Genomic DNA, 57,671 nt, shown 5'->3' with positions numbered 1-57,671 from the left:
TTGATCGTCACTGTAATGCCCTGATACGGGCAATACCACCAAAGGTAAACTAGGTGTTTTGATAGCCACTGGCATGGCAGGATACGCCACTTTAGTCGGCGCCATGTTAGGGTCAGCCAGGGTTTTTGCCAAGGCTTTGGCTTGGTTCATCAATGGCATGACATAGGGCATATAGCTACCCATCACGTTGGCACAATCGCCAATGGCATAAATATGCTTTGCCGATGTGGCTAGGTAGGCATCGACCTTGATGCCTTGCTGCACGGTTCTTGGTAAATGGGTTATTGTAGGATTGATGTGCTGTGACGATGCTATGGCAATGTTCGCTGATGCGGCAAGGTCAGTATTAGCCACCAAACCAATCGCTATCAAAACAATATCCGCCTCAAAGGTTTGTGATTGCTTATCCCTGTCAAAAGAGATGGTCACGGTTGCATTATCGCTTGTATCAATAATTGTAGTAATATTTTTATTAAGGTTTGTCGTGATACTGGTGATATCAGTGCCTAAATAAAATGTCACCCCTGACTGAGTCAAAGCGTCTTGTAGCATGATACCTGCTTGGCTAGGTAGCTGCTGAGCCAGTGGGCGTGCTGCTTTATCAAAGACGGCCACTGTGATATCAGCGGTCTGGTTACCGGTATTTTGACCAATCAAATCATTGGCAAATTCACAACCAATCAACCCTGCACCAATAATCGCTACCTTAACCGGCGCTGATTTTTGAGATTTTAGGGTGTTTAGGCGCTGCTGAAAGCTTTTGTACTCATCTAAATGATTGACGGCAAAAATGGTTTGATGATTGACCGCTAGATTGGGTAACATTCTAGAATGCGCACCTGTTGCCAATACCAAATCTCGATAAGCAAGCGTTGTTTGAGAAGCTTCATTGACTAGCGAGTGAACCACAATGACTTGTTCATCGGTATTAATATCAGTGACTTGATGAAAATTTAATAGGGTCAAGTTTAATGTTTCTGCCATTTTTGCCGCGCTCGCATTGGCGATGGTGTCGGCAAGTTTGTTTTGCGCATAGGCATTTGACAAGGTTGGCTTAGCATAGCTATCACCACTGTCTTGACACACCATGACGATAGGCAAGCTGGTCGTTAGCTTTCTGAGCTCACGCGCTAGCGTATAACCCGCCATCCCTGAGCCAATAATGATTACAGGTTGGGGTTGTGTATTTGGCAGTTGCGCAATAGGCGCATCATTTGAACTGATACTGTCTAAGCTTACACTATTGTCACTGGCACTATCGACACTCGCATTATCGACATTGTTAGTTGATTGCATGATAAAACCCTATTATATTTATTATAGTTCAATCATTTCAAAGTCTACTTTACTGACCCCACATTCAGGGCAAGTCCAATCTTCGGGAATATCTTCCCAACGTGTGCCCGGAAGGATGCCTTCTTCTGGGCAGCCCAATGCCTCATCATACACCCAACCACACACGATACATTGATATTTTTTCATTGATAACTTTCCCTATGTTAGTGGTAACTTTTGCTATTGAAGATAAGGATAAAAATTGCAATTACAATGCCGAGCAGTATGTTAACCATGCAAAACTCACGCAATCACCTAAAAATTTAACTTGCGATAGTTTACAAGTATGCACTGAAACAAGCAAGCCAATGACAGGCAACATTCAATCCCATATCAGAACCTTTAAATCAGTTCGCCCAAGCCTAGCCTATTAATCATGGCTAAAGTAATGGCTTAACGCCATCCATGACCTTGATTGGCTCAGCATGAAAAAATTGCTAAAATAAGGCACGCTTTAGCAATTTTTTACTTAATTTTTACTTAACACTTAATTTTTACTTAACACTTATTTTTTCTGAACTCGGTCAATCCTATGCAATCGACTAGCACCCCTGATTCACCACACCCATTTTGGCAAATCATCAGAGTGGTACCTGATTTTCCCAAACCAGGCATTGCGTTTTATGATATCACGCCATTATTGCGCGCTCACGTCAATGCGGTAATCGATGCGTTACTGGCAGCGATACCACAGCCAGTGTTTGATGCGGTTGATTGTTTTGGCGCCATTGAAGCGCGGGGGTTTATTTTTGCTAGCCTGTTGGCGGGTCGGACAGGCAAAGGTATGGTGTTGGTACGCAAAGAAGGCAAGCTGCCACCGCCTGTGGCGAATAAAAGCTATGCGCTAGAGTATGGTAGTGATACTTTAGAGATGCAGGCGGGACTTGTGCCGGCGAATGTGTTATTGGTGGATGATATATTGGCGACAGGCGGTACCTTGAGCGCTGCGGTGGGACTTTGTGAAGCCGCAGGGCATCAGGTGCTAGGCGCACTTGTATTGCTTGATTTGGTGGATTTGCATCAACCGCTTGCTATACCACTTTATACGGTGTTACAAGCTAAAGGCTAGTGGGGTGGCATGGGGCTAATCATGGTTAAATGACATGATTAGCCGCTAATGAAAATTTAATGAACCAAGCTTTATTCATTAAGGCTTTATTCATTAAGGCTTTATTCATTAAAGCTTTAGTTAACCAAGCCTCTCAAGGTTTGCTCTAACGCTTCTCTAGCTTGGATAAAGCCTTCAATACCGGCAGATAATAACGCTTGGCTGATAGGATCAAGCGCATGCTGCTCGGCAAATTGGGTCTCATCGAGGGTTTCTTTTTTGAGGTCAACAAATTGCATATCGGGAAATAGCTGACGCTCGACTTTGACGTCCATCGTGGCAAGTTGGTCTAGCAAATCAGGCGCAATCGTTAATAAATCACAACCTGCCAAAGCTAATATTTGCTCAATACTGCGAAAACTCGCGCCCATGATTTGGGTGGTGTAGCCATATTGTTTGAAGTAATGATAGATAGTTTTGACTGAGCTCACGCCTTTATCACGGCTGATTTCGATGCTATCGAGTCCTTCATCTTTTTTCTGCCAATCCAAAATCCGTCCGACAAATGGCGAAATCAAGGTAACATCGGCATCGGCACAGGCTTTGGCTTGGTGCAAGCCAAATAGCAGCGTCACGTTACAATGGATACCTTGTTGCTCTAGTGCTTTGGCAGCTTGGATGCCTTCCCACGTGCCAGCGATTTTGATGAGTACGCGTTTTTTATCAATCCCAGCGGCTTCATACGCTTTGATAAATTGCTGCGCTTTGACAATGGTGCCATCGGTATCATAAGACAACCTTGCATCCACTTCAGTGGAAACACGACCATCAATCAGTTTTAAAATTTCGGTGCCGATATAAATGGTGAGCTCATCAATCACCGCCTCCATATCATTGGGGTATTTTTGTAATGTCTCAATTAAAATAGGCTGCATTTGTGGCGCTGACAATGCCTTGGTAATCAAGCTTGGGTTGGTGGTCGCATCGACTGGTTTTAAGCGGGCAATCGCTTGCAAATCCCCAGTATCTGCCACAATGGTTGTCATCATTTTTAGTTGGTTTAAGCTGCTAGTCATGTACTTTCCTAAATGTCAAATTGCTGCATGTCTCTGATAACCTATCAGGGACAAAATGGTATGGTTTCATTCAATGTTAGTTAACTTACCTTAAAAGCTATCACAAACATTGTGACAATCGCTAGTTTTTTTTCTATTTTGCAAGTATTTGTTAAGCATCAAGCAGAAAAATCCAATTTTTTTTAGGGTATGCCAAAAATATTGTGTCTATATCACTATTTGTGATGAAAAAGCGCCGAGCGAAACTCGATTAACAGGCGTGATTTGTGCTAGTATTAGGCAATTTCTGCTATAAAGCCATTTGGTAACTTTGTATATTTCAAGGTATATTTCAAGCTAGGCTGCCTGTGATTTATGACCCCCAGTCCTATCGCGCAGGTCAGTGTTGACTGTTGAGTTGTAATTTTATGAACGAACAAACGATGAGCAATGATGAATTAATGGGACTTCGCCAAAAAATCGATGAAGTGGATGAAAAAATCCAGCGATTAATCAACGAGCGAGCAGGCTACGCGGTGCAAGTAGCCAAAGCCAAAAAGACGCAAGAGGACAATCCGATTTTTTATCGCCCAGAGCGAGAAGCGCAGGTGCTAAAAAAAGTGATGGCGCGTAATGAGGGTCCACTCCCTGCCGATAAAATGGCACGTTTATTCCGCGAAATTATGTCAGTATGCTTAGACTTAGAAGCGCCACAAAAAATTGCTTATCTGGGTCCTGCAGGCACCTTTACTCACATGGCAGCGCTGAAGCATTTTGGCAAAGCCGCCACAACAGTGCCGCTATCGACCATTGCTGATGTGTTTCGTGAAGTGGAAGCCGGCTCTGCGATGTATGGCGTCGTCCCTGTGGAAAATTCGTCAGAAGGCGTGGTTAACCATACCCTTGATGGCTTTTTATCCTCCGATCTGAAAATCATTGGTGAGGTAGAATTACCGGTGCATCATCAATTTTTGGTGGGTGAGCATACCAAAGTGGGCGCAATTTCAAAAATTTATGCCCACAGCCAAGCGCTTGCCCAATGCCGCCAATGGTTAGATACCCATTATCCCAATGTCGAGCGTGTGGCGGTCTCTAGCAATGGTGAAGCGGCGCGCCGTATCAAAAATGAGTGGCACTCAGCCGCCATTGCAGGGGAAGTGGCAGCAAGCGAATATAATTTGCACAAACTATTTGAAAATATCGAAGATACCCCGTCCAATACCACCCGTTTCTTAATCATTGGCCGCGAAGCAGTAGCGCCGTCAGGTCAAGATAAAACCTCGATTTTAGTGGCAGCCAAAGATCAGGCGGGTGCGCTGATTCAAATACTGCAGCCACTAGCAAAACATGGGGTATCGATGACCAGTATCGAAACCCGCCCAGAGCGTCCAAACAAATGGGCGTATGTGTTCTTTATTGATATGCTCGGTCATATTGACGATGCCAATATGCAAGCAGCGCTCGCTGAGATTCGCCCGCAAGTCAAAGATTTACGGGTATTAGGCGCTTATCCAAAAGCGGTGATTTAACCGTTTTTGGCAATAAATTTTTATCAGTATCAATCATCAACTAAAGGTTTTGATATGACGATCCAATCGGTCAATCACAGTATTGAGCAGTTAAAAGCTTATGAAATGGATAAATCCAATGAAGAGCTGACCCGTGAGTATGGCTTGGGTGACATCGTTAAATTGGCGAGCAATGAAAACCCCACGGGCTGCTCGCCACACGTGACCTTGGCAATCACGTCAAAACTGGGCGAATTATCGCGTTATCCTGATGGCGCAGGGCAGGGGCTTAAACAAGCGTTAGCCGATTTTTTGGGCTGTGAAACAAAACAAATTGTGTTGGGTAATGGCTCTAATGAGTTACTCAATAACATTACTGCAAGCTTTGCCGATGGCGATGATGTGATTGTGTATTCTCAATACGCGTTTTCGGATTACGAATTGGCGTCTTTGGGTATCAATGAGCGAACCCAACAAGTTGCTGCCAAAAATTTTGCCCATGATTTGCCTGCGATGCTTGAGAGCGTCAATCAAACTGCCAATTGTAAAATGGTGATTATCACCAATCCCAACAACCCCACAGGCACCGTGCTCGTCAAAGATGACCTGATTAAATTCATCAAAAAAGTGCCATCGGAGGTGATGGTGGTGATTGATGAAGCTTACATCGAATTTGTACCAACGCTCAGCTGTGTAGATTTGATCCAAGAGTATGACAATGTCATTGTGCTACGTAGCTTTTCCAAAGCTTATGGACTGGCAGCCTTGCGCATTGGTTATGCCGTAAGCAGCGCAAGCATTGCCGAGATTTTAAATTATACGCGTCAGTCGTTTAATACCAGTACGTTGGCGCATGCCGCCGCCACAGCAGCGATTAAAGACCAACATTTTATTAACCAATATTTGGCGTTTAACCATGAGCAAAGACAAGCCTTATATGATGGCTTGGATAGCTTAGGTGTCGTCTATGTCAAATCAGCGACCAACTTTGTGATGGTCAATGTCGGTGATGGCATGGACATCTACCAAACTTTGATTGAGCAAGGTGTGGTAGTGCGGCCGATGGTTGGCTACGGTCTGCCAGCCTGGATACGTGTGAGTGTGGGTTTGCCTGAAGAAATTAATCGTTTTTTAGATACGTTGGCGCAGGTATTGAGCTAAGCCAATGTTAGAAAAAAATCGTGAAGTATTTTGGCATTTTTTAGCGTTATTTGTGGTCATCGTTTGGGGAACAACATTAGCAAGCACCAAGGTGCTGCTGGCGGATATGTCACCCATTCAGATTTTGCTGTATCGGTCGTTATTTGCCTATGGGTTATTGTTTGCCATGTCACCTAGACTGCAAACCTTTAGTAGTGTAAAAAACGAAGTGTTGTATTTTTTGTCGGGGCTGTGCGGTATCACCTTGTATTTTTTGCTAGAAAATACCGCATTGCTATATACCTATAGTAGTAATGCGGCGCTGCTAGTCACAGCATCCCCCTTGTTTACGGTGCTGATTGCCAGTTTTATCATTAAAACCCATGCCTTTAGCAAGTTGCTGTTGATAGCCTGTGTGATGGCGTTGGTTGGCGTGGCATTAGTACTGGCTAATCAGCCGATGAGTTTAACCAATGGCATGCTAGGTAATATTTTAGCGATATTAAGTGGGTTGGCGTGGTCATTTTTTGGCTTTGCTAACAGTGCAATTAAAGATGCGCTCAACCCGATGGTACGCATGCGTAAAGTGTTTTTGTATGGCATAATCACCGCGTCGCTGTATATGCTTGTGACAGGTGAAGGCTTTATCAACCTTCATGCGTTTACGCCCATTAATCTGGCAAATTTACTGTTTTTAGGTGGTATCGCTTCTGCCTTGTGTTTTGTGTTGTGGACCAATGCCAATAAGCATTTGGGCGTGGTGAAAACCTCGCTGTATATTTATTTTATTCCGCTCATTGCGGTATTGTTGGGTGTGGTTTTATTGGGCGAAACAATCACCATCACCACTATGTTGGGTGGGATTTTGATTGCGTTGGCAGTCTTTTTAGCAAATTATAAAAAATCGGTAAGTTAAATGTTTGAAAAAGTGTGTTTTATTGGGCTAGGGCTCATCGGCGCAAGTTTGGCACAAGCCATGCGTGATAAAAAATTGGTCAAATCAATTGTGGCGGTCAGCCGTTCACAATCAACCATTGATAAAGGTATCAACTACGGACTGCTTGATGCAGGATTTGATGATGCTGCCCTTGCGGTGCAAGGGTCAGACTTGGTGGTGATAGCCACGCCGGTAAAGGCGGTCAAAAAAATTTTTGAACAAATCAAACCCTTTATTACCGATAAAAGTATTATCATGGATGTGGGCAGTACCAAAGGCAATATCATTGCAGACGCCAGCGCGGTGTTTGGTGACGATATGCCCAAAGGTTTTGTGCCCGCCCATCCGATTGCCGGCGCAGAAAAATCAGGGATTGATGCGCGTAATGCCAAACTATTTGATAACCACAAAATCATCTTAACGCCCCTCGATACCACGAGCAAACAAGCGGTTAAAAAAGTGATTGCGCTATGGGCACAGACTGGCGCAGAAGTGGTGACCATGTCAGCGGATTATCATGATAAGGTGCTCGCGCGTACCAGTCATTTACCCCACTTGCTAGCCTACAATCTAGTCGCGCAATTAGCCAAGCACAACGACAATATGGATATTTTTCGTTTCGCGGCGGGTGGCTTTCGGGATTTTACCCGTATCGCCGCCAGCGACCCAACCATGTGGCATGATATTTTTTATGCCAATAAAACCGCGTTACTCGATGCCATTGATGAATTTAGTGAGCAATTAAGCCAGTTGAAAGCAATTATTGAAACCAATGATTCTGAGCGGATGCTGGGTATATTGACCCAAGCCCAAGCCGCTCGACAACATTTTGGACATATGTTAAATAAAACGCCTTATTTGGAAAAACAAGCCATGAAGCAAACTTACGTTATCGCCCCAGCGCAACAATTTGAAGGCAGTCACACCGTCGCAGGTGACAAGTCTATTTCTCACCGTTCGATTATGTTTGGTTCGTTAGCCAAAGGCACCACCACGGTGACAGGGTTTTTGGAAGGTGAAGACGCACTCGCTACTTTGCAGGCCTTTCGCGATATGGGCGTAGTGATTGAAGGTCCAAACCAAGGCAGAGTAGTGATTCATGGGGTTGGATTACATGGGTTAAAACCCTCGCATGATCCGCTATACATGGGTAATTCAGGCACCAGTATGCGCTTGTTATCAGGTATTTTATCAGCACAAAAATTTGATTCGGTGATGACGGGCGACCCGAGTTTATCCAAACGTCCAATGGAACGGGTCGCCAAGCCTCTGCGGGATATGGGTGCCAAAATCCAAACCACGGGCGAAAAAGGTACACCGCCGATTAGTATCACAGGCAACCAAACTTTAACAGGTATCCGCTATGAAATGCCGATGGCATCAGCGCAGGTGAAATCGTGTTTGCTGCTAGCAGGGCTATGGGCACAAGGCACTACCACGGTAATTGAGCCAGAAGTGACGCGCGATCACACCGAGCGCATGCTGACGGCATTTGGTTATCCTGTGACAGTATCAAAAGTGCACAATGGCAATCAAATTAGTGTAACAGGGGGCGGCGAATTAACGGCATGTGATATCGCAGTGCCTGCTGATATCTCATCGGCGGCATTTTTTATGGTCGCAGGTGCCATCGCCCAACAAGGCAATGTGACCATCAAAAAAGTGGGCATCAATCCCACGCGCACCGGCGTGATTGATATCTTAAAGCTGATGGGTGCTGATTTGACATTGACCAATGAAACCACCGTTGGCGGTGAGCCAGTTGCCGATATTGTGGTGAAATCTTCAAAGTTGCAAGGTATTGAGATTCCTGAGCACTTGGTGCCACTCGCCATTGATGAATTCCCTGTGTTGTTTGTGGCAGCAAGTTGTGCCACGGGGAAAACGGTGCTACATGGCGCAGCTGAACTACGCGTTAAAGAATCTGACCGTATTCAAGTCATGGCAGATGGGTTAAAAACCTTAGGAATTGCCTGTACCGTACTCGATGATGGCATTGAAATTGAAGGTCGCGGTGATGTGGCACAGGTATTTGGCGGTGGTGAGATTGAATGTCACCATGACCATCGCATTGCCATGAGTTTTACTGTGGCAAGTTTGCGCGCAAGCGATACGATTACCATTCATGGTACCGAAACGGTCAATACTAGCTTCCCTAACTTTGCTGAACTGGTCAATAGTGCAGGATTGCAAGTTAAAGTAGTGACTGACTAAACCCTAGGTGAGCTAAATTTGTATCACTGTCGCAAGTCTTTACATGGATGACATGAAAACTAAGATAGACTATGACTTTCTTAGTTTTTACTTTTTTATAAAAAATAAAATTTATCGTTGTATTAATGAAAAATCAAATCCCCGAACATCAAATCCTTAAGAGTCAAATCCCCCAAAGTCAAACCATTGATATCATCAATAGTGACATTCCGACCCGTGCCGTTGATATTACTGACCATGAAAAACCAACCGTAGTGACCACCCCCAAAGGCGTATTGACCGCACTGGCTGCTTTTTTGATTTGGGGTTTTTTCCCCCTGTATTTTAAGCTACTCAAAGAGTATGATGCGATTGAAATCATTGGGCATCGAATTATTTGGACGTTTGTCACGATTTTACTGATCATGACAGTGACCAAAAACTGGCACTGGGTAAAAGTGATTCAAGCCAACCCAAAATGGCTACTTTATACTGCCGTTTCGGGTGCGATTATCTCAGTCAATTGGTTGGTGTACGTGTGGGCGGTCAATCATGATCAGATTTTGGAAGCCAGTTTGGGCTATTATATTGGTCCGTTGATGGGTATTTTACTATCCCTTGTGGTCATCAAAGAAAAACTGCGTCCTTTGCAATGGATGGCAGTGATTTTGGCAGCGATAGGTGTGGCGATTCAGTTAGTCGTGCTGGGTAAATTGCCGTGGGTATCGTTAGTGTTAGCGAGTAGCTTTTCTGTGTATGGTTTGATGCATCGCCATACCCCGCTTGACGCACTGTCTGCGATGTTTATTGAAACGGCATTATTGGTGCCGGTCTTTATTGGCTGGTTTGCTATGCATAATGTTGCTAGTAGTCAGTTAGATTTTTGGCTGTCGCCATCAATTTTTTTATTGATGATTGCAGGGCCTGTGACCTTGATACCTTTGCTCATGTTTAATAAAGCCACCAAAATGGTTAATTTTAGCTTATTGAGCTTTTTAAATTATTTGACCCCGTCCATGATTTTTTTATTGGCGATATTCTTGTATCATGAGCCTTTTAACATTTATAAATTGATTACCTTTGCCTTTATTTGGACAGGGTTGGTATTTTTTAGTTATGATTTAATCAAACAACGAAATACCTAACGAGAGTAAAAATGACTACACCAGAAACCACCCAACAAACTAACCTTGAAACGCCCCATACTAGCACGCAAGCACCCACACAAAAAACCATGCATGAATCGCTATATTCAGCGGCGGATGCCTTACATGCGATTGCAAACGAAAAGTCCAACAGTCAGCCAATCAAGCTGACGGGCAATTCAACGGATATGGTATTTGTGAAGGGTCTCAAAGTCGATGCCGTGATTGGCGTGTATGAGTGGGAGCAGCAAATAACCCAACCATTGATTTTTGATATTGAAATGGTGGGCTGTCAATACCAAGCGTCGCAGACTGATAATATTCAAGATGCCATCAATTATAAAAGTGTCAGTGAGCGTGTGGCTGAAGTGAGCATTGCCAATAAAGTGGCGCTATTAGAGCGGTTAGCGCAATTGGTCGCTGAGATGATTTTGGCAGAATTTGCCCCAGAAAAAGTCACAGTGACGATTCATAAACCCACCGCCATCAAACAAGCCGATAGTGTCGGGGTTAAAATTACCCGTTTTCAGCAAAATTAATTAGCCTAAGCAAAAATATGTTTATTTGAGCATTTGAGTATGAGTGTACCACCGCGTGATGTCATAGTCATCGAAGCCTGTGTTTTGTCGTTAGCCAGTAATGTCAAACAATCTTATTATTTACAAAAAGTCAAAGACTGGCTGCAAAACTTTGGCACGTTGACCCTCAGCGCGATTCATAGTAGTGAAGATACTTGTAGTGATAACAATTTAAACGAAGATTTAAACAAGCAAACATCCAATACACCGGTTTATTTTAACCAAGTGGCATATTTAGACTTTGCGCAGCCAATAGATTATTGGCAATGGCTACAACTCACCAAGCAGTTTGAACAGCAACAAGACAGACTTCTGTACCAAAAACCCGCTGTTACATTAGACATTGATATCATTGCGGTAAAATGCCTGCATCAAATTGACAATATCGACAATAAACTCGATGAAAAAGGCAATCGATTCGTGCTATTTGCTCAATCAGCAAACCAGTGGTTAGGCATCCGCCGGCGTTTTCCACTAGCTTGTTATGACCAAGTAGGGATAGTAGATTTATCAAAAAATATCGATTTGTCCTTTATCCGAAGTTTTTAATCCTCATCGCTATCACTATGAATATCACTGTCACTATCAATGCCCAATTTTTTCATACGGTAGCGCAGTGAGCGAAACGTTGTATTTAACAGTTTAGCAGCTTGGGTGCGATTCCAACCACTGCAGTTGAGCGCCGCGATAATGACTTTTCGTTCTTGATTCATCAAATATTCTTCCAGCCCTTCGGCAGGCAGTTGACCTTCTTCAGCGGCGGGCTGGGCTAAATTAGGTGCATTGATATTCCCTATCGGCGCATCTAAAGTTAACGATTCATGGGTTAACGCATCATGGGTGGATTGGGTTGGTGTGGGCGTGGGCGTAAGTTGAATATTGGGTTTGACTTTGTAACCACTTGCAAACAAGTTGCTGCCATAGGAAGTATTGATGGGGCTGTTGGAAGCGGATTTAGGCTCGGCTAAGGGCTCAACTTTTGGCGCGCTCGGTTGACTCGGTATTGATAAGACGGATTGATTGGGGGTTTCTGTGATTTCATGAGTTTTTTGGATTTCATGGATTTCATGGATTCTAGGAGTGTCAGGCGATACGTTGGCGGCTGATAATGGCAAATTCAAATGATGGGCTTCAATCACATTATCATCAGCTAGGGTAATCGCCCGCTCTAAGATATTTCTTAATTCACGCACGTTGCCTGCAAAGTGATGGTTTGTCAATTGAACCGCGGCTTCATTGGATAATGTCAGTGGCTGCGCTAGTCCCCAATCGTCTGCAATCAAAGAGATAAAATGATTGGCTAACAGTAAAATATCATCACGCCGTTCATTGAGACTGGGTAATTTTACTTCAATCACGTTGATGCGATAATATAAATCTTGTCTAAATTCACCCGTTTCGACAAGCTTAGCCAAATTTTTATGGGTAGCGGATAAAAGACGCACATCCACGGCAATCTCTTGGGTGCTCCCAATGGGGCGGATTTTCTTTTCTTGAATGGCGCGTAATAATTTGACTTGCATGGAAATCGGCAAATCCGCTACTTCATCCAAAAATAGCGTGCCGCCATTTGCTTGTTGGAATAACCCTTCTTTGTCTGCGGTAGCCCCAGTAAAGCTGCCTTTTTTGTGCCCAAAGAACTCACTTTCCATCAACTCTGAAGGGATGGCACCGCAGTTAACAGGCACAAAATTGGCAGAGCAGCGCGGGCTTAAATCATGAATAAGCTTGGCAACGACTTCTTTACCGGTGCCCGATTCTCCCCACAAAAATACGGGCGCTTGGCTACGCGCCAATTTTTTGATGGTGGTTTTGAGCTGGGCAATGGCGTTAGATTGTCCGATTAGGCGACTGCTAAAAGGATCATAGACTTCTTTACAATTGAGTTTATTGGCATTTTCCGCCACCTTCAAGGCGTTTTCGACCAACTGGCGTAGCCGTGATAGCTCAAGTGGCTTGTTGACAAAATCAAAGGCGCCCAATTTTAACGCTTCAATCGCCAAATCCATGCTACCGTGGGCGGTAATCACTGCCACAGGGGTTTTGGCATAATTTTTACTGATAAATTTAACGATATCTAGTCCTGTGCCATCAGGAAGTTTGAGATCGGTTAAGCAAAAATCAAAATTATACGCTTGAAGATGGCTGATGCCGGTGGCATAGTCATAGGCGACTTTGGATTCTATGCCCATTTTTTTGAGTGTCATCTGCATCAAGCGACACAAATCTACTTCATCATCAATAATCAATGCTAATGACATACAGATGCAAAACCTTTAACACAAAGTAATTAGAGGGATTATAGCTCTTCGCTTGTTTTATCGTCAGTCAGCTATGGCAAAACAAGCTAGTGCAGACGTTATGGTGGGCTAACTTATGATAGCCCAGCTATTTGCTAGCTCAGTCGCTTACTAACTCATTCACTTGCTAGTCTCTGCCTCACAAGCACCTTTGGTGACGCTCATAGTCTTGTCCATAGCATTGACGCCATTATTTGCCATACAAGCGTTGCCATAGGTTTGATAGCGGACGATGCCATTATTGATAGTTTTGACGCAGACAGGATCATATTGCATGGTGCACATCATCTCAGGTTTCTTGATGGGCTGAGGCATAGGTTGGGGGTTTTGCTGATCTGAGCTAACAGCTTGGCAGCCAAATAAACTTAATGAGAAACAGAGTGGGGTAAAAAACTTGAACATAGCATTTCCTTATTGTGTTCAGTAGGTGATATAAGAGGTGATACAAGCAGCATTGAGTATACCAAAACTCAGTGAAATCATCCCCAATAATAACCCGCTTGCCAAATTATTATTGCTATTATCTGTTACCAAATCTTTAAAACTTAAGCAGGCAGCCCGCCGTCAGCCGTTGGATCAGTAACCAAGCACGCCCCAAATCCGCCTATCCCCAAATACAAGGCTGATGATTAAAGAAAAATTGCCGAATTTGTCAGACACAGCGTAAGGGTTAAAAGGCAAAAGTTAAAAGCTAAGAGTTAAAAAGATTCGTTGAAGTCAATGTCATAGCGCAGTCAAAAGTTGTTGTGAAATTTGTTAGCGCATTTTATTTTATAGTTAAATTGATAAAGATTCACTATAACGATGTAACACTCGTTTGATCAAGAGGCAATCATGTTAACACTCACTTTTTTGGGTACATCAGCAGGGATACCCACCAAACACCGCAACGTCACCGCGCTTGCTGTATCACTCATCAATCCTTATAGCAAAGCAAAAAACGTCCCTTGGGTATTAGTGGACTGTGGGGAAGCCACCCAGCATCAATTACTCAAAACCCCGTTGTCCGTGATGCAGCTAGAATTGATTTGTATCACCCATGTGCATGGTGACCACTGTTATGGCTTGCCAGGGTTACTGGCAAGTATGGCGATGAGTGGGCGCAAGCATCCATTAACCCTTATCGCTCCACAAGCCATTGCCGATTATCTTGCAGCCGTGCAAGCCACGACAGCGCTGATGATAAGTTTTGACATTAATTTTATCGCCATTGAAAATAGAGCGCAGGGAGATAGTTACCAACCCATCACGCTGGATTTGACAGATGACCATCAGCTACAAGTTGACGTGATTGCGCTATCACACCGTGTCCCTAGCCATGCCTTTAAATTCACCCAGCGCCTGTCCAAAAAAACCTTATTAACCCAAAAACTCACCGAGCTTAACGTGCTAGATAAACGGTTATGGGGCAAACTTAAATACGGTATTGATGTCGATCTAGATGATAACACCTTGCTAAAATCCGCGGATTTTGTCACCACCACGCTGCATAAAACCGTGCTGATAGTCGCAGGCGACAATGACTCACCTGAGCTATTAGCCGATGCCATATCAGATACCGATGTGTTGGTACACGAGGCTACTTATACCCAAGCAATCGCTGATAAACGAAAAGTAGCCCCTAACTATTTTGACTCCATGCATTCAACCGCCAAGCAAGTTGCCGATTTTGCGCAGCTATCACAAATAAAAAACCTGATTTTGACCCATTTTAGCGCGCGTTTTCAACCTTTTGATAAACCTAGCAGTAAAACTTTGAATATGTCAGATATTCGGGCAGAAGTGGCTGCCAGTTATCAAGGTAATTTTTGGCTTGCCCAAGATTTTGATGAATTTGAAATCGACAATGGCAACCTTAAAAAACGCAATACGCAAATAAACTAACCCTCAAAAAGCTATCTTGTTAAAAGAAAATTTTGTAAAAAGTTTTATTGATAACTTTTTTTTATACGCACCAGTCAAATTTACTTGTTATTCCGCCTAGAATTATTTTGCATAATTAATTATATTTATGGTAATTTAATTATCATTTTTTTAATTTATAACTGTCTAAGCTAATCGTCAGTTGTGGATTGAGAATCCAACCGAACCGCTTGAGGAGAGTGTATGCAAATTGGTGTACCAAAAGAAACTGCATTATATGAAAATCGGATTGCGATTACCCCCGATACCATTAAAAAGTTCATCAAGTTGGGTCACAATATTGTGGTCGAACGCGATGCAGGTAAAGGTTCGTTTATTACCAATGATGCATTGGAACAAGCAGGGGCACAAATTGTTGAGGATGCGATCTCAACAAGTGATGTGGTGCTGACGGTCAATAGCTTGCCGATCGAACAAATCAACCAGCTAAAACAAGAAGCGATTGTCATCGGTATGATGAATCCGTATCGCAATGCCAATTTGCAGGACTATGCCAATCGCCACGCCAAAGTGTATGCCATGGAGCTATTGCCCCGAACTTTGTCGCGGGCACAAAACATGGACGTGCTGTCATCCCAAGCCAACTTGGCAGGTTATAAAGCGGTGATTTTGGCTGCCAACCAGTTTGGTCGTCCTTTCCCCATGTTTATGACATCGGCAGGTACGGTGAAACCTGCGCGTATTGTCATCCTAGGCGTGGGCGTCGCGGGTTTGCAAGCGATTGCCACCGCGCGTCGTTTGGGAGCGGTTGTGGAAGCCAGTGACTTACGTCCCACCGTGCGTGATCAAGTGGAGTCAGTCGGTGGTAAATGGCTCGATGTTCCCATGAGCGATGAGGAAAAAGCCAAAGCCAAAGACACAGGCGGCTATGCTTGGACACCGTCTGAGCAATATATCAAAGACCAAGCCGCGGTTGTCGATAAAGCAGTCAGCCAAGCAGATATCGTGATTACCACGGCTCAAATTCCTGGTCGCAATGCCCCGCGTTTGATACACCAAGCTACCATCGATAAAATGAAATCTGGCTCAATTCTACTTGATATGGCCGTAGAAACAGGCGGTAATGTGGAAGGCTCAGTGGTGGGACAAAATATCATCACCCCAAACGGTGTTACCATCATGGGTGTGCCCAATATTCCATCGACCTTGGCGGCGCAGTCATCGGCATTGTATGCCAACAATTTGTATAACTTTTTTGCAACCTTGATGGATGACAATAAAGTGTTTGCGCTTAATCCAGAAGATGAAATCCAAAAAGCCTTGCTGGTTACTAGCCAAGGTCAAGTATTGTTAGCCAGTCGCTAACCTAATTTTCATTTAATTTTACCTATCGAGGTTAGGAGGTTTTATGTTATTGACCCTATTAGCGTCTGCGACATCTGCCACCCCATTTGTGGCAATCTTTAGTATCTTTGTTTTGGCTATTTTTGTGGGTTATTACGTGGTTTGGGGGGTAACACCTGCACTGCATACCCCACTCATGGCAGTGACCAATGCCTTATCCAGTATTGTCATCGTCGGTGCCATGCTGCAGACCGTCAGCATCAATGGGGATATGTTTACCCCAACAAGTCTTTTGGGGGCGTTTGCGGTATTTTTAGCCAGCATCAATATTTTTGGTGGTTTTTCGGTGACGGAACGTATGCTAGCGATGTTTAAATCAAAAGATAAAAAAGCCAAAGCTGAGCCAAACAAAGAAGGAAATGCTTGATGAATGAGAATTTGAATTGGGTCGCCCAACATGCGGATTGGTTTTATTTGATTGGTGCGGTGCTATTTATTTTAACCTTACGGGGTTTATCAAGTCCAAAAACCGCCATCCGTGGTAACCGATTCGGTATGATAGGTATGGCGATTGCCATTATCACTACCTTTTTCTTGGCACCCAGTCCGGTATTTGTATTAATTGTTGGCGCGATGGTGCTAGGCGCGGTGGTCGGCACTTGGAAAGCACGTACTGTTGCCATGACGCAAATGCCAGAAACCGTGGCTTTGATGCACTCTTTAGTCGGTCTATCGGCAGTTGCCATTGCACTAGCGAGCGTGTTGCATACAGGCGTCGAGCATAGCACCATCGCGCGGTTTGAGTTGTTTGTGGGCTGTTTTATTGGTGCAATTACCTTCTCAGCGTCAATGTTTGCTTTTGGTAAATTGGCGGCAAAAAGCTGGGCAAAGACGATTAAAGGCAGTTGGGTAAAACCTGTCCAAGCGCTATTGTTCATCGCGATGTTAGCATTTGGTATTATGTATTTTACCACCCAATCTATGCCAGCGTTTTATGCCATGACCATTTTGGCTATTATTTTTGGCTGGATGTGGATTGCGCCGATTGGTGGCGGTGATATGCCTGTGGTGGTATCGCTACTCAACTCATTCTCTGGGTGGGCAGCAGCCGGTATCGGTTTTACCCTAGGTAACTCAATGTTGATTATCGCAGGGTCTCTGGTGGGTTCATCTGGGGCGATTTTGTCCTACATTATGTGTAAAGCCATGAACCGTTCACTGCTCAACGTATTGTTTGGCGGTATGTCAAGCAGCTCAGCCGCTGCGACAGAAGAAGATACCGGACCCAAAACTTACCGTACAGGCTCACCTGAAGATGCTGCCTTTATGATGGAAAACTCTAGCAGTGTCGTCATTGTGCCAGGCTATGGTATGGCGCAAGGCCGTGCCCAAAATGCGGTAAAAGAGCTTTATGAAATGCTCAAAGAAGAAGGCGTGGACGTGCGTTTTGCCATTCACCCCGTGGCAGGTCGTATGCCAGGTCATATGAACGTACTATTGGCTGAAGCAGATGTGCCGTATGAAGATATCTTAGAAATGGATGAAATCAATTCCGACTTTGCAGGTACAGATGTTGTGCTGATTATCGGTGCCAATGACGTGGTCAACCCAGCGGCAAAAGACGATCCAAACTCACCGATCTTTGGTATGCCAATTCTTGAAGCAAACAAAGCGCAAACCGTGATGGTCATCAAACGCTCAATGAGTGCCGGCTACGCAGGTCTTGATAATAGCTTGTTCTACATGGACAAAACCATGATGATCTTTGGCGATGCCAAAAAAGTAGTAGAAGACATGATTCGCCATATCAATGGTACAGGTCACTAAGTTTTTGTAACTTCAATCAACCCTGACTAACCAGTTTAGTCAGGGTTTTTTATTTGCTATAATCAGGCGGATATCACAAGGAAAATTCATGAATTTATTACTTCGTTACCTTATCTTATGTTTGATGCTAAAATCCGATAAAGCAAAGTCATCCAAACCAAGCTATAGCGATGCGATCATCCGCTACTATCGGATTTTGCCACATGATATGGGGTTTCGTCACCATGTGCCTAATTATCGCTACTTAAGCTTTATTGAGCTCAATATCCAGCAGTGGCTGATGCAGCAACGTCCAACGGACAAGCTAGGTTGGGTGATTGCATCGCAACAATTAACTTATATCAAAGAAAGCTTTTTGTTTGATAAATTGGCGCTTCGCAGTCAATTATTGGCTTGGGATAAAAAATACCTGTATTTTCGCCACGAGTTTTGGGTGAAAAATGACTTAAATGTGGTGGCACTGACCAAAATTGTATTGATGTTGGATGGGCAAGTGCAACCGACCAGCGTCATTGTACAGCAAGATGAACAAGCTCATCCTGTCATCAAAACTTGGCAAGACAATCTTAACGAAATCAAAAAACTCACCCCCATCAAATAACTGGAGAAAAAATATGTCCCTCAAATGGAACGACACGTTAGAAATTGCCATTCAACTTTCTGAAAAATACCCTGATGAAGACGTGCAATATATTCGTTTTACCGATTTGCATCGGTATGTGACGCAGTTGGAAGAATTTGGCGATGACCCAACCAAATCGACCGAAAAACAACTAGAAGCGATTCAAATGGCTTGGCTAGACGAACTAGATTAAGCTGAATGCTAGATTCTTCTTCATACTAGATTGTTAATGAGCAGTAGCTAAATTAATTTACCCATGAAAAATTACCCACGTTTGCTTAATGCGTCAGCCAAAAATAACATTTTTTGATGTCATTGACTTGGGTAAATAATCATTTGCCAACCTCACGAAGATTGCCAACCCCAGCAAAATTAGCCGTATCACTGGGCTGTTAGCATGCCATATGTAGGTTAACAGTATTTAGTTTAACAGTAAGTTTTGTAATATTTGCTCATAAATTGCGGCAAGTTTGCCCAAGTCTTCAACTGCTACACACTCATCAATTTGGTGGATGGTTGCATTACGCACGCCAAGCTCAACCACTTCAGGCGACCTATTGTCAACATTCAGCGTTGCGATAAAACGACCATCTGAAGTGCCGCCTGTGGTTGACAGCTCTGTATCTGTCCCTGTCACGGCTTTAATCGCGGATTGACAGGCGCCGACGAGGTTGCCTTGCGGCGTCAAAAATGGGTTGCCTGATAATTTCCAATTGATGTGATAACTGGCTGCACCGTCTTGAAAATGCTTGTCAAAAATCGCATGGGTGGTCGCTTTAAGTTTCTCATCGTTGGTCTCAGTTGAAAAACGAAAATTAAACTCAGCGCTTAAAGTTGCAGGAATCACATTGTTAGCCCCAGTGCCTGCATTAAGGTTGGAGATTTGCAGGGTGGTGGCGGGAAAATACGCATTGCCATTGTCCCAAGTTTGGCTACAAAGCTCGGATAGGGCTGGCAAGGCATAATGAATAGGGTTCACTGCCAAATGCGGGTAGGCAACATGACCTTGTTTGCCAGTGACTGTCACAACGGCGCCAAGCGAGCCACGGCGACCATTTTTGATGATATCGCCCAAGGTGTGAGTGCTAGAGGGTTCGCCAATCAAGCAATAGGTTATGGGTTGGTTGCGCGATTGCAATGTTTCTACCACTTTGATTGTACCGTTGACCGAAGGACCTTCTTCGTCAGCGGTGATTAAGAAGGCAATTGAGCCGTGATGATTGGGGTGCTTGGCGACAAAATTTTCAACAGCGACAGTAAATGCCGCAATCGCTGTTTTCATGTCTGCAGCACCACGCCCATACAGTATGCCATCTTTGATAGTAGGCTCAAATGGCGGATAAGTCCATTGGCTGACATCGCCCGTGGGCACGACATCGGTATGTCCTGCAAAACATAATACGGGCGCCTGCGCCTGCCCACGACCTTGACGAATTGCCCATAAATTTTTGACTTCTGCTTCGCGTCCTGTTGCACCTTTTTCACCAAAGTATAAAAATTCACAATCAAACCCAAGGTGGTTAAGCCGCTCAGCCAGTATATTTTGACAGTCAAGGTCAGTTGGCGTCACTGATGGCTCGCGCATCAGCTGTAAACTTAGTGCTAAGGTTTGCGCTTGAAGGTGGTCTAAATCAGTGGCATTACTGGCATAATCAGTCATTGTCGTTTCCTTAAAATCTCTCAAAAAGCTCGCTTATTTGCGCTGCATATTAGCATAAATTAGCGCCTTAGCGGGTCGCATTGTTCGCAATCGCTCAGGATTTTGGCTACAATACGCTTTTTTTCTCGCTATGCTTTTTTCTTATTGTGCTTTTTTGTGTTTTTTGCGAATGTTACTGGGGACGTGTGATACCGATGAATATCTCTACTTTTTTAATGGGCATGAGCGTGTGCTTTTCGTTAATTTTGGCGATTGGGGCGCAGAATGCATTTGTGCTGAAACAAGGGCTAAAACAACAATTTGTGTTTATCGTGTGTTTGATTTGCGCATTATCTGATGCGGTATTGATTACGGGTGGCGTGTTTGGTTTTGGCAAGCTGATTTCGCAATTCCCGCTGATTATCACCATCGCAAAATACGCAGGGGCGTTGTTTTTAATTGTGTATGGTGCTAGAAGTTTTATTGCGGCTTATCAATCAGACCAATCGCTCGTGGCGCAGGGTGAAGACGTTGGTAATTTAAAACAAGTGATTGCCATGTGCTTGGCATTTACTTGGCTTAATCCCCATGTGTATTTAGATACGGTGATTTTGCTTGGGACGATTGCATCACAGGTTACCGATAAACTGGCGTTTGCGTTGGGTGCAATTTTATCTTCGTTTATCTTCTTTTTTAGTTTGGGTTATGGTGCGCGTGTGCTGCAGCCGCTATTTGCCAAACCACTGTCTTGGAAAATTCTTGATATCCTTATCGGGATTGTGATGTGGGGGATTGCGGCAAGTTTATTGCTGGCTAATTAGCCCATCTTTTCTCATCCAAGTGGCAATGGAGAAGCGTTCACGATGGGTAATTGCGACTTGATGGACTAAGTTACTGTTAAAAATCACCAATCTGTTACCTTGGGGCTGTAATTGTTGTTGTGTTTCATGCTGATCGATGACGACAATTTCACCGCCATCGTGCACGCCCCAACCCTCATTGAGATAAAAAACCGCCGATAACACACGTTCATCACGCCCTTGCGGATTGTCTGAATGCCACTGATAACCAAAACCTGCAGGGTAGCGGGCATAATGGGCTTCACTACGGCGAATGCCGGTGTATAAGGTTTGATTAAAAAATTGCGCGAGCTCATTAATCGCTTGTAGATACTGCATACCAATCGGACAGTGCTCATCAATCCAGCGCGTGCTATCCCCGCGAATGCTAGTGATTCGCTCACCCTGCGTCAAATTGGCGGCTTGGTAATCAATCAAGCCACTCTCTTTTTGTAACGCCTGAAAAAATTTGACGTCAAAACAGTCATCTAGCACGATAAACCCGTCATTAACCAAACCGTCAAGCTGTGCGTCATTTATTTTTTCAAACCAATTGGGCAGGATAAAATTCAACTCTGGCATATGCGCTATGTTTCCTCCACTATTGTTTAAACATTTAACTGGGCAATTTTTAGCAAAAACTTCTAGCAAAAACTTCGCCAATTTTTGATAGCTATGCTACCATACCTGCTAATTTGTTTACGAAAAATTTATTATGAATTATCAACACAGCTACCACGCGGGCAACTTCGCTGATGTGGTAAAACACGTTTTATTACTCCAATTACTTGAGATGATGAGCGCCAAGCCAAAACCTTATTATATTTTGGATGCGTATGGTGGGCGCGGTTTGTATTCACTGGCCAGTGATGAAGCCAAAAAAACTGGTGAAGCCATCCATGGTATTACCAAACTGCTAGCGCAAGATAACAGTCAAGCGTCACAGGCGGTGCAAACCTATTTACAAGATATTGGCTACGCCAAAAAATTCTACGATAAGCATGTGTATCCAGGTTCGCCTTGGTTTATTGCCCATCACATCGAAAAACAACAAGACGCTCACCCAGAGATTAACAATCGCGCCGAAGCGTTTGAATGGAAAGCAAGCGAGTTTGATGCGCTCAACTACCAACTGCACCAATTGCCCATTGGCGTGCAACATCGCAATGCCTATGAAGGGATTTTGGCGGTACTACCACCGCAAGAAAAACGCGGGTTGATTTTAATCGACCCCCCCTTTGAACAGGAACACCGTGATTTTAGCGCATTGGTAGATTTATTGGTAAAAGCGCATAAAAAATGGTCAACCGGGGTGTTGGCTCTTTGGTACCCCATCAAAAACAACGACGCGGTTGAGCTGTTTTATAAAAAAATGAAACGCACCGAAATCCGTCGTCAGTTGGTGCTTGAGCTGAATATTTTCCCACCCGATTTGCCGATGGGCTTAAATGGGACGGGTATGTTGGTGATTAATCCACCGTGGCAATTTGATGCTAAAGCAGAAGAAATTTTGCAATATCTACAGCCAATTTTGCAGCATCCTGAAAGCCCACAAATGAGTGTGGAGCAGCGCACCAAAGTACAATGGTTGGTTGGCGAATAATTCACACTTGGCGGGTTAACTGGTCATCAAACCCGCCAAATTTTGCAATTTTTTACCGAGCTCGATGCACCTAGCAACAGAAAATTTATTATAGACGACCTGCAAGAGACAACCTGCAAGGATAATCAATGAATAACGATAATAATAACCAACCAACCCTTATCAAGACGCCCATCGACGCATTACAACAGCCGCAACAGCCGCAACAGCACACTAAGGATATCAATCCAATTCAGCTTGAGCATCAGCGAAACCGTGAATTGGCAGAAACCGATGACTATGATGGGCTCACCTTTGAAGTCATTGAAAATGCGCGTGTCGCTGACAAAACGATTGCGCAAAAAGGCGTTTATTTAATTCCCAATTCATTTACGCTATTGTCGCTGCTTGCGGCATTTTATTCGATTACCCAAAGCGCGTTGGGAGAAGGGCATTATATGCGTGCCTGTGTGGCGATTTTTATCTCGGCATTGCTAGATGGATTAGATGGTCGGGCTGCAAGGCTGTTCAATGCACAAAGTCCCTTTGGCGAGCAGCTAGACTCGCTAGCCGACTGCATCGCGTTTGGACTTGCGCCTGCGTTATTGATTTATCATTATGCGTTAGAGCCGTTGGGGCGTATTGGTATCGCTTGCGCCTTTGTGTATGCTGCCTGTGCCGCGTTGAGACTGGCGCGTTTCAATGTACAAATTGGTGTTGTTGATAAAAAATACTTTGTCGGGGTAGCAAGTCCGTTAGCCGCTATTTTAGTCACGACGTTTGTGATGGTGCATATGGATTGGCAAGTTGAATTGCCGGCGACCAGTCCCGCTTTTCAAATTTTGGCAGCCATTTGGGTAGTGATTGCGGGCTTTTTGATGGTGAGTAATTTAAAATACTATAGCTTTAAAGAGTTTGATAAAAAGCGTGTCCCGTTTGTGGCATTGATTTTGATTGTGTTTGCGCTCGGTATCGTGCTGTATAATATTCCTGCAGGACTGCTGGCGATTAGCGTGATTTACGCCTTATCGGGCCCAGTAACTGCGGTTTGGAGCAAGCTTAAACGCAAACCTGTTTAGAGCTACTTTAGGTTTTTTTGTTTCAGTAGTAATTTTTTTTAGAAACGGATGTTCAAATAGTATAAAAACTGGCATGATGAGCGTATCGTTTTCATGCCCGTTTTTTTTGGGTAACATGATGCGTTGTTCAAGGATATGAACCATTAATTTCCTCATAAGGAGTATGAGATGCACCGTCAGTCTGATTTAATCCACCCTGCTTTTAACCTAACCAAAATTTTTATCTCCGTGTGTTTGGCATCAACCTTAGCCGCTTGTGGTAGCGATAATGATTCCACTACAACGCCACCTGCCAAAACAGGCGTTGCTTCACTGCCCACAGGTAATTTAATCAAAGATCCATTAACGACCAAAAATCTCACCGCCAGCGCCTTAACCCAGTTATTTAATACCACAGACCCCGATTTTAGCAAAGTTGCAGCTACGCCCAAGTGCGGTGTGCGTGTAGAATACATGCAATATGATACCGTCGATGTCAAAGGTAATAAGACCGATGCGACGGGTGCTGTGTTTATTCCAACAGGCACGGATGCAAGCTGTAGCGGCAATCGACCCATTGTACTCAATGCCCACGGTACGGCAACGACCAAAGCCTATAATTTTGCAGAAGTCGGTAATGCCAACAATGAAGCAGGACCGGCGGCGACATTGTTAGCGGCTTTGTTTGCAGGGCAAGGCTATGTGGTTGTCTCACCCAATTATGCAGGTTATGACAAATCAAGCCTAGCTTATCATCCGTACCTCAATGCACAGCAGCAGTCACACGAGATGGCAGATGCGTTAAAAGCAGGCAGGGAAGTGATACGCCGCACCGGCAGTGCGACCAATGTCGCTGACAATGGCAAATTGTTTATCACAGGTTATTCCCAAGGTGGCTATGTCACCATGGCAACCACGCGCTATCTTGAAACGCTCAAAGAACCTGTGACAGCGGCGCTGCCAATTTCTGGACCCTATGCCATGGAAGCCTTTGGTGATGTGGTATTTGGTGGCAAAGTCATGCTCGGTGCGACGTTTTTTGTCCCGCTGATGGCTCGCAACTATCAAGAGCAGTATGGCAATATTTATGCCAAACCCAGTGACATGTTCGCGCCAGCCAATGCCGATGAAATCCCCTCGCTACTACCTAGCACCAGCATGACTGATATGCAGCTCATTTCAAGTGGTAAATTGCCTGCCTCAGCGATGTTTCAAAAAGCGCCAACGGGCAATTCAACGCTGGATGCGTTATCACCATCTGACCCAGCATTTAGCTTTGGCTTTGATACGACGCAGTATTTAATCAAAAATGACTACCGATTAGGGTACTTGGCGGATGCCCAAAAAAATATCGATTGGGCAGTGCCTTATTTACAAGGTTATACCAACTATAGCCCAGTGCCTGCTACACTGCCTGAACATCCCCTACGTAAAGCGTTAAAAGCCAATGACTTGCGTGGCTATTTACCCACAATGCCTGTCATTATGTGTGGTGGTAACCAAGATCCGATGGTGTTCTTTGACGTCAATAGTAGTTTAATGAAAAAACTATGGGACACAGATACTAATAAAACTAGCGCGACCAAGTTGGGAATTATTGATATTGATGTCACCAATCGTGCAACGCGTCAAAAACCGGTTTATCAAACGTTAGGTTTTGATACCGTCAACAATAATAGCATCCAGTCTCAGTCAGAAAAAATGCAGGCAGGATTTGCTAGCAAAGTGCAAAATATTGCGGCAAATGCGGCTGCCAACGGGGGCAATCCATCACAAGCCGTTGCTATGCAATATCATGGTTTAGTCACGCCATATTGTATGGGTGTGGCACAGACATTGTTTAGCCAGTTCTAAATTTGTCATATCTACTAAACATATACGTATATAACTGACTCCAATTTAACAAAGCCTGTTTATCAACAGGCTTTGTCATTAGACAGTTTGATATCGAGCCTCAGATTTAATCCGATTATTTTATAGCTTGTAAAAATAACTGGTAAAGTTTGGGCAGTTTGCCATGGGGGTAAAATAACACCCGTCAAAGCATGATATTTTGATGTTACCGTCGACATTTGGCGGTGGGTTAACTGCTAAATCATGCGTTTTATGCTATAATTGTTCCTTTTTACTATCCTAAAAATATTAAGTCATCTGTGTTACTTTTCTAAAAGTTTTGATTGGGGTTTTTTGCAGCTTTTGGTCAAAATTGCGCATTGCTTTTAAACGCATGGTTGTTAACTTAGCTATCGCCTTGAAAAGTAAAATAAATAAGATGACTCGTATATTTAAGTAGCTTGATAAAAGGAGCGTGCATGTCCACCGATTCCGTTAGCCCGATTGGCATCGTCGATGAATTAAAACAATCTTATCTCGACTATGCCATGAGCGTAATTGTCTCCCGTGCTTTACCTGATGTGCGTGATGGGCTCAAACCTGTTCATCGCCGTGTGTTATACGCGATGCATGAATTATCAAACGACTTTAACAAACCTTACAAAAAATCGGCGCGTGTGGTCGGTGATGTTATCGGTAAATACCACCCACATGGCGATACTGCAGTGTATGACGCGATTGTGCGTTTGGCGCAGCCGTTCTCAATGCGCTATATGCTCATCGATGGTCAAGGTAATTTTGGCTCAGTGGATGATGACCCTGCCGCAGCGATGCGTTATACCGAAGTGCGCATGCAAAAACTTACTCACCAAATGCTGGGTGATTTGGATAAAGACACTGTGGATTGGGAGCCAAACTATGATGGTTCAGAGCAAATGCCAAGCGTCATGCCAGCCCGTATTCCAAATTTGCTTGTTAATGGTGCCACAGGCATTGCGGTGGGTATGGCGACCAATATGGCGCCACATAATCTGACCGAAGTGATTAATGCGTGTTTGGCGTATGCCGATGATCCGCACATCTCGGGTGAAATGCTTATGCAGCATATCACCGGTCCTGATTTCCCAACAGGCGGTATCATTTATGGCCGCTCAGGCATTGTCGATGCTTATCGCACCGGTAAAGGTCGCCTGCATTTGCGCGGCAAATATCACATCGAACCGATGAGTGAAACGGGCGCCAATAAAGAGCGTGAGCGTATTGTATTTACTGAAATTCCGTATCAAACCAATAAAGCAAAACTGATTGAAAAAATCGCAGAATTGGTACGCGATAAAAAACTTGAAGGCATTAGCGAGATTCGTGATGAGTCAGATAAAGATGGCATGCGTATCGCTATTGACTTAAGACGGGGTGAAAACGCGGAAGTCATCGTTAACAATCTATTTATCCAAACGCCTTTAGAATCGAGTTTTAGTATCAACATGGTTGCCTTAGATGAAGGTCAACCTAAAATCATGACGTTGCGTGATTTGATTGCCGCTTTTGTGCGTCACCGCCAAGAAGTTGTCACTCGCCGTACTATTTATGAGCTCAAAAAAGCGCAGGCGCGTGGTCATTTGCTAGAAGGGCTAACGATTGCCCTTGCCAACATTGATCGTATTATTGACACTATCAAGGCATCGGCAAACCGCCAAGAAGCCCGCGATAACTTACTGACCAATACTTGGCAGTCAGGTGGCGTGATTGCCATGTTAGAGGCAGCAGGCAGTCATTCGATTCGCCCCGATGTGATTGAAGGCGAAGACCTAAATGCCCCATATGGACTGATTGATGACAACCAACATTATCGTCTATCGCCTGACCAAGTCAATGCTATTTTGGATATGCAGCTGCACCGTTTAACAGGGCTAGAGCAAGACAAGCTACAGCAAGAATTCAAAGAAATCTTGGCACTCATTGCCCAATTACAAAGCATCTTGGATAACTTTGACCAATTAATGCAAGTAATCAAAGACGAATTAATCCAAATCCGTGATGACTTTGGCGATGCGCGCAAAACCCAAATCGTCGATAGCCGCAGTGACTTTAGCCGTGCTGATTTGATTCCTGAACAGACCGTTGTGTTGACTGTTTCACGCACGGGTTATGCCAAAACCCAGCCTATCAGCGACTATATCGCCCAAAAACGCGGTGGCAAAGGCAAGTCAGCCACTGCCATGAAGGCAGACGACGTCATTGACCATATGGTGGTCACATCGACACACAACAATGTGATGATTTTTACCGATCGTGGCCGTGTGTTTGGGTTACAAGTGTTTGAAGTGCCTATTGCCAGCCGTGGTTCGCGTGGCCGTCCGATGGTCAATTTGATTGCGCTCGATGCCGATGAAAAAGTCACCGCCATCTTGCCTGTGACTGAAGACGACAAGCAAAATGACAATAGCTATGTGTTCTTTGCAACCGCATCGGGTATGGTAAAACGCGTCCAATTGTCACAATTTAAAAACCTTCGTGCCAACGGACTTCGCGCTGTTGAACTTAACGACGGCGATAACTTGATTGGCGTTGCCATTACCGATGGCGAGCAAGACATCATGTTATTCTCCAATGAAGGTAAAGCCATTCGCTTTAATGAAAGTAAAATCCGTGCGATGGGTCGTACCGCAAAAGGGGTACGTGGTATGAGGGTGACGCTACTTGCCAATCAAGGTATCGAAGACGAGGACACCGAGCTTGAAGACGATAGCCAAGATGACCAAGACAATGACAGTGTCGTTGCGGTTAGCCGTGTGGTGTCGTTGGTTGTTGCCCCACAGCAGGGCGAGATTTTATGTGCTTGTGAGCGGGGCTTTGGCAAACGTACACCTGTCTCTGATTTCCCTGTAAAAGGTCGTGGCGGTAAAGGCATTATCGCCATCAAAACCACGGCGCGTAATGGTGAGCTGGTGCAGGCGTTAGCGGTAACCGATGCTGATGATATTGTGCTGATTTCTGATGCCGGCACGCTGGTGCGTACACCTGTCGGGCAAATCGCGCAAACAGGTCGTAATGCGCAAGGGGTCACCCTGATTCGTATTTCACAAGATGAATCATTGGTTTCCATCGCTTTGGTTGAAGGCGGTAGTGAAGACGAGCTGGACGAAGATAGTTTAGAGGCAGCATTGGCTGACAATATCGCGCAAGACAGCGCTGATTTACGAGACAGTGGGGATTTGCAAGACATCGAGTTGTCTGACGCGCTGCAGCAAGATGGTTTACTAGAAGCGGATGCACAACAGCTAGATGACTAATTTGTAGCCTTGCTATTTATAACGTCGTTTTATCAAACCAGCTTATCAATCAATAAGCTGGTTTTTTTTCTATGAATTCTACAATTTCGCAACAGCCAGCAAGTTTAAAGCCTTATAAAATTTGAAATTATCTTGTTCAAACAACCTTATTACATTAAAAGACGAGTATACCTATGTCAAAACTGCATCTACATCACCTTGAAAAATCACGTTCATTCCGAATTCTTTGGCTATTAGAGGAATTAGAACTGCCTTATCAGTTGACCAAGTACGAACGCCATCATGGTTTGGCACCCAAGTCTTTGCAAAAAATTCACCCGATGGGTAAGGCACCTATCCTGCAAGATAATGGAAAAACGCTGATTGAATCGGCCAATATCATTGAGTATTTGATTGATAACTATGACCAGTTAAGCGACCAGAAAGATGCACAGCCAATCTCACAACTGGTGCTGAATAAAAAATTTCGCCCAGATTATGGCAGTGAGGCGTATGAGCAGTATCGATATTGGCTGCATTTTACCGAAAGCTCGTTGATGCCCTTGCTTATTATCCGACTAATATTTGCTACCATGATAGAAAAATCACCGATAGGTATCAAGCAAGTGGCAAAATTACTCAAATCAGGGATAGACAAATCTTATCTGAATCATTCATTAACCGAACAGCTCAAAATGCTAGATAAGCATTTGGGTAGCAATGAATGGCTTGCTGGCAACCAATTTAGCGGCGCTGATATACAGCTTGAATTTGGCATAAACGCCATGCAAGAAACCCATAGTTTAGAGGCAAAATACGCCAATATTCACAATTGGTTAAAAAAATGTCAAGCTCGCCCAGCTTATCAAAAAGCGGTTGATAAGGGTTGATGATTGACTGTCAACACAGTTAACAGCTTTACTTTGTTGATAAATTTACTATTCGGTCAGAAAAAACAGTTGTTTTTTTCACCTTTATTTCATAGCTAAATACCTATTAAAAATTAGCAAAAATACATAAATATTGTTTTCATGTAAAATATTGCTATCGCTATTTATAACAATGTTTTGTGTCTAATAGTTGAATACTTTGAGTCGTTTACAACCTAGCTCCATTCTAGGTTATTTCCATGGATGGATGCCATTGCCAGAAGGAACGAAAAATGCAATATCAGTATTTTAAAGACCCTGATAGTCAAGAAACCCAAGAATGGCTTGACGCCTTTGATTCGGTGATCAAGTCAGTGGGAAAAAAACGTGCCACTTTTTTACTAAAAGCCATCTATGACAAGGCGGTGCAAGAAGGGTTACGCGTTAACCGTCTTGACACCGCTTATATCAACACTATTCCTGTAGAAGATCAGCCCTCGTATCCCGGTGATTTAACTCTAGAGCGTAAAATCCGCGCTATCATTCGTTACAATGCGGTGGCGATGGTGATGCGTGCCAACAAAAATGACGACGACTTAGGCGGTCACTTAGCGACCTTTGCCTCTAGCGCGACGTTATACGAAACAGGTTTTAACCATTTTTGGCGCGCTGCGAGTGAAAGTTTTGGCGGTGATATGATTTATTATCAAGGTCACGGTTCGCCAGGGATGTATGCTCGCTCATTTTTAGAAGGTCGATTGACTGAAGAGCAGCTAACAAATTTTCGCCGTGAAGTAGGGGGCAAAGGGCTATCTAGCTACCCACACCCTTATTTGATGCCTGACTATTGGCAGTTCCCAACCGTGTCGATGGGTTTAGGCCCAATCATGTCAATTTATCACGCGCATGTGCATCAATATCTTGAAAATCGCGGCTTGATTCCAAAAGAAGGTCGCAAGATTTGGGCATTCTTGGGCGATGGTGAAACCGATGAGCCAGAGAGCTTAGGTGCTATCTCACTAGCCGGTCGCGAGAATCTAGAAAATCTGATTTGGGTGATTAACTGTAACTTACAGCGCCTAGATGGTCCGGTACGTGGTAACGGTAAAATCATCCAAGAGCTTGAATCCGTATTTCGCGGTGCAGGCTGGCGGGTGATTAAAGTTATTTGGGGCGGTAAATGGGATACGCTACTAGATAAAGACCATACGGGCGCGCTCAAACATCGTATGCTTGAGACCCTCGATGGTGAATACCAAGTCTATAAAGCGCGTGATGGTAAATTTGTCCGTGACTATTTCTTTGGTAAATACCCAGAACTTGCCGAGATGGTCAAAGATTGGACTGACCAAGAAATCCAAAATTTAGACCGTGGTGGTCACGACCCAATGAAGGTGTATGCTGCATTTAGTGAAGCCATGAAAGCCAAAGGTCAGCCGACGGTGATTTTGGTTAAAACCGTCAAAGGTTATGGCTTATCTAACCAAAGCCAAGCGGTCAACAAAACCCACCAAATCAAAAAACTCGAAATTGATTCATTAAAATATTTCCGTGACCGTTTTGATTTGCCATTTACCGATACGCAGCTTGAAGAATTGCCGTTTTATCGTCCTGATGAAAATTCTGCTGAAATCCAATATCTGAAAGGTCGCCGTCAAGCACTGGGCGGACATTTGCCCAATCGCCGTAGTGGTCATATTCCACTCGAGGTACCAGGATTAGAGATTTTTGACAAATTACTACAAGGTAGTGCAGGCAAAGAACAATCTACCACTATGGTATTTGTACGCTTGCTAGCGGCACTGCTAAAAAATAAAGCGCTGCAAGAGCGTGTGGTGCCGATTGTTCCTGATGAAGCCCGTACTTTTGGTCTTGAAGGTATGTTCCGCCAATTGGGTATCTACTCGGCATCGGGTCAAAATTATACCCCTGAAGACCATGAAGCCTTGATGGGTTATAAAGAAGCCAAAGACGGTCACATGCTTGAAGAAGGTATTAATGAAGCGGGTGCGATGAGTGCTTGGATTGCGTTAGCGACCAGTTATTCAACCAATGCGTTACCGATGATTCCTTTTTATATCTATTATTCGATGTTTGGTTTCCAACGCGTCGGTGATTTAGTTTGGGCAGCAGGCGATATGCAGGCGCAAGGCTTCTTGCTTGGCGGTACCGCAGGTCGTACCACACTTAATGGCGAAGGCTTACAGCACCAAGACGGTCATCAGTTGATTTTATTTAACACGGTGCCAAACTGTGTCACTTATGACCCATGTTATGGTTATGAGCTAGCGGTGATTGTACAAGATGGTCTGCGCCGTATGTATGGTGAAGGTGAACGGGTTTTCTATTATATCACCTTAATGAATGAAAACTACGAGCAACCAGCTATGCCAACAGAGGTAGAAGAAGGCATCAAAAAAGGCATGTACTTGCTCAAAGACAATGGTTCAAAACAAGTGCAATTGCTGGGTTCGGGCGTGATCTTACGTGAGGTTGAAAAAGCCGCACAAATTCTAGCTGAAGAATTTAACATCAATGCCAACGTGTGGAGTGTTACAAGCTTTAATGAACTCACTCGTGAGGGCATGGCATGTGATGAGTACAATCGTCTGCACCCATTAGATGAACAGCGTACGCCTTGGGTTACTGAGCAACTTGCGCAGCATGAAGGGATTGTAGTCGCCGCCACCGACTATATGCGCATTTTCTCTGAGCAAATCCGCGCCTACCTACCAGACAGTCGACCGTATGCTACCTTAGGTACCGATGGTTTTGGTCGTTCTGATAGTCGCCGCCAATTACGTAGTTACTTTAAAGTGGATGCCGCCCATATTGTGGTGGCAACGCTCAAACTATTGGCAGATGAAGGTGAAGTTGATGCGCGTTTGGTCAAAGATGCGATTAGTAGCTTAGGTATTGATGCCGATGCTTCACCGGCTTGGCATCCTCAAGTACAAATCGACCATTCTCCAGATGCCCCAGCGATTTTAGGCGCGCATCCAAAACCTGTACCAACCTTGGTTGAAGAGGATGATGAAGCGATTTCAGCAGACGGCAAAGCAGAAGATAAAGCCGATGCGCCAATTCTTAACGACAAACCTGAATAATAGAAATCAATAGTAGGTAATCAGCCACGTATTAGCGGCTGATTACCCACTTAGTAAAAATAAAAATTTAAGGATAAACCCATGGAAATCAAAGTTCCCGACTTAGGCGTTGATAGCGCCGAAGTCAGCGAAATTATGGTCAAAGTCGGCGATGTCATCAATGTGGACGATAACATTGTCTTATTAGAATCTGACAAAGCCTCCGTAGAAGTACCTGCAACATCAGCAGGGACTATCACAGCGATTAATCTTCAAATCGGTGATAAGGTCAAAGAAGGTGATGTGATTCTCACCATCGACAGTGCAGGCAATAGCCAATCCAACACTGCACCTGTAGAGCAACCTACGCAACAGACAGACCAACAAGCAGCCCAATCTAACGAAGCTAGAGAAATTAAAGAAACTAAAGAAGCTAACGCGACTTCATCGCAAGCGCCGTCTATGGCTGCGCCAAATCAATCACAGCCAACATCCGCATCAGCTGAAGCAACCTATACATTGCCAGATTTAGGGGTGGATACCGCAGAAATTAGTGAATGGTTAGTCAAAGAGGGCGATACTGTCACTGCTGAACAACCGCTGGTATTGGTCGAATCCGATAAAGCCTCGGTCGAAGTACCGGCACCTGTCAGTGGAAAAATTGTCAAATTTTTAGTCAATGCAGGTGATACGGTCGCCAATGGTCAGGACTTTATCGTGATGGCCTCCCAATCAGCTACGCAACAGTCATCATTAGCCAGTGACTCATCAGAACAAGCTGCTAGTCAAGCCAATTCAGCTGCAAACCAAAATCAGCCACCCGCTCAAACGGTATCTGCGCCTCAATCATCCACACCCGCTGGTAAACAAACCTTTGGTTTGCCTGATTTAGGGGTAGAATCGGCACAGATTAGTGAATGGATGGTCAAAGTAGGCGATGAGATCACAGCAGAACAACCATTGTTATTGGTAGAATCCGATAAAGCCTCGGTGGAAGTCCCCTCACCAGTCGCCGGTAAAGTGGCTGAATTACTGGTTAACGCTGGCGATACCGTCACCAATGGTCAAGACTTTGTTGTGATTGAATTGGTGGGGTCAGTGCAATCAGCGTCAAGTTCAGCTTCACAGCCGCAAGCGACCACCAATACTGCTCAGCAAGAAATCGCTAAAACGCAAAATACCGCGTCGACTTCAACTAATAGCGCCAGTACATCATCTAGTCAGTCAAGTTCGCAGTCAAAACTGTCTGAAGCGCAAATCAATGCCAAAAACGCCGCGGTTTATGCAGGGCCTGCGGTGCGCAAACTTACGCGCCAATTGGGTGTTGATGTCAGTGAAGTGATTGGTACGGGCGCTAATGGGCGTATTGTCAAAGAAGACGTGTTTGCTTATGTCAAAAATACAATAAAAGCGGTTAGTACGCCCGCAGCAGCAAATAATATCTCTGCGCCAACAGCGGCTCGCTCAGGATTACCTAATTTACCCGATATGAGTAAAACGGAAATTTGGGGAGAAATTGAGCGCCAAGATTTGACCCGTCTACAAAAAGTCTCCATTCCGCAGCTTAATTACAATACCTATTTGCCACAAGTCACCCAGTTTGATTTGGCAGATATTACCGATGTTGAAAAATTGCGTGGCGACCTGAAAGATGAGATGAAAAAAGAAGGGGTGAGTTTAACCATTCTGGCTTTCATCATGAAAGTAACTGCTTATGCACTGATGCAACATCCAAAATTTAACAGCCATTTAAGCGATGACAATACCCAGATTATTATCCGTAAATCCGTGAATTTAGGCTTTGCTGTAGCCACCGAGGAGGGTTTGACAGTCCCTGTCATTCAACGTGTAGAGCAAAAAGGTATCAAACAACTAGCGATTGAAATCGGTGAACTTGCCAAAAAAGCACGTGATAAAAAACTATCTGCCAAAGAGTTAACCGGCGCGTCATTTACGATTTCAAGTCAAGGCAATCTTGGCGGTACTTACTTTACGCCGCTGGTCAATTGGCCACAAGTTGCGATTTTAGGCGTGAGTGAATCTAGCATTCAGCCACGTTGGAATGAGACTAAAGGCGAGTTTGAGCCACGTTTAATGCTACCTTTGTCATTATCGTATGACCACCGTGTGATCAATGGTGCGGACGCTGCAGTATTTACCCGCTATATTGCAAAATTACTAGCAGATCCACGCCGCGTGTTGTTATAAATTGCAGCGCAAAAAAACCTAGCGTGTCATGTGCATGCTGGGTTTTTTAATGCCCAAAAAAAGCCCTTAGTCAAAACTAAGGGCTTTATGAATGCCAACAAGCTTATTTTTCGGTTTTTGCTAAGAAGAACCAAGTATCCAACACCGAATCAGGGTTCAGTGAGACAGAAGTAATACCTTGTTCCATTAACCACATCGCTAGGTCTGGATGGTCAGAAGGACCTTGTCCGCAGATACCGATATACTTGCCTTGTGCGTTACAGGCATCGATAGCCATTTTCAGTAGTTTTTTAACCGCTGGGTCACGTTCATCAAATGATTGAGATACGATACCCGAATCACGGTCAAGACCAAGGGTTAACTGGGTTAAATCGTTTGAGCCGATTGAGAAACCATCGAAGTACTGTAAAAATTCTTCTGCTAACAAGGCATTGGTTGGCAACTCACACATCATGATGACGCGTAAACCGTTTTCACCACGTTTAAGACCATTTTTCTCAAGTAGCTCTAATACCTTACGCGCTTCTTCCGTCGTACGTACGAATGGAATCATAATCTCAACGTTGGTTAAGCCCATTTCATCACGAACACGTTTTAATGCACGACATTCTAATTCAAAGCAGTCACGGAAATTTTCTGACACATAACGGCTGGCACCACGGAAACCGAGCATTGGGTTTTCTTCAGAGGGCTCATAGAGTTTACCGCCGATTAAGTTTGCATATTCATTCGATTTAAAGTCAGACATACGTACGATAACTTTCTTATCTTTAAATGCGACCGCTAGGGTTGAAATACCTTCAACTAATTTATCAACGTAGAAGTCAACCGGTGAAGCATAGCCTGCCATACGCTCTTGAATCGCTTGTACGATTTCGCGTGGTAGGGTGTTCATGTTAAGCAGTGCCTTTGGATGCACGCCAATCATACGGTTGATGATGAATTCTAACCGTGCTAGACCCACTCCTTCATTAGGGATTTGGGCAAATCCAAAGGCGCGGTCAGGGTTACCGACGTTCATCATAATTTTAAATGCCAAGTCTGGCATTGACTCAATTGAGTTGTTTTGGATTTCAAAGTCCAATTGACCTTCGTAGATATAACCAGTATCACCTTCTGCACAAGATACAGTGACTGCTTGACCATCGGTCAATAGGTCAGTGGCGTTACCACAACCCACGATGGCAGGGACGCCCAATTCACGCGCGATAATTGCCGCGTGACAGGTACGACCACCACGGTTAGTGATGATAGCAGCGGCACGTTTCATGACGGGTTCCCAGTCTGGGTCAGTCATATCAGACACAAGGACGTCACCTTCTTGTACTTTATCCATTTCATGGATTGAATTGACCACGCGTACAGTACCTGCGCCGATACGTTGACCAATTGAACGACCTTCACAGATGACATCGCCTTTTTCTTTAAGGATGTAACGCTCCATGACGTTTTGACTTTCACGGCTTTTTACTGTCTCTGGACGGGCTTGCACAATGAACAATTTGCCACTGTCACCATCTTTTGCCCATTCGATATCCATCGCATGACCATAATGTTTTTCGATGATTAATGCTTGTTTGGCAAGTTCAACCAACTCTTCATTGCTCAGTGAAAATTGGTTGCGTTCCGCTTTGTCTACTGGGACTATTTTGACTGATTTGCCCGCAGAGTGCTCGTCTGCATAAACCATTTTTTGTTGTTTGCTGCCGAGGTTACGACGAATTACCGCAGGTTTGCCGGCATTTAATAAGGCTTTTGAAATGTAGAATTCGTCAGGGTTCACCGCACCTTGCACGACCATTTCACCCAAGCCATAGCTTGCGGTGATAAATACCACGTCATTAAAACCACTTTCGGTATCAATGGTGAACATCACACCTGAAGTGCCTGTCTCTGAGCGTACCATGCGTTGTACGCCAGCTGATAAGGCAACACCTGCGTGCTCAAAACCTTTGTGAACGCGGTAAGCGATGGCGCGGTCATTGTATAAAGAAGCAAAGACTTCTTTAATAGCAATCAAGATATTGTCAATACCACGGATATTGAGGAAAGTTTCTTGTTGACCGGCAAATGAGGCGTCTGGTAAATCTTCAGCAGTCGCTGATGAACGAACTGCAACAGCGATGTCCTCGCCTTGGCTCATTTCGGCAAAGGCATCACGGATTTCTTGCTCCAAATCTTTAGGCAACTCTTGCTCAATAATCATGTCACGGATTTTCTTGCCTGTGGCAGTCAATGCCGCAACATCATCCACGTCCAGACCTTGGAGCGCGTCTTTGATTTTGTCTTGAAGACCGGTACCGATTAAGAATTTGTTAAAAGCTTCAGACGTTGTTGCAAAGCCACCTGGTACGCTTACCCCTAAATCTGTTAGGTGACTAATCATTTCACCTAATGAAGCGTTTTTACCGCCTACTTTGTCAATGTCGTTTTTGCCTAACTTGTCGAGTGAGATAACTTGTGCGTTCAAGGTGATAACTCCGTGAAATAAAGATTATTTTGAAAAGATTATAACGGTATTTCGTAGAAAATTCATCTTAAAAAATGATTTTCTAGCAAAAAATTTATAATTTTAAAAAAACTGTCAGCGATCAACAATTCAACTAAAATTTTGCTGGGATATCTTTGAGTTTAAGGGGAGAAAAAACGTAGATAAGCCTTCAATGACAATAACTGATGGCTAATTAAGGCAAATTAAGCATCGATTTGTTAGATTAAAGCCTACAAGTCACGTATAATAACAAACTCTCGACCTGTAAGACAAACGCCTGTAAGACAAATGCCTGTAAGACAAACGATAGTGTCTGCACTGATAACGACATTAATAGAGGACATTCACTGCCAAAAACGCAGTTAATGTGTGAGGTTGACCATCAGTATGAGTTTAAACCAGTGTTAATTTAAATTAGTATGGACGCTTCTTGTCATTTTTTTGGATAATTTTTCATGACCATTGAGCAAATCAAAGCCACGATTCAAAATAAAGACGCCTTAAATTTTGCAAATTCGCAGTCGTTGCGAAGTGTGTTTTTTATCTCCGATGGTACTGCGATTACGTCTGAAACCCTAGGTCGCTCTATTTTAAGCCAATTTCCCACGGTACCATTTGAGACTCGGGTTATTCCTTATGTTGATACCCTCGATCGCGCCGATGAAGCGGTCAATCAAATCAATCTTGCCCACCAGCGTGATGGGGTAAAGCCGTTAGTCTTTGATACCATCGTTGATCCTGTGATTCGTGAACGAATCAATGGCGCAGATGCCTTTAACTTAGATATTTATGAAGGTTTAATTAGTAAAATTGCCGATGAAATCAAAGTGCAACCTGCACCGCATGCCGGTCATGCCCATGGGGATGTCGATTCTGAGAACTATAAATCACGTATCGATGCGGTGCATTTTGCTTTAGACAATGATGATGGCGCGCGCACCACCCATTATGATGCGGCAGATATTATTTTGATTGGGGTGTCACGTTCGGGTAAAACGCCTACCTCTTTATACCTAGCGTTGCAATTTGGTATTCGTGCGGCGAATTATCCGTTGACTGAAGATGATTTATATGAAAATTCGTTGCCCAAAGCGTTAAAGCCCTACCGTGACAAACTGTTTGGTTTGGTGATTGACGCCGATCGTCTGGTAAAAATTCGTAACGAGCGCCGTGCAGGTAGCCGCTATGCAAGTTACCAGCAATGTCAACAGGAGTTGCGCGCCATTCAAGGTATTTATATTTCTCAAGGGATTCCAAATATTGATGTATCCACGATGTCGATTGAAGAAATCGCGACGCGTATTTTACAGATGACGGGGTTAAAACGTCGAATTGGTTAATGTAATCTCTTAACATACGGTTAATTTATCGTATTTTATATTTAATTTAAAAATTTTTTATTCATTATCTTTTTTATTCATTATCAAGGCTTAAAATATGGGAGCTAATATGCCAAAAAAACGGATTAATGACAAAGTTACTCAAATTCCCCCTACAAACAATGAAAACGAAAACATCTGTGATTCCAACACACAGTCAATTATTGAGCCCCAAGAAAATATTACCGAAATTTTGGCAAAACCAACCAAAACTGAAATTTCGGATTCTGATAAAAAAGCCAATACCGTCAGTATCAGTGAAGACGATGATAAGGTCAAACATTTTGATGATGCATCGGTGCATTTTGATTTAATTAGCCCGCTAGATAACACCCGTATCAATTTAAAGCGTTACAAGCGTCAAGATGCCGTTAGCCATGCCTATGATTATGATGCTATTGTGATTGGTGCAGGACCTGCGGGTGAAGCAGCAGCGATGAAAATCGCCAAATCTGGGCTAAAAGTTGCCGTGATTGATCCACGTAAACAAGTGGGCGGTAACTGTACGCACGTAGGCACGATTCCAAGTAAAGCATTGCGTCAGTCAGTGTTTAATATTATCGGTAATCGCCGCGATCCTATCTTAAACCAAGGCATCGACTATCACCAGATTCCACTTAATAAAGTATTAACCAAAGCGCGCGAAGTGGTGCGTAATCAGGTAGAAACGCATACCCGTTTTTATGAGCGCAATCAAATTGACTTAATCAATGGTTGGGCAAGTTTTAAAGATACCCATACCATTCATGTTGATATGAGTGATGGTACCGAGCAAGACATTACCTTTGAACAAGCCATTATTACCGTGGGTAGCCGTCCTTATCGCCCTGATTTGTTAGATTTTAGCCATCCTCGTGTGTTTGATTCCGATAAAATCCTGCAAATGGATTATGTGGTACAGCGCATTATTATTTATGGTGCGGGCGTGATTGGCTGTGAGTACGCGTCTATTTTTACCGGTCTTGGCTATAAAGTAGATTTGATTAATACCCAAGAGCAGTTGCTTAGCTATCTGGATGATGAGATTTCTGACGCATTGTCGCATGACTTTAGACAATTTGGCGTATTGATTCGCAACAAAGAAGAAATCGAACGGCTAGAAACTTATGATGACTGCGTAATTTTATACCTAAAAAGTGGTAAACGCATCAAATCAGATGCTATTTTATGGTCAAACGGTCGCTCAGGTAATACCGACAGTCTCAACCTTGCCGCCATCGGACTCACCGCAAACAGCCGTGGTCAACTCAAAGTCAATGAACATTACCAAACCGATATCCCAAATATTTATGCAGCAGGGGATGTCATTGGCTGGCCATCGCTGGCATCGGCAGCTTATGACCAAGGGCGCTGCGCTGCTGCTTATATGGTAGGCGATGAAAATGCACAACCTGTTCGCAGTGTGCCAACGGGTATTTATACCATTCCTGAAATTTCAAGTATTGGTAAAAACGAACAAGAATTAACCGCCGAAAAAGTGCCGTATGAAGTCGGGCAAGCTTTCTTTAAACACCTTGCCCGCGCACAAATCATCGGTGAGCGTAGTGGGGTGTTAAAAATACTGTTTCACCGTGAAACCTTAGAGATTTTAGGTATCCATTGTTATGGCAATCACGCCTCTGAAATTATTCATATCGGACAAGCAGTGATGGAAAGTAAAGGCGGCAATACGCTAGAATACTTTGTCAATACCACCTTTAACTACCCAACGATGGCTGAAGCCTATCGCGTTGCTGCACTCAATGGTCTTAATCGGGTGTTTTAATGGCGCAGATTAATGTAAAGCTACAACCCCAGTACGTAAAATTACAGCCGCAGTTGCAACAAGCGCTCTCTGAGTTAAAGTTGCAGCTATCGGATGAGCAGCAATTACAGCTCCTGTACTATCTACAGCAGCTGTTATTTTGGAATAAAGCGTATAATTTGACCGCTATCAAAGATGACCAACAAGCGTTAATCAAACATATCTTTGATAGTTTATCGATTGTGCCATTTTTGCCAGCCGGTGATTTGCTAGATATTGGGACGGGTGCGGGTTTGCCAGCGGTGATAGTTGCTATTTGTCAGCCACAACGTGCGGTGACAGCGCTTGATAGTAACCAAAAGAAAATTCGCTTTATCAAACAGGTCGCCAGTGAACTGGGGTTAAAAAATCTAACGCCGGTTGCCAGTCGTATTGAGGCACATGCAGGTAGTTATCAAGTGATTACCTCAAGGGCGTTTGCATCTCTAGTGGATTTTGTCACCCATAGTCAAAGCAAATTGGCAGACAATGGTATCATTTGTGCCATGAAGGGGGTTGAACCTGTTGACGAGATTCAAGCCCTTCAAAATGAGTGGCAAATTAACACCCAAGTGTTAACCGTGCCAAAGCTCTATGAATCACGCCACTTGATTTATTTGCAAAGATAAACACCCCATTTCAGCCAGTTTTACCGGTATTAGGGTTTGAAAAACTGGCTGTTTTTGACTACAATTTTCAACCTTTTTATCAACACATTGCGAGACAGTTCATGGATATTTTAGCCATTGCTAATCAAAAAGGTGGGGTGGGCAAAACCACCACCGCGGTTAATTTGGCAAGTGCACTGGCACATCGCCGCAAAAAAGTTTTACTGATTGATTTGGATGCCCAAGGCAATGCGACCACGGCATCAGGACTGGATAAACGCGAGTTAGAGTACAGTATTGCTGATGTGCTGTTAGATGATTTGCCAATCCATGAGGCGATTGTCAAAACCGCAAATGGGTTTGATATTGTCGGTGCCAACAATGAATTGTCAGGCAGTGATTTGCATTTAAGTCAAAAGCCTGAAAACCATGCAATTTTGTCAAAAGCCATGCAGCAGCTCGCTGATATGCCTGCCAAAAACGGCCGCGCGACTAAGCCGTATGATTTTATCGTGATTGACTGCGCCCCGAGTTTAAGTTTACTTACCATCAATGCAATGTGTGCCACATCAGGGGTGATTATCCCGATGCAATGTGAATATTTTGCATTGGAAGGATTGGCGGATTTATCGCAAACCATTGAGCGTTTGAAGTCGCTAAACCCAAACTTGCATATCCGCGGTGTGCTAAGAACCATGTTTGATCCGCGCAATACCTTGGCAAATGATGTCTCTATGGAATTGATTGAGCATTTTGGTCCGATTTTATTTAATACCATTATTCCCCGTAATATTCGTCTAGCAGAAGCACCGGCGCACGGCATCCCTGCGCTTGATTATGAGATAAATTCAAAAGGCTCACAAGCGTATATTCGCCTTGCCAATGAAATTATCAAGCAAAGTCGCCAATTCCAACTTACCTAAATTAAACTGTTTAGGCACTTTTTCTGTTAACTTGTTGGCAAGTGCGCACCGACAAAAGCAATGAAACTATTTTTCAAGCTATGGCGAATCTGCTAAAATAGCCAGTTCAAAAATGGCGGCATTGGTTTAATTTTTTATCAGTCATTTTTAACTATTTAATGGCATTGGGAATTTCGACATGGTTAAAAAGCGTGGATTGGCATCAAATCGAGGACTTGATGCGTTACTCGGCTCAATCAAAACAGAAAAATTGATTACCGGTAATCTAATCGATGCGAGTGTTCGAGCCGCTGTCGATGACGCGAAAAGCGCTGAAAAACTAAATGCCAAATCGAGCGATGATGGGCAAAATGTCGCGGATGATGAATCAGCCGAAGCTAGCGACACTATAGCTGTAGCCAAAAAATCGCCTACAGCTGCGGTAACCCCCAAACCACTCACCCCAAAACCCGCCAAAACAGTAACGTCAAATACCGATAACACACCCATAAATAACGATGCCAATAATAATAGTAATGATAGTAGTAATGTGGCTGGGTTAAATTTGATGCATATCAACGTCGCGTATTTGCAGCGTGGCAAGTATCAGCCGCGCCTTGATTTGGACGAAGATGCCTTGCAAGAGCTGGCAACGTCTATCAAGCAACATGGCGTGATGCAGCCTATTGTGATTCGACCCTTAGCCAAAGTATTGCCCAATTCCCCGATTACCCATGAAATTATCGCGGGTGAGCGTCGCTGGCGTGCGGCGCAAATTGCGGGTCTAACCCATATACCCGCCATCATGCGCCCAATGTCAGACGACTTGGCAATCGCTTTGGCATTGATTGAAAACATCCAACGGGAAGATTTGAGCGTCATGGAACAGGCTGCCGCATTGCAGCGTTTTCATGATGAGTTCGGCATGAGTCATTCGCAAATTGCTGATGTTGTGGGTAAGGCGAGAACAACGGTTTCTAATTTGTTGCGTTTGAACCAATTACATGACGATGTCAAACAGGCATTAAACGAAGGGCAGATGGATATGGGGCATGCCAGGGCATTATTGTCGCTGTCACCCAAACAGCAGCCGGTTATTGCCAAAAAAATTATACAGGGTCAATTGACTGTTCGTGAGACTGAAGCGTTAGTCAAAGACATTTTAAATCCAAAAGCGCCGATACAAAGCCAAGAAATTGATTATGATAGGCTACGCCTGAACCAACACCTCTCTGAACAACTCGGCGCCGTGGTAAAAATCAAAGGATCCTCAAAAGGCAAGGGGAGTATTGAGATCTTTTTTCACAACGAAGAAGAATTACAAGCTTTGATTGCCCAGTTCCAGTCGCAACTTGAGCATTAATCTTGCGCATTAGATTAGTTTTATCAATTTATTAGTCATTGACAGGCAAAGGCAGTATAACGGATGTGGGAATTAGTTAAAGCAGGCGGTTGGTTGATGTGGCCCATTGTCCTATGTTCGATTTTGATGTTAATTATCATCATTGAGCGCGCGATAAAACTTAAAGCCAGCACAGTGACACCCGCCCATCTGCGTGAACAATTGATGCAGCGGCTGATTGAGCAGAGCGATATTGATCGTGAATCGCTTGAGAATGTCAAACTCAATTCGCCTTTGGGTGATATCCTCGCTTCTGGACTCATGAATCGCCAGCATGGGATTGATTCAATGACCATGCATATGGAAAACCGCGCCAGTATCGCCATCCACCAATTAGAAAAACATATTAATATGTTGGGTACCATCGGTGCTATCGCGCCATTGTTGGGTCTTTTAGGTACCGTACTGGGGATTATTTCATCCTTCTTAGCCATTACCGAAGGCGCAATGCAAGATCCGACCATGCTGGCAGCTGGCGTATCACAAGCGCTGATTACCACAGCAGGGGGTATGCTGGTTGCGATACCTGCAGTGATGGCTTACCGTATTTTTCAGCGCCGTATCATTGATATCAATGCCGCGTTTGAACAAGAAGCGGGTTTGATGATGCAAGAATTACTGGACTATGGTCTAATCACGCCTCGTTAATGGCATATAGCTGCGTAAAAGAGTCAACCCATGCGATTTCGTAAACCCACGGTCGAACCATTGGAAATCAATCTTACCCCGATGATTGATTGCTTGCTGTTTTTGATTGTTTTTTTGCTGCTGTCGACCACCTTTAACCATTTTAGTAAACTCAATATCATTTTGCCGCAAGCAGAGGGCGTACCGATTACTGATAAAAGCAAACGCATTGAAATCGCGGTGCAAAAAGATGGTAGTTATCTGGTCAATGGCATTGCTTTATCTGGTAATGGCGAAGCTGAATTGACAGCGATGATCCGTCAAGAAGCGGGTGAAGACCGAAAGCAGCTATTTGTTATCTCTGCTGATGCCGATACCAGTCACCAGTCGGTGGTTAAAGTGATGGATATAGCGGGTAAAATGGGCTTTATGAATTTAAATATCAGTACTGTGATACCTGCCACTTCGCTCGATAGTAATATAGCCCCAGCGCCCGATGCCAAATAATTTTTATTGTTCAATTTACTGATACAATAGCTGTTAAGTCGTTCTTTTATATATTGAGATGCCATGACCGTTTCAAACCCTTCCAATGCTCACCCACGTTGGCAGACCTATCGAAGATTGCTAGGTTATCTCAAGCCGTATTGGTGGGCGATGACGCTGGTCGTCATTGGCTTTACCTTAAATGCAGGCACCGAAGTGGGCATTGCCAAGCTGGTTAAATTCATTATTGATGCGATTAATGAACGTGATCAAGCCCATATCAATCTTTTTCCAGCCTTAATTGTGTTGTTGTTTGTACTGCGAGGACTTAGCTCATTTTTGGGTAATTACTTTAGCGCAGTGATTTCACGCAATGTCGTCTATCAGCTGCGTATGCAAGTGTTTTCAAAATTGCTCAGATTACCTAGCCAATTTTATCTTAACCACAATGCCGGTCAGATTTCTGCAAAATTAATTTTTGATGTCGAACAGGTGACTGCGGCGGGTACCGATACGCTCAAAACCTTGTTACGCGATGGTTTGACCGTGATTGGGTTGTTGGCGTTTTTGCTTTACAGTAATTGGAAATTAAGCCTGTCGTTGTTTGTGGTATTGCCGCCGATTTTATTGTTAGTCGGTAAAGCCAGTAAACGCTTTCGTAACCTGTCGCGCGGTATTCAAAAGTCCATGGGCGAGGTCAGTCATATTACCAATGAAGTCATCACAGGCTACCAAGTGGTCAAAAATTATGGTGGTCAGCAAAATGAATTGACAAGGTTTAATAACGCCTCTTTAACCAATCTTAAACAAGGGCTAAAGGTGGTGGTGACCAATAGCATCAATACCCCATTAATTCAATTATTGATGGCGTGCGCGATGGGGGTGGTGGTATGGATTGCGTTAAGACCCAATGTATTAGGTGACACCACCGCAGGTGAGTTTATCGCTTATATCAGTGCCGCAGGGCTATTGAGCAAACCCGTGCGCTCGTTGACCGATATCAACCAAGGCTTGCAAAAAGGTTTGGCGGCGGCGGATTCTATATTTGAAATGCTCGATGAAGCCGAAGAAAAAGACACAGGCAAGGTTGAAAAAACCCTGAGTGGTAAAATAGTACTTAACAACCTAAGCGTCACTTTTGAGGATGGCAAACAAGCGCTCAACAACGTAAATTTGGTGGTCAATCCCGGTGAAACGGTGGCGTTAATCGGTCGAAGTGGCGCAGGTAAAACTACCCTAGTCAACTGTCTGATGCGCGCGCTAGAGCCTACAGCGGGCAATATTTATCTTGACGATGTCCCTATCGAAGATTTGACATTACATTCACTGCGTAGTCAGATTGCCAGTGTCAACCAACAAGTGGTGCTGTTTGATACCTCTATCCACAACAATATCGCCTATGGCGAATTATCTAACCGAACTTCGGAGCAAGTGATTGATGCCGCAAAATCAGCCTTTGCGCACGATTTTATCATGCAATTGCCGCAGGGTTACCAATCAAAGATTGGCTCACAAGGTTTGCAGTTATCTGGCGGACAACGCCAACGCTTATCTATTGCACGTGCTTTGCTAAAGGATGCGCCTATCTTGATTTTGGATGAAGCCACGAGCGCGCTAGATAACGAATCAGAATTTTATATCCAAAAAGCGCTGGAGCGCGTAATGCATGGGAGAACCACCATCGTTATCGCGCACCGATTAACGACAATCCAAAATGCCGATAAAATCGTGGTGATGGATAAAGGTGAAATTATTGAAGTCGGTACCCACGACAGTTTGCTAGCCGCGCAAGGTACGTATGCCAAGTTGTATGAGCGTCATTTTGAAGAGGACATATTGTCAAGCTAATGCAACAAACTCTACTACAGGCGTGGCGCAACAAATCCCTCTGGCTATGGTTGTTATTGCCGGTGTCTTGGTTGTATGGATTGGTTTTTTGGCTCAATAAAACTATTTATCGATTAGGGCTAAAACCCGTTTATTATCCCAACGTGCCCGTCATTGTAGTGGGCAATATTACGGTTGGCGGTAGCGGTAAGACACCGCTAATCATTGCGGTGGTAACCTACCTGCAGCAAAAAGGACTGACGGTCGGCGTCATCAGTCGTGGCTATGGCGGACAACCCAAGCTCATGCCCTGTATCGTGACAGCAAATTCAAAGCCCAGTGACGTTGGCGATGAGCCGTGCCTGATTGTGCAGCATACAGGTGTGCCAATGGCAGTCTGTCCAAACCGTGCTCAAGCAATTGAGTTATTGCTTGAGCAATTCCCCGATATTCAACTTATTTTGGCGGATGATGGACTGCAACATTTTGCCTTAGATAGGGATGAAAACTGGATTGTCGTCGATGCCGATCGCGGCTTTGGTAACTGCCAACTATTGCCCACAGGCTTTCTGCGCGAACCGATTAAACGGCTGTATCAGCCCAATACCACCGTCATATTTCACCAAAGTGATTGGCAGGATACGCAGACTTTAACCCATTTTTCAAATAGCCTAAGCAAAAATAGACATAGCCTATCACCCGATGTTCGTATGCGTTTGCTACAAAAACCGCTAGTACCTTTATTTAAAACGCCTTTATTTAAAACCTATTCGCAAGATAGTTTACCTACCAAACAAGTGATTGCCATGACGGGGATTGGATTGCCGCAGCGTTTTTTTAATAGCCTAAGCCAATTAGGGTTTGACATCATACCGATGCCATTGAATGACCATCACACTTATAGTTTGCAAGATTTTGCCAACTTGCCAAAGTTACCGATTATCGTCACCGATAAGGATGCAGTCAAATTGCGTGTTTTGTTCGCTCAAGGTCATGAGAAAAATGACATTGCAACAAACATCTGGGTGTTACCGGTAGAAGCTGAATTATCACCCGCCTTTTATGCGTTAATTGACCAACAAATCGGTAAATTGATTACCCTTGCTGACAATACTGACAATTAAAAAACTTGTAGGAAATACAATATGTTAAAACATTTGGTCATACCAGCCCGTCTAAAAAGTACCCGACTACCCAACAAACCGCTGTTAGAAATTCATGGCAAGCCGATGATTCTATGGGTGATTGATCGTGCCAATGCGGTGAAATCGGCGGGAATTGCCGATGATATTTTTGTGGCAACAGATGATGATAGCATCGCTAAACTGTGTCAAGACTATGGGGCAAATGTCATCATGACTGATCCCAATCATGCGTCTGGCACTGATAGGCTTGCTGAAGTAGCTAGACTTCAGCAATGGTCAACTGAAGATATCGTGATTAATATGCAAGGCGATGAGCCACTCGTGCCTGCAGGACTTATCAAACAAGTGACTGAGCTACTGCTACAAAAAAAAGATTGCGTGATGGCGACTTTGGCTGAATCCATCCAAAGCGTCGAAGAATTTTTACGGCCATCGGTAGTCAAAGTCGTCAAAAATGCCCACAAGGAAGCCTTGTATTTTAGCCGAGCGCCGATTCCTTGCGATCGCCATACAGCATTGTTGACCGACCAGCCAATCAGTGGGGAAAATAGCGCGCCAAAAAACGCTTACCGACACCTAGGTATTTATGCTTATCGGGTCAGTTTGTTACAACAATTTAGTGTCTGGCAGCAAGGTGAGCTAGAGCAGCTTGAATCATTGGAACAATTGCGTATTTTGGAGCAAGGCATGCGTATCGCCATTGATATTGCTTCCGAACTGTTGCCGCCCGGTGTCGACACGCAAGAAGATTTGGATCGGCTCAATAAGATGTCATTATCAGAATTATCGAAATAATAAAAAAGCCCAAGTTAATCTTGGGCTTTTTTGTGGTTTGCGTTTTTATGGTTTCGATTAGGTGTTTAAGCTAAATAATTCAAGCGCTTTCACCAAAGATAAGGAGTTGAGGCGGGCTTGTTGGTCATAAATATTACAAGTGACAATCAATTCATCAGGACGGATAGTCTCTAGGAAATGGTCAAGTTTTGGTTTAACACTGTCAGGTGTACCGACAAACGAAATTGCCAACGACGATTCAACCATGTATTTCTCTGCAGATGTCCAAAAAGCATCAATATTCTCAATTGGTTTTGGCATTTGTGAGGGTTTACCACGGCGCAAATTGACAAAACTTTGCTGCGCTGAGGTAAATTGGTAAGCGGCTTCCTCATCGGTATTGGCCAATAGCAAGTTACTTGCCACCATCACATAAGGTTGTTGCAAATGGCTAGAGGGCTTGAAATTCTCACGGTACAATGTCACCGCTTGCGATAACATCTGCGGCGCAAAATGAGACGCAAACACATAAGGCAAGCCTAATGCAGCAGCAAGACTGGCACCAAATAAGGACGACCCTAAAATCCACACAGGAACATTTAAGCCATTAGCAGGCATGGCAGTCACTGTCTGACCATCGAGCGGGTCAAAATAATGCATCAGCTCTTGCACATCTTGCGGGAAGTTTTCGGCATCATTCATGGTGCGGCGCAAGGCACGGAAGGTTGCCCCATCCGTACCAGGGGCACGGCCGACGCCAAGATCGATACGTTCGCCATACAAAGTGGCTAACGTACCAAACTGTTCTGCAACCACTAACGGCGCATGGTTAGGCAGCATGATACCGCCCGAGCCAATTCGTATTGTTGAGGTGTGAGCGCCAATGTGAGCTAGCAACACACTGGTTGCGGTACTGGCAATGCCGCGCATGTTGTGGTGCTCAGCCAGCCAATAGCGGTTAAAACCTACTTGTTCGGCAGTTTGGGCAACAGTCACCGCTTGCTTAAGCGCGTTTTTAGCGTCACTGCCTTCAGGTACAGGAACAAGGTCTAAAAATGAAATAGGGATTTGTTTAGTCATTTTTGTCATCATTGTAGTCATCATAAAAAGAATAGTAGTCCCTTTATAATGGCGAATCCAAAAAAATCAATCACCCAAATTGTTGCTGACAAATATCAATGAAAGCTTTGCCAAAATTACGGATATCGCCATCGACACGGGTGGCTATCCACGTCACATGTTTTCCAAAAATCTTCGTTGGAATTTTGACAAGATTGCGATAATTCTGACCTTCAAATGCCATTTCAGCAATCGTGCCCACGCCCATACCAATACCGACATAGGTACTAATCACATCGGCATCCAAAGCAGTAAGTACAATATTAGGCGTCAGCTGTGCCGCGCTAAAGGCTCTATCAATCGCACCACGGCCCGTAAAACCGCCGTGATAAGTGATAATCGGATATTTCGCTAAGGTTTGGATATCAATCTCAGTGCGACTCTCAAGCTCATGTCCCACTGGCACAATAACATGATGATACCAATCATAATAGCGAATACAGTGTAGATTATCGTGCGCAAGCAGCGATTCAGTTGCGATGCCAATGTCAGCTTGACCTTGTGCCACCATATTGGCAATCGACTCGGGGTCAGCTTGATGTAAAATCAGATGGACATTGGGAAATTGTTGTTTAAAGCGCTGTACCACCCAAGGCAACACATAACGTGCTTGGGTATGGGTCGTGGCAATTGACAACTCACCCTGATGGGGATTTTGAAAATCTAAAGTTAAATTTTCAATCGACCTTACTTCCACAAAGATTTTCTCAATATGCGGCAGTAGCAGCTCCCCGATAGGAGAGAGACCCACCAATCGCTTACCCTGCCGCACAAAAACTTCTGCTCGAAGCTGACTTTCGAGCGCGGCAATATGCTTACTAAGACTGGATTGACTGGTGTGTAATACTTTGGCAGCTTGGCTTAGATTGTAATTATTAATCACAGTCTGCCAAACGGTTTCAAGTTGTTTGAGTTGGATTTGTAAATAACGTTGATTGATGACAACATTGATTGCCATAAAATGACCTTAATAAAAAAACGAAATAAAAATGCTCGCTTTATGAGCTTGGTTGAACTTAAATATTAACAAAATTAGCCATTAGACTGATTTTTTACATAGCTTTTTAATGCCATTAACACGATTTTATCAAGTGACTCGTCAGCAAATTGCTCAGTGGCTTGAGAAATAAGCTGGCTGGGTAACTGTAAAGTGACTTCGACGGTTTTTCCCATAATTCGTGATAACTCAACACTCACGATGGCCCAAGTATAGCCTGCGTATTTAGGTTTTATCAAATGCTCGGTGACAGACGAGGGCTCAGGAATCGGTAAATCTTCTTCAATTAGGTGATATAAATGGCTCATCACCGCCATACGTGTATTAGACACTGCGCCTGCCATGCTACTATCGACTACAGATATGCTTTCAATATCAGGTACCGTGACATGATAGGCATTATTTTGCTGATAGATAGCAATCGGGTATTGCATAATTTGCCTCAAAGCTGCTAACAAAAAGGTTGAAAGTCATCGCAGGGTGTCAAGTATAGCATATTACCATAAAATAGCAGGTTCAAAACCTAGCTGCTTAAGTCAGGCCTATTTAATAGGCCTAAAATTTAAGGAATTGATTAATGTGACAAGTATACAGACATTGACTCAGTTATTGATTCAGTTGTATTGCCACCTTGTTTCAGATATCAACGTTTCAGACATCTATAATAATTTTAGTTTGTCTACACCTAGAAAACCGCTACAATAGCAAGATTTTAATGAAGTTTTGTGGTAAATCGTGCGTGATCAGTGAGAGGTAACATGCAAATATCAAAACAACCTGTGTCAAACGACCAAGCGGCGCTACCCAGCGAAAGCTCAACAGGCACAAAAAAGTCTTGGGGCGAAGCCATCAAAGCCTATATGGACAAGCGCGCTTGGGTGATGTTGCTATTGGGTTTTTCTTCAGGGTTGCCTTATCTATTGATATTTTCTAGTTTGTCAATTTGGCTCAAAGAAGCAGGATTTGATATCAAAATTATCACCATGTTTAGTTGGGCGATGCTAGGGTACTCGTTTAAGTTTGTTTGGTCGCCCCTCGTCAATGCCGTGCCGATTCCGTTGTTAACCAAAATGCTAGGCCAACGCCGTAGTTGGCTAGTTGTGGCACAAATTGTGGTAGCCTTTGCAATTTTTATGCTTGGTAGTTTCAATCCCACCAGTGATGTTGTACTTGATTACATGGCATTTTTTGCCGTGTTGTTAGGTTTTTCAGCGGCGACACAAGACATTGTGATTGATGCCTATCGCATTGAAATTGCTGAAAAATCTATGCAACCTGTACTCTCTGGTATGTTTATGGCAGGCTATCGAATCGGTCTGATTGTCGCAGGGGCGGGGGCATTGTTCTTGGCAGAATATTTTGGCTCGACCAAAGCCACTTACAACTACGCTGCTTGGCAACAAACCTATTATATTATGGCATCTTTGATGCTCATAGGGGTTGTCACCACCCTTTTAATCAAAGAACCCACCGTCACCCGTGAGCAGCATGAACGCCCGATGTCGGATTATTTTCAATTGTTTTTACTATTTTTAATTTCAGTGATTGCGTTGATTGCCAGTTTTATTGTCATCGGTCACGTGCTTCCAGAGACTGAGTCAAAATTTTTGGGCTTTGTTTATGAGAGTATTAAATTTATTGGCGCTGTGGTTATCGCCATTGGCACCGCGTTAGTGTTATTAAAAGCCAAAATCATCAAAAAGCAAGTCGCGGTTGACATGTGGGTCGCACCGATTCAAGACTTTTTCATTCGGTATGGGAAAAAAGCCGTATGGCTGATTTTATTGATAGGCTTGTATCGTATTTCAGATATTGTGGCAGGTACGACGTCAAACTTGTTTTATGTCAATTTAGGCTTTAGCAAAACCGATATCGCCTTGGCGGTCAAAACCTTTGGTATGGGGATGTCAATTGTAGGTGGTATTCTAGGCGGCTTGCTTGCCGAGCGTTTTAAAATCATGAACGCTATGTTGATTGGTGCTATTTTAGCGTCAGCCAGTAATTTATTGTTTGTGATTTTAGCGGGCAAGGGACATGATTTTTTTTACATGTACTCAGCGGTGATGTTTGATAACCTCGCATCAGGTCTAGCAAGTGCCATCTTTGTCGCCTTTTTATCGGTATTGACCAATATTCGCTTTAGCATGGTACAGTATGCACTGCTTAGTTCATTGATGACGTTAACACCAAAAATTTTGGGTGGCTACTCAGGTGCGATGGTAGAAACCATGGGGTATCCTGCTTTTTTCACTTTTACCGCATTGATTGGGGTGCCTGTGCTGTTTTTGATTTATATGGTAGATAAGCATGTGATGAGCCAAGATGCGACAAGAGGCGATAACATCACCCATGAATAACCCAATGTCATCTTACACCATTCAATCATTATTGGCTGTACCAAGCAGGGTTGAAAAACACATCCGCAAACAGTTGCTGGGTGAGTATCTTCATGTAGGGCAGACTTATCTTATTACCCATGATAGCGAAATGGTAACTGCAGAGATAGCCACTCAATATTTTGCTGCGCTAGATGAGTTGATGGCCGGTAAACCATTCGCTTATGTGCTAGGTAAACAAAGTTTTTGGCAGCATGAGTTTTTAGTCAACCAGCATACTTTAATACCGCGTCCTGATACCGAAAGGTTGATAGAAGCAGTGCTTAATCATCATAAAAATAGCCTAAGCAAACCAATGAATATTTTGGATTTAGGCACGGGGTCAGGTTGTATTGCCATCACGCTGGCGGACGAATTTGAAAATTCATCCGTTAGCGCAGTGGATAAGTCGCCTGAGGCGCTAAAGGTAGCAGCACAAAATGCTAAAAGACTAGGGGTTAATAATATCGCGTTTTTTGAAGGCAGTTGGTATGAACCCTTTATGACAGTTAATGCAGATGAAAGCAATAAATTTGATATCATCGTATCTAATCCACCTTATATCGATCCCAACGATCCCCACTTGGCAGGCTTAACCGATGAGCCTATTAGCGCGCTAATCGCGGATAATAAGGGTATGGCGGATATCTGTCATATTGTCAAAACTGCGCCACAATTTTTACAGCCTCATGGGTTATTAGCAATTGAACATGGGTATGATCAGGGCGAACAGGTTAGGGGCGTGTTTTTGTCAAATGGCTTTGGCGATGTAATCACCGTCAAAGACTATGGGCACAATGACCGAGTAACGCTGGGTGTACTAAATTAGTGTACTAAATTAATGGGCTAAAATAGCCTAAGTAAATATGTGAAATTTAACAACTATGTCAGAACAAACAGAATTAACCGATGCAGAAATGCTACGCTATGCCCGCCAAATATTGCTAGAAGGGTGGGATATAGAAGCACAAACGCGGCTAAAAAATAGCTGTGCGATTATTATTGGCATGGGCGGGCTAGGCTGCCCACTTGCAGAGACCTTGTGCCGTGCTGGCATTGGCAAAATGCTTATTATTGACGATGATACGATTGATGAGAGCAATCTGCAGCGGCAGTCGTTGTTTACCCCTAACGATATCAGTCAATCTAAAGCGCTGGTAGCCAAAGCTAAATTACATGAAATCAATGCATTTTGTGAGGTTATCGCCATACAAGCACGTTTAACAGCCGATAATTATCAACAAATAGTTGAACAAGCGAAAATAAATAGCCTAAGCAAATTAATATGCGATTGCACCGATAACTTCAAAACACGAGATCTTATTAACACCATCGCTGTCAAGTCAAATTTGTCACTATTATCAGCCTCTGCCATTGCGCAAACCGGGCAACTGGCATTATTTACGCCACAGCAGGGTTGCTATCATTGCTTATTTCAAGGGGCAGGAGATGATGAGCAAACGTGTGCCACTAGCGGCGTGCTTGCCAGTACCACCCAAATTATCGGCAACCTTCAAGCCCAAGCGGCTTTAAGTTTTTTGGGACTCGGTATCAATCCTATAGCGCAAACGTTATTGCTATGGAACGGCAAAACCATGAATCTTAAAAAACTTCACTATCGTAAAGACGCTAACTGCGAGATTTGTAGCCAACCATCCGCTATCACAGACGTAATGTAAACTAGAGTTAATCATGCAAAAAAATCACTTTTTGAAAAAATCCTTAAATGTCATTCAGCGGGTCGGGAAGACGGCAACCGTGGCTGGCAAAGCAGGGCTGCGCATCGCCCAAGGCGAAAAAATGACCCCAACGCTGCTGCGCCAAAGCTTTGAAGCGTTGGGTACTACCTATATCAAAATCGGTCAGTTTATTGCCAGTACCCCGTCCATCTTTCCCCGCGAATATGTGACAGTATTTCAAGGCTGTCTGGATCAAACCACGCCCATGCCTTATAGCTATATTGAAGGTGTCTTAAGAGAGGAACTGGAAAAAGATGGGCAGACATTGGAAGATATTTTTCAAAGTATTGAGGTCAAACCGTTAGCGTCTGCATCCATCGCCCAAGTTCACAGTGCTATTTTAAAAAATGGCGATAATGTGGTGTTAAAAGTGCAAAAACCTGAAGTAGATACCATCATTCAAACCGATTTAGGCATGATGGTTGGGTTGACTAAACTGATTGACAGTATTGCACCGTCGCTAAAATTTGCCAGTATTTCACCCATTATTGATGAAATCCGTTTGCGCATGGCAGCAGAAACGGACTTCTTACAAGAAGCCAAAAACATTGATGATTTCCAAGATTTTTTAAAAAAAACAGACAATCATAAAGTAGTCGCGCCCGATGTTTATCATGATATCAGTACCAAAAAAGTACTTGTCATGACCCGGTTCTTTGGGGTGTCGATGATTGATGATGCCGCCATGCGTCAATACTGCAAATACCCCGCACAGGTGATGACAGATACTTTAAACACGTGGTTTTCTAGCTTGATGCTGTGCAATAGTTTTCATGCCGATTTGCATGCAGGTAATTTGATGTTGTTGACCGATGGTCGTATTGGCTTTATTGATTTTGGGATTGTAGGCAAACTTGAACCCAAAGCGTGGCAAGCCAGTATGGGGATGATGGATAGTTTTGCTAAAGAAGACTATCGGGGCATGGCGCATTATATGGTTGAAATGGATATGACCCATGCGCGAGAGCAAGTCAATGTCGATGTCCTTGCCCAAGATCTTGAATCAGTGATGAAAAAAATCTTGGCAGATGATAGTTTGTTTATGGGAAAAACCATTGACCAAACCATGCCAAACCGCTTGAAAGATCATACTGATGAAATCAATCAAATGTTGCTTGAAATGGTGGAAGTCGGTAAACGCCATGGTATTCACTTCCCAAGAGATTTTGCGCTACTGACCAAGCAACTGTTATATTTTGACCGCTTTATGAAAGTACTTGCCCCTGAAATGGATATGTTTCATGATGCGCGGATTAAAATGGCATAAACACGCGATGAATTAATCCTCTTTGCGCTGTAGCCATGTTCTAAGCCAAGTTAAAATCGCTTGGTGGTGTTTGATACATAGGCTCAGCGCCTTTAAGTCTGCTTTTAGGGTTTTTTGTTCGCGCTGTAGGCTTTCTAACATCAGTTGAACCACCAACTCTGTCACCAGGTCTGAGATATCATCAATATTGCGCTGACTAAGTTCCTTAAAAAACCGCGCCCAATGTTTGATAAGTTTGTTTTGCTGCTCTGAGGTCAAGCCCGCCAGTATAAAATGTGCTTTGGCATTGATTCGATCGTAAGTTGACCATTTTGGGTTATCAAAATCCTGCAATCTTGATTGAATGGTTTGAATCCAAGTAATCAACTTCAATAGTTCTTCATCGGCAATGGCTTGCCAAGTTAGGCAGCAACTTTCATCATAGTTTTTGCAGGGCGTATCCATGGCATGAGTGATACCCTCAGTGTCACCCGTTAAATTTTCGTCCAATCGAATCGGGGCTGTCGGTTTGGTAGAGGGGTGTTTCGGTTTAAAAACATTAGCCGCTTCGCTGCGCTGATAAATATCGCGGATGACAGATTGGCTAATGCGGTTATTTTCCAGACTGCCTAACAGCTCTGGTTGAAACAAAAAACACAGCTGCAGATGCAGTTGTACCGTCAATTCGCTATCAAAATTGAGCAGGGCATCTTGCGCTTGCCGTGCTTGGTTTTTTCGCCCCAATCCCATTTTGTTTTTGATGTCTTCACGCAGCAACCAGCCATAACTGCCTTTTGGCAGTTTTTGGGTCAGCGCAGAGAGCTGCTGCAAAATTTTGCTGCGATTTTCAGGGGTATTGGTAGGATATTGACGCGTCAGACTTGAGTACAAATACGCTGATAGGGGAACCGCTTGGGCGATTTGTTGCTGCATCGCTAACAAACCATGCGCTTTGACATAGCTATCAGGGTCATGATTATCTGGCAGTGTCAAAAAGTGCAATTCCTTGCCATCAGTGAGCGCAGGCAATCCCACTTCCATGGCACGCCAAGCGGCTTTTTGTCCTGCACTATCGCCATCAAAACTTAAAGTAAGTATGGGATTAAATTGCAGTAATCTTTCGATTTGTGATTGCGCCAATGCTGTTCCCATGGAGGCAACTGCGCCATACACGCCCGCTTGATGAAGGCTTATGACATCCATATAACCTTCAACCACCAGCCAGTCTTTGGCTTTGGCCTTGCGGCCTTCAAAAAGACCATATAACACGGCTTGCTTATGAAATACAGGTGAATCTGAAGAGTTGATATACTTGGGCTGCTCATCATCAGACATGGTGCGACCGGCAAAGCCGATCACCCGTCCTTGTTGGTCGCGGATGGGAAAAATCACCCGATTGCGCAGCAAATCAAAATCACGCCCATTTTGCGAAGTGCGCACCAATCCCAAGATTTTTAAACCTTCGATGTCTTGGGGGAAGGCTTCTTCAA

48 protein-coding genes (2 of these 48 cut by a window edge) are annotated in these 57,671 nt (G+C 43.9%); 36 read left to right on the top strand and 12 right to left on the bottom strand.

The window, feature by feature from the left end:
* Window positions 1-1,296: the 5' portion of an FAD-dependent oxidoreductase gene (locus tag RTS10_RS00445; protein ID WP_312538705.1), read on the bottom strand. It extends 156 nt beyond the left edge of the window; 1,296 of the gene's 1,452 nt are visible here — the first part of the coding sequence; its start codon is at window positions 1,294-1,296; the stop codon falls past the left edge of the window.
* A 21-nt stretch (window positions 1,297-1,317) separates the two neighbouring features.
* Complete coding sequence (gene rubA / locus RTS10_RS00440) at window positions 1,318-1,482, bottom strand: rubredoxin RubA (RefSeq protein WP_036589380.1); 165 nt, start codon at window positions 1,480-1,482, stop codon at window positions 1,318-1,320.
* A gap of 385 nt (window positions 1,483-1,867) precedes the next feature.
* Here rubA and RTS10_RS00435 point away from each other — a divergent pair, with 385 nt between their 5' ends.
* Entirely contained in the window at window positions 1,868-2,404 is a 537-nt protein-coding gene (locus RTS10_RS00435; RefSeq protein ID WP_312538704.1) for an adenine phosphoribosyltransferase, read from the top strand.
* 116 nt (window positions 2,405-2,520) lie between these two features.
* Here RTS10_RS00435 and RTS10_RS00430 read toward each other — a convergent pair whose 3' ends face one another.
* Window positions 2,521-3,459 carry a transaldolase gene (locus RTS10_RS00430; RefSeq protein ID WP_309593852.1) on the bottom strand — a complete coding sequence of 313 codons (939 nt, stop codon included), beginning with the start codon at window positions 3,457-3,459 and terminating at the stop codon, window positions 2,521-2,523.
* A 407-nt stretch (window positions 3,460-3,866) separates the two neighbouring features.
* Here RTS10_RS00430 and pheA point away from each other — a divergent pair, with 407 nt between their 5' ends.
* From pheA to RTS10_RS00395, 7 genes are all read left to right on the top strand, one after another.
* Window positions 3,867-4,967 carry a prephenate dehydratase gene (gene pheA / locus RTS10_RS00425; RefSeq protein ID WP_096488894.1) on the top strand — a complete coding sequence of 367 codons (1,101 nt, stop codon included), beginning with the start codon at window positions 3,867-3,869 and terminating at the stop codon, window positions 4,965-4,967.
* A 54-nt stretch (window positions 4,968-5,021) separates the two neighbouring features.
* Window positions 5,022-6,107 carry a histidinol-phosphate transaminase gene (gene hisC, locus RTS10_RS00420; protein WP_219331248.1) on the top strand — a complete coding sequence of 362 codons (1,086 nt, stop codon included), beginning with the start codon at window positions 5,022-5,024 and terminating at the stop codon, window positions 6,105-6,107.
* Window positions 6,108-6,111: 4 nt separating this feature from the next.
* A complete protein-coding gene (locus tag RTS10_RS00415) occupies window positions 6,112-7,002 on the top strand; it encodes a DMT family transporter (RefSeq protein ID WP_101963733.1) in 891 nt (296 codons plus the stop codon).
* A complete protein-coding gene (locus RTS10_RS00410; protein WP_101963734.1) occupies window positions 7,003-9,237 on the top strand; it encodes a bifunctional prephenate dehydrogenase/3-phosphoshikimate 1-carboxyvinyltransferase in 2,235 nt (744 codons plus the stop codon).
* A gap of 125 nt (window positions 9,238-9,362) precedes the next feature.
* Complete coding sequence (rarD, locus tag RTS10_RS00405) at window positions 9,363-10,361, top strand: EamA family transporter RarD (RefSeq protein WP_219331250.1); 999 nt, start codon at window positions 9,363-9,365, stop codon at window positions 10,359-10,361.
* An 11-nt stretch (window positions 10,362-10,372) separates the two neighbouring features.
* Window positions 10,373-10,900 carry a dihydroneopterin aldolase gene (gene folB / locus RTS10_RS00400; protein WP_312538700.1) on the top strand — a complete coding sequence of 176 codons (528 nt, stop codon included), beginning with the start codon at window positions 10,373-10,375 and terminating at the stop codon, window positions 10,898-10,900.
* Window positions 10,901-10,939: 39 nt separating this feature from the next.
* Window positions 10,940-11,488, top strand: a complete 549-nt coding sequence (locus tag RTS10_RS00395; protein ID WP_312538699.1) for a 2-amino-4-hydroxy-6-hydroxymethyldihydropteridine diphosphokinase — start codon at window positions 10,940-10,942, stop codon at window positions 11,486-11,488.
* Here the strand turns inward: RTS10_RS00395 and RTS10_RS00390 are convergent.
* Window positions 11,485-13,200, bottom strand: coding sequence for a sigma 54-interacting transcriptional regulator (locus RTS10_RS00390; RefSeq protein ID WP_312538698.1), 1,716 nt, complete (start codon window positions 13,198-13,200; stop codon window positions 11,485-11,487). The genes RTS10_RS00395 and RTS10_RS00390 overlap by 4 nt on opposite strands.
* Before the next feature lie 159 nt (window positions 13,201-13,359).
* On the bottom strand, window positions 13,360-13,641 hold the full coding sequence (locus tag RTS10_RS00385; protein WP_007116663.1) for a subtilase-type protease inhibitor: 282 nt from the start codon (window positions 13,639-13,641) through the stop codon (window positions 13,360-13,362).
* Window positions 13,642-14,073: 432 nt separating this feature from the next.
* Here RTS10_RS00385 and RTS10_RS00380 point away from each other — a divergent pair, with 432 nt between their 5' ends.
* From RTS10_RS00380 to iscX, 6 genes are all read left to right on the top strand, one after another.
* On the top strand, window positions 14,074-15,123 hold the full coding sequence (locus RTS10_RS00380) for a ribonuclease Z (protein ID WP_312538697.1): 1,050 nt from the start codon (window positions 14,074-14,076) through the stop codon (window positions 15,121-15,123).
* 222 nt (window positions 15,124-15,345) lie between these two features.
* Window positions 15,346-16,467 carry a Re/Si-specific NAD(P)(+) transhydrogenase subunit alpha gene (locus tag RTS10_RS00375; protein ID WP_203171873.1) on the top strand — a complete coding sequence of 374 codons (1,122 nt, stop codon included), beginning with the start codon at window positions 15,346-15,348 and terminating at the stop codon, window positions 16,465-16,467.
* 43 nt (window positions 16,468-16,510) lie between these two features.
* A complete protein-coding gene (locus RTS10_RS00370; protein ID WP_076776182.1) occupies window positions 16,511-16,873 on the top strand; it encodes a proton-translocating transhydrogenase family protein in 363 nt (120 codons plus the stop codon).
* Window positions 16,874-16,884: 11 nt separating this feature from the next.
* Entirely contained in the window at window positions 16,885-18,273 is a 1,389-nt protein-coding gene (locus RTS10_RS00365; protein WP_156652118.1) for an NAD(P)(+) transhydrogenase (Re/Si-specific) subunit beta, read from the top strand.
* Window positions 18,274-18,361: 88 nt separating this feature from the next.
* Window positions 18,362-18,874, top strand: a complete 513-nt coding sequence (locus tag RTS10_RS00360; protein WP_203171874.1) for an acyl-CoA thioesterase — start codon at window positions 18,362-18,364, stop codon at window positions 18,872-18,874.
* A gap of 13 nt (window positions 18,875-18,887) precedes the next feature.
* Window positions 18,888-19,088: a Fe-S cluster assembly protein IscX gene (gene iscX, locus RTS10_RS00355; RefSeq protein ID WP_007116656.1), complete on the top strand. Its 201-nt coding sequence runs from the start codon at window positions 18,888-18,890 to the stop codon at window positions 19,086-19,088.
* A gap of 228 nt (window positions 19,089-19,316) precedes the next feature.
* On the opposite strand, the gene dapE is transcribed toward iscX, so the two are convergent.
* Window positions 19,317-20,555, bottom strand: coding sequence for a succinyl-diaminopimelate desuccinylase (gene dapE, locus RTS10_RS00350; RefSeq protein WP_312538695.1), 1,239 nt, complete (start codon window positions 20,553-20,555; stop codon window positions 19,317-19,319).
* Window positions 20,556-20,740: 185 nt separating this feature from the next.
* Between dapE and RTS10_RS00345 the strand changes: the two genes are divergently transcribed.
* Window positions 20,741-21,355, top strand: a complete 615-nt coding sequence (locus tag RTS10_RS00345; protein WP_409455563.1) for a LysE/ArgO family amino acid transporter — start codon at window positions 20,741-20,743, stop codon at window positions 21,353-21,355.
* Here the strand turns inward: RTS10_RS00345 and RTS10_RS00340 are convergent.
* A complete protein-coding gene (locus RTS10_RS00340; protein ID WP_159770231.1) occupies window positions 21,338-21,955 on the bottom strand; it encodes a 2OG-Fe(II) oxygenase in 618 nt (205 codons plus the stop codon). The genes RTS10_RS00345 and RTS10_RS00340 overlap by 18 nt on opposite strands.
* 133 nt (window positions 21,956-22,088) lie before the next feature.
* Between RTS10_RS00340 and RTS10_RS00335 the strand changes: the two genes are divergently transcribed.
* From RTS10_RS00335 to RTS10_RS00305, 7 genes are all read left to right on the top strand, one after another.
* Window positions 22,089-22,976: a 23S rRNA (adenine(2030)-N(6))-methyltransferase RlmJ gene (locus tag RTS10_RS00335; RefSeq protein ID WP_076776193.1), complete on the top strand. Its 888-nt coding sequence runs from the start codon at window positions 22,089-22,091 to the stop codon at window positions 22,974-22,976.
* Between the two features lie 128 nt (window positions 22,977-23,104).
* On the top strand, window positions 23,105-24,034 hold the full coding sequence (gene pssA, locus RTS10_RS00330) for a CDP-diacylglycerol--serine O-phosphatidyltransferase (protein WP_312538693.1): 930 nt from the start codon (window positions 23,105-23,107) through the stop codon (window positions 24,032-24,034).
* A gap of 168 nt (window positions 24,035-24,202) precedes the next feature.
* Window positions 24,203-25,867 carry an alpha/beta hydrolase family protein gene (locus RTS10_RS00325; protein WP_312538692.1) on the top strand — a complete coding sequence of 555 codons (1,665 nt, stop codon included), beginning with the start codon at window positions 24,203-24,205 and terminating at the stop codon, window positions 25,865-25,867.
* A 458-nt stretch (window positions 25,868-26,325) separates the two neighbouring features.
* On the top strand, window positions 26,326-29,139 hold the full coding sequence (gyrA, locus tag RTS10_RS00320) for a DNA gyrase subunit A (protein WP_312538691.1): 2,814 nt from the start codon (window positions 26,326-26,328) through the stop codon (window positions 29,137-29,139).
* A gap of 173 nt (window positions 29,140-29,312) precedes the next feature.
* Window positions 29,313-30,008 (top strand): glutathione S-transferase, encoded by a 696-nt coding sequence (locus RTS10_RS00315; RefSeq protein ID WP_312538690.1) that lies wholly within the window; start codon window positions 29,313-29,315, stop codon window positions 30,006-30,008.
* A gap of 272 nt (window positions 30,009-30,280) precedes the next feature.
* Window positions 30,281-33,094 (top strand): pyruvate dehydrogenase (acetyl-transferring), homodimeric type, encoded by a 2,814-nt coding sequence (aceE, locus tag RTS10_RS00310; protein WP_312538688.1) that lies wholly within the window; start codon window positions 30,281-30,283, stop codon window positions 33,092-33,094.
* Window positions 33,095-33,175: 81 nt separating this feature from the next.
* Window positions 33,176-35,281, top strand: a complete 2,106-nt coding sequence (locus tag RTS10_RS00305; RefSeq protein WP_312538687.1) for a 2-oxo acid dehydrogenase subunit E2 — start codon at window positions 33,176-33,178, stop codon at window positions 35,279-35,281.
* Window positions 35,282-35,384: 103 nt separating this feature from the next.
* On the opposite strand, the gene ppsA is transcribed toward RTS10_RS00305, so the two are convergent.
* The gene (gene ppsA, locus RTS10_RS00300; RefSeq protein WP_007116643.1) at window positions 35,385-37,751 is read right to left on the bottom strand and encodes a phosphoenolpyruvate synthase; all 2,367 of its coding nucleotides are present in this window, start codon (window positions 37,749-37,751) and stop codon (window positions 35,385-35,387) included.
* A gap of 476 nt (window positions 37,752-38,227) precedes the next feature.
* On the opposite strand from ppsA, the gene ppsR reads away from it, so the two are divergent.
* The 10 genes from ppsR (at window position 38,228) to kdsB (ending at window position 48,726) form a co-directional block, all read left to right on the top strand.
* On the top strand, window positions 38,228-39,112 hold the full coding sequence (gene ppsR / locus RTS10_RS00295) for a posphoenolpyruvate synthetase regulatory kinase/phosphorylase PpsR (protein WP_312538686.1): 885 nt from the start codon (window positions 38,228-38,230) through the stop codon (window positions 39,110-39,112).
* 109 nt (window positions 39,113-39,221) lie between these two features.
* The gene (sthA, locus tag RTS10_RS00290) at window positions 39,222-40,916 is read left to right on the top strand and encodes a Si-specific NAD(P)(+) transhydrogenase (protein ID WP_312538685.1); all 1,695 of its coding nucleotides are present in this window, start codon (window positions 39,222-39,224) and stop codon (window positions 40,914-40,916) included.
* Entirely contained in the window at window positions 40,916-41,563 is a 648-nt protein-coding gene (gene rsmG, locus RTS10_RS00285) for a 16S rRNA (guanine(527)-N(7))-methyltransferase RsmG (RefSeq protein WP_203171884.1), read from the top strand. Before sthA ends, rsmG begins: the two co-directional genes overlap by 1 nt.
* Before the next feature lie 101 nt (window positions 41,564-41,664).
* Window positions 41,665-42,465 carry a ParA family protein gene (locus tag RTS10_RS00280; RefSeq protein ID WP_312538683.1) on the top strand — a complete coding sequence of 267 codons (801 nt, stop codon included), beginning with the start codon at window positions 41,665-41,667 and terminating at the stop codon, window positions 42,463-42,465.
* Between the two features lie 178 nt (window positions 42,466-42,643).
* Window positions 42,644-43,807: a ParB/RepB/Spo0J family partition protein gene (locus RTS10_RS00275; RefSeq protein WP_312538682.1), complete on the top strand. Its 1,164-nt coding sequence runs from the start codon at window positions 42,644-42,646 to the stop codon at window positions 43,805-43,807.
* 63 nt (window positions 43,808-43,870) lie between these two features.
* Complete coding sequence (locus RTS10_RS00270; RefSeq protein ID WP_312385800.1) at window positions 43,871-44,494, top strand: MotA/TolQ/ExbB proton channel family protein; 624 nt, start codon at window positions 43,871-43,873, stop codon at window positions 44,492-44,494.
* 30 nt (window positions 44,495-44,524) lie between these two features.
* A complete protein-coding gene (locus tag RTS10_RS00265; protein ID WP_095355429.1) occupies window positions 44,525-44,980 on the top strand; it encodes an ExbD/TolR family protein in 456 nt (151 codons plus the stop codon).
* Window positions 44,981-45,043: 63 nt separating this feature from the next.
* Window positions 45,044-46,807, top strand: coding sequence for a lipid A export permease/ATP-binding protein MsbA (msbA, locus tag RTS10_RS00260; protein WP_312538681.1), 1,764 nt, complete (start codon window positions 45,044-45,046; stop codon window positions 46,805-46,807).
* A complete protein-coding gene (gene lpxK / locus RTS10_RS00255; RefSeq protein WP_312538680.1) occupies window positions 46,807-47,910 on the top strand; it encodes a tetraacyldisaccharide 4'-kinase in 1,104 nt (367 codons plus the stop codon). Before msbA ends, lpxK begins: the two co-directional genes overlap by 1 nt.
* Window positions 47,911-47,931: 21 nt before the next feature.
* The gene (gene kdsB / locus RTS10_RS00250) at window positions 47,932-48,726 is read left to right on the top strand and encodes a 3-deoxy-manno-octulosonate cytidylyltransferase (RefSeq protein WP_312538679.1); all 795 of its coding nucleotides are present in this window, start codon (window positions 47,932-47,934) and stop codon (window positions 48,724-48,726) included.
* 57 nt (window positions 48,727-48,783) lie between these two features.
* Here the strand turns inward: kdsB and RTS10_RS00245 are convergent, their stop codons facing one another.
* The 3 genes from RTS10_RS00245 to RTS10_RS00235 form a co-directional block, all read right to left on the bottom strand.
* Window positions 48,784-49,785: an LLM class flavin-dependent oxidoreductase gene (locus RTS10_RS00245; protein WP_312538678.1), complete on the bottom strand. Its 1,002-nt coding sequence runs from the start codon at window positions 49,783-49,785 to the stop codon at window positions 48,784-48,786.
* Between the two features lie 70 nt (window positions 49,786-49,855).
* Complete coding sequence (locus tag RTS10_RS00240; RefSeq protein WP_219331270.1) at window positions 49,856-50,782, bottom strand: LysR substrate-binding domain-containing protein; 927 nt, start codon at window positions 50,780-50,782, stop codon at window positions 49,856-49,858.
* Between the two features lie 74 nt (window positions 50,783-50,856).
* On the bottom strand, window positions 50,857-51,255 hold the full coding sequence (locus tag RTS10_RS00235; protein ID WP_312275622.1) for a type II toxin-antitoxin system HicB family antitoxin: 399 nt from the start codon (window positions 51,253-51,255) through the stop codon (window positions 50,857-50,859).
* 324 nt (window positions 51,256-51,579) lie between these two features.
* On the opposite strand from RTS10_RS00235, the gene RTS10_RS00230 reads away from it, so the two are divergent.
* From RTS10_RS00230 to RTS10_RS00215, 4 genes are read left to right on the top strand one after another with little or no spacing between them, the layout of a single operon-like run.
* The gene (locus tag RTS10_RS00230; protein ID WP_138019297.1) at window positions 51,580-53,178 is read left to right on the top strand and encodes an AmpG family muropeptide MFS transporter; all 1,599 of its coding nucleotides are present in this window, start codon (window positions 51,580-51,582) and stop codon (window positions 53,176-53,178) included.
* Complete coding sequence (prmC, locus tag RTS10_RS00225) at window positions 53,171-54,025, top strand: peptide chain release factor N(5)-glutamine methyltransferase (RefSeq protein WP_312538677.1); 855 nt, start codon at window positions 53,171-53,173, stop codon at window positions 54,023-54,025. The genes RTS10_RS00230 and prmC overlap by 8 nt, the downstream gene beginning before the upstream one ends.
* A gap of 55 nt (window positions 54,026-54,080) precedes the next feature.
* Window positions 54,081-54,875 (top strand): HesA/MoeB/ThiF family protein, encoded by a 795-nt coding sequence (locus tag RTS10_RS00220; protein WP_312538675.1) that lies wholly within the window; start codon window positions 54,081-54,083, stop codon window positions 54,873-54,875.
* Window positions 54,876-54,888: 13 nt separating this feature from the next.
* The gene (locus tag RTS10_RS00215; protein WP_312538673.1) at window positions 54,889-56,202 is read left to right on the top strand and encodes an ABC1 kinase family protein; all 1,314 of its coding nucleotides are present in this window, start codon (window positions 54,889-54,891) and stop codon (window positions 56,200-56,202) included.
* Between the two features lie 12 nt (window positions 56,203-56,214).
* Here the strand turns inward: RTS10_RS00215 and RTS10_RS00210 are convergent, their stop codons facing one another.
* Window positions 56,215-57,671 carry the 3' portion of a DNA primase gene (locus RTS10_RS00210; protein ID WP_312538671.1) on the bottom strand. It continues 754 nt past the right edge of the window, so 1,457 of the gene's 2,211 nt are visible here — the last part of the coding sequence; the start codon falls outside the window, past its right edge; its stop codon occupies window positions 56,215-56,217.

Source organism: Moraxella sp. CTOTU47616 (assembly GCF_032017465.1).
GTDB classification, from domain to species: Bacteria; Pseudomonadota; Gammaproteobacteria; order Pseudomonadales; family Moraxellaceae; genus Faucicola; species Faucicola tetraodonis.
The sequence above is the reverse complement of the archived record's forward strand: the minus strand, read 5'-3'. Positions and strand labels throughout refer to the sequence as shown.

Excerpts from the sequence above, each read along its gene's own strand:
- rubA (WP_036589380.1), bottom strand. The coding sequence starts at position 1,482 with ATGAAAAAATATCAATGTATCGTGTGTGGTTGGGTGTATGATGAGGCA.
- RTS10_RS00435 (WP_312538704.1), top strand. The coding sequence starts at position 1,868 with ATGCAATCGACTAGCACCCCTGATTCACCACACCCATTTTGGCAAATC.
- RTS10_RS00430 (WP_309593852.1), bottom strand. The coding sequence starts at position 3,459 with ATGACTAGCAGCTTAAACCAACTAAAAATGATGACAACCATTGTGGCA.
- pheA (WP_096488894.1), top strand. The coding sequence starts at position 3,867 with ATGAACGAACAAACGATGAGCAATGATGAATTAATGGGACTTCGCCAA.
- hisC (WP_219331248.1), top strand. The coding sequence starts at position 5,022 with ATGACGATCCAATCGGTCAATCACAGTATTGAGCAGTTAAAAGCTTAT.
- RTS10_RS00415 (WP_101963733.1), top strand. The coding sequence starts at position 6,112 with ATGTTAGAAAAAAATCGTGAAGTATTTTGGCATTTTTTAGCGTTATTT.
- RTS10_RS00410 (WP_101963734.1), top strand. The coding sequence starts at position 7,003 with ATGTTTGAAAAAGTGTGTTTTATTGGGCTAGGGCTCATCGGCGCAAGT.
- rarD (WP_219331250.1), top strand. The coding sequence starts at position 9,363 with ATGAAAAATCAAATCCCCGAACATCAAATCCTTAAGAGTCAAATCCCC.
- folB (WP_312538700.1), top strand. The coding sequence starts at position 10,373 with ATGACTACACCAGAAACCACCCAACAAACTAACCTTGAAACGCCCCAT.
- RTS10_RS00395 (WP_312538699.1), top strand. The coding sequence starts at position 10,940 with ATGAGTGTACCACCGCGTGATGTCATAGTCATCGAAGCCTGTGTTTTG.
- RTS10_RS00390 (WP_312538698.1), bottom strand. The coding sequence starts at position 13,200 with ATGTCATTAGCATTGATTATTGATGATGAAGTAGATTTGTGTCGCTTG.
- RTS10_RS00385 (WP_007116663.1), bottom strand. The coding sequence starts at position 13,641 with ATGTTCAAGTTTTTTACCCCACTCTGTTTCTCATTAAGTTTATTTGGC.
- RTS10_RS00380 (WP_312538697.1), top strand. The coding sequence starts at position 14,074 with ATGTTAACACTCACTTTTTTGGGTACATCAGCAGGGATACCCACCAAA.
- RTS10_RS00375 (WP_203171873.1), top strand. The coding sequence starts at position 15,346 with ATGCAAATTGGTGTACCAAAAGAAACTGCATTATATGAAAATCGGATT.
- RTS10_RS00370 (WP_076776182.1), top strand. The coding sequence starts at position 16,511 with ATGTTATTGACCCTATTAGCGTCTGCGACATCTGCCACCCCATTTGTG.
- RTS10_RS00360 (WP_203171874.1), top strand. The coding sequence starts at position 18,362 with ATGAATTTATTACTTCGTTACCTTATCTTATGTTTGATGCTAAAATCC.
- iscX (WP_007116656.1), top strand. The coding sequence starts at position 18,888 with ATGTCCCTCAAATGGAACGACACGTTAGAAATTGCCATTCAACTTTCT.
- dapE (WP_312538695.1), bottom strand. The coding sequence starts at position 20,555 with ATGACTGATTATGCCAGTAATGCCACTGATTTAGACCACCTTCAAGCG.
- RTS10_RS00340 (WP_159770231.1), bottom strand. The coding sequence starts at position 21,955 with ATGCCAGAGTTGAATTTTATCCTGCCCAATTGGTTTGAAAAAATAAAT.
- RTS10_RS00335 (WP_076776193.1), top strand. The coding sequence starts at position 22,089 with ATGAATTATCAACACAGCTACCACGCGGGCAACTTCGCTGATGTGGTA.
- pssA (WP_312538693.1), top strand. The coding sequence starts at position 23,105 with ATGAATAACGATAATAATAACCAACCAACCCTTATCAAGACGCCCATC.
- RTS10_RS00325 (WP_312538692.1), top strand. The coding sequence starts at position 24,203 with ATGCACCGTCAGTCTGATTTAATCCACCCTGCTTTTAACCTAACCAAA.
- gyrA (WP_312538691.1), top strand. The coding sequence starts at position 26,326 with ATGTCCACCGATTCCGTTAGCCCGATTGGCATCGTCGATGAATTAAAA.
- RTS10_RS00315 (WP_312538690.1), top strand. The coding sequence starts at position 29,313 with ATGTCAAAACTGCATCTACATCACCTTGAAAAATCACGTTCATTCCGA.
- aceE (WP_312538688.1), top strand. The coding sequence starts at position 30,281 with ATGCAATATCAGTATTTTAAAGACCCTGATAGTCAAGAAACCCAAGAA.
- RTS10_RS00305 (WP_312538687.1), top strand. The coding sequence starts at position 33,176 with ATGGAAATCAAAGTTCCCGACTTAGGCGTTGATAGCGCCGAAGTCAGC.
- ppsR (WP_312538686.1), top strand. The coding sequence starts at position 38,228 with ATGACCATTGAGCAAATCAAAGCCACGATTCAAAATAAAGACGCCTTA.
- sthA (WP_312538685.1), top strand. The coding sequence starts at position 39,222 with ATGCCAAAAAAACGGATTAATGACAAAGTTACTCAAATTCCCCCTACA.
- rsmG (WP_203171884.1), top strand. The coding sequence starts at position 40,916 with ATGGCGCAGATTAATGTAAAGCTACAACCCCAGTACGTAAAATTACAG.
- RTS10_RS00280 (WP_312538683.1), top strand. The coding sequence starts at position 41,665 with ATGGATATTTTAGCCATTGCTAATCAAAAAGGTGGGGTGGGCAAAACC.
- RTS10_RS00275 (WP_312538682.1), top strand. The coding sequence starts at position 42,644 with ATGGTTAAAAAGCGTGGATTGGCATCAAATCGAGGACTTGATGCGTTA.
- RTS10_RS00270 (WP_312385800.1), top strand. The coding sequence starts at position 43,871 with ATGTGGGAATTAGTTAAAGCAGGCGGTTGGTTGATGTGGCCCATTGTC.
- RTS10_RS00265 (WP_095355429.1), top strand. The coding sequence starts at position 44,525 with ATGCGATTTCGTAAACCCACGGTCGAACCATTGGAAATCAATCTTACC.
- msbA (WP_312538681.1), top strand. The coding sequence starts at position 45,044 with ATGACCGTTTCAAACCCTTCCAATGCTCACCCACGTTGGCAGACCTAT.
- lpxK (WP_312538680.1), top strand. The coding sequence starts at position 46,807 with ATGCAACAAACTCTACTACAGGCGTGGCGCAACAAATCCCTCTGGCTA.
- kdsB (WP_312538679.1), top strand. The coding sequence starts at position 47,932 with ATGTTAAAACATTTGGTCATACCAGCCCGTCTAAAAAGTACCCGACTA.
- RTS10_RS00245 (WP_312538678.1), bottom strand. The coding sequence starts at position 49,785 with ATGACTAAACAAATCCCTATTTCATTTTTAGACCTTGTTCCTGTACCT.
- RTS10_RS00240 (WP_219331270.1), bottom strand. The coding sequence starts at position 50,782 with ATGGCAATCAATGTTGTCATCAATCAACGTTATTTACAAATCCAACTC.
- RTS10_RS00235 (WP_312275622.1), bottom strand. The coding sequence starts at position 51,255 with ATGCAATACCCGATTGCTATCTATCAGCAAAATAATGCCTATCATGTC.
- RTS10_RS00230 (WP_138019297.1), top strand. The coding sequence starts at position 51,580 with ATGCAAATATCAAAACAACCTGTGTCAAACGACCAAGCGGCGCTACCC.
- prmC (WP_312538677.1), top strand. The coding sequence starts at position 53,171 with ATGAATAACCCAATGTCATCTTACACCATTCAATCATTATTGGCTGTA.
- RTS10_RS00220 (WP_312538675.1), top strand. The coding sequence starts at position 54,081 with ATGTCAGAACAAACAGAATTAACCGATGCAGAAATGCTACGCTATGCC.
- RTS10_RS00215 (WP_312538673.1), top strand. The coding sequence starts at position 54,889 with ATGCAAAAAAATCACTTTTTGAAAAAATCCTTAAATGTCATTCAGCGG.